Here is a 54,694-nt window from a genome sequence, read left to right as displayed (position 1 = left end):
GATCACCGCCAGCAGCTCCCCCTGCCGGTTCAGTACCGCCCGTGACAGGGTGATGACGGGGACGTGCTGAATGGCGTCGAGGTAGGGGGCACTCCAGACGTTGATACCGGGGGTCTTGATCGCCACCTGATACCAGTTGCGCCGGCTGGCATCGAACGAACCGGGAATGGGCAGATGGGCGAAGTTGACCAGCTTGTTGTCCCGCTGCACATAGTAAAGCCCCTTGAGCATGCTGCCGGTGCGGCTCAGTTGCTGCCACACCTGGTGATGGCGCTGGCTGAGCACGGGGGGCAGGATGCCGTCATTGAGCTCGAGATCCGCCGCCAGAATGTTGATCTGTGCATCGACGGAGGCCAGTGCGCCATCCCACTGCTGGGCTGAGCTGTTGCTGAAAAACTCGAACCGGTTGCGCATCGTCTCCTGTTGCTTGGTGACGAACAGATAGCCGCTGCCGGCAGTCAGCAGCAGCAGGGGCAGGGCGAGCAGCAGCAGATATCGCAGGATGAAGCTGTGATGGGGCCTGGCTGTCACTGTGAGGGGGGGCATGATGGCGACTCCGGTAGCGAATGCGGTTCGGTTAGGCTCGATATTACGCCCGTTCTGTCGGGCGGGGAGGGTGGGTGGCCCATTTCGTGATGGCAGGGGCCTTCATGCGTCTTGCTGGTTGCCCTCAGTCTAACTTCTGGTATCAAAAAAACCGCCAGAAGGCGGTTTTTTTCGAATACACGACAGGAGCTGGCGCTTATTTTCCCTGCTGGGATTTGAGCAGATCGCGGATCTCGGTCAGCAGCTCCTGATCCTTGGTCGGGCCGGCCGGGGTCGCTTCCTCTTCCTGCTTGCGCTTGAGGGTGTTGATGGCCTTCAGCCCCATGAAGATGGCGAAGGAGATGATCAGGAAGTCGATGATGGTCTGGATGAACTTGCCGTAGGCGATGACCACGGCCGGGGTGCTCCCCTCGGCGGCCTTCAGGGTCACGGCGAGGTCGCTGAAGTCCACTCCCCCCAGGATCAGGCCGATGGGCGGCATGATCACGTCTCCGACGAAGGAGGAGACTATCTTGCCGAAGGCGGCACCAATGATGATACCGACCGCCATGTCGATGACGTTGCCTCTGGACGCAAAGGCCTTGAACTCTTGAATCAGACTCATTTTCCCCTCCAAAAATGGGCAGGGTACGGCCAGCGCCGCACCGGTATTTGAATAATTAAAGCTTCAGGAAAACAGAGGATGACCGTCGTGTTTCCTGTCGTCCCGGTTAGCTTGCTGGGCCTTTGCCCGATTGGCAACCTGTCAGAACGGGATTTTTTTGCGGCCCTCGCTATTAATCAATCGGTAATTAAGCGGTTGAGGAGAGAATATTCACTGAGTTACCTTGTGAGTCCATTCGTTCATGCCAAGTGAGTAAAAGAGTGAAGTATTTACTGTTGGGAATGATGCTGCTGGGCTCTTTTGCCGCCAGCGCGGGGATGGATCCCCAACAGTTGAAGCAGACCATAGAGCAACGGCTCGGGGTACAGGTCTATCTGGTGGACGAGACCCCCATGCCCGGTCTCTACATGCTGGGTACCGCCCAGGGGCTGCTCTATACCGATGCCAGGGGCGACTATGTGCTGCAGGGCACCATGCTGGATCTGGCCCACGACATGAAAAACCTCACCATGCTGGGGCTGCGTCAGCAGCGGCAACTGGCCCTGGCGCAGATCGGCGAGCGGCGGGTACAGCTGCGGGCCGAGCAGGAGCGCCATCGCGTCACCCTGTTTACCGATCTCGCCTGCAGCAGCTGTCGCACCACCCTGGCAGAGCTGCCGGTCCTGCAGGCGAGGGGGGTCAGCGTGCAGCTGCTGCCAGTGCTCGGCACCTTTGCCGATCTGGCCGAGGCGCAGGCGCGCTGGTGCGATCCCCGGCAGTTCGACGCACTGGATCTCAGTGATCGTTTGCCTGAGACCGGCTGTAATGAGATCCTTGCCCATCATATCGGCCTGAGCCAGTGGCTCGGGATCAAGGCGCTGCCGAGCTGGGTCCTGCCAAATGGCGACCTGGTACGCGGTTATCAGAGCCCTGAACAACTGCTCAAGATACTGGATCACATCAATGCCCCTGCTAATCCGTCGTCGTCCGCGAGTTGATGATTCCCATCTGCCCGCCACCCTGCACCCGCTGCTTCGTCAAATCTTCGCCAGCCGCGGGGTCGAAGATCCCGCTCTGCTGGAGCGCAGCGCCAGCCAGCTGCTGCCGCCCCAGCGTCTGTTCGGCATGGCGCAGGCGGTGCCGCTGTTGGCCGAGGCGTTGACGGCGCAAAAACGCATTCTCATTGTCGGTGACTTTGACTGCGACGGCGCCACCAGCTCGGCGCTGTGCGTGCTGGCCCTGCGCGCCATGGGCGGTCGTCACATCGATTTTCTGGTGCCCAACCGCTTCGAGTTCGGTTATGGCCTCACCCCCGAGATCGTCGAGCTGGCGGTGGCCCGCGGCGCCGAGTTCCTGATCACGGTGGACAACGGCATCTCCAGCATCGCCGGGGTGGCGGCGGCCAAGGCGGCCGGTATGCAGGTACTGGTTACCGATCACCATTTGCCAGGCCAGGAGCTGCCTGACGCCGACGCGATAGTGAACCCCAACCAGCATGGCTGCGACTTCCCTTCCAAGTCGCTGGCCGGGGTCGGGGTCGCCTTCTATCTGATGGCGGCCCTCAACACCCAGCTGCGCCAGAGCGGCTGGTATGAGCGCCAGGGGCTGCGCGCGCCCAACGTGGCGGATTACCTGGATCTGGTGGCGCTCGGCACCGTGGCCGACGTGGTGGCGCTGGATGGCAACAACCGCATCCTGGTCCATCAGGGCTTGCAGCGGATCCGGGCCGGCCGTTGCCGCCCCGGCATCCAGGCGCTGGTGGACGTGTCGGGCCGCGACGGTCGTCGCCTGTGCGCCGCCGATCTCGGCTTTGCGTTGGGGCCGCGCCTCAACGCGGTGGGCCGGCTCGACGACATGTCGCTCGGGGTCGCCTGTCTGCTCAGCGATGACCTCAATCTGGCGCGCCAGCTCGCCTCCGAGATGGACAGCCTGAACCAGGAGCGCAAGGAGATAGAGCAGGGGATGCAGCAGGAGGCGCTCGCCACCCTGGAGCAGATCCGGTTTCGTGACGGCGAGGTGCCGTCGGGTATTGTGCTGCACCGGAACGAGTGGCATCAGGGGGTGGTGGGGCTGGTGGCCTCCAAGGTGAAAGAGAAGTACTACCGCCCGGTCATCGCGTTTGCCGAGAGCAGCGAGACCGAGCTCAAGGGCTCCGGGCGCTCCATCCCGGGGGTGCACCTGCGCGATGCGCTGGAACTGCTCGATACCCGCCACCCCGGCTTGATGGGCAAGTTTGGCGGCCACGCCATGGCGGCTGGACTGACCCTGCCCAAGGCCAATATCGAGGCCTTCGGCCGGGCCTTCGAGGCGGTCATCGGCGAGCTGGTGACGCCTGAGCTCTTGACCGGGGTGCTGCTCACCGATGGCGAGCTGTTGCCCGATGAGCTGAGTCTGGAGCTGGCGGAGCTGATCCGCGCCTCCGGCCCCTGGGGCCAGGCCTTCCCCGAGCCGCTGTTTGACGGCGAATTCGTGCTGGTGCAGCAGCGGCTGGTGGGGGAGAAGCACCTCAAGATGATGCTGACCACGGATTCCGGCCACGCGGTGGATGCCATCGCCTTTGGCGTCGACTTGCAGCGCTGGCCCGATGCCTCGGTGAAGCGGGTGCGGCTGGTCTACCGGCTCGACGTCAACGAGTGGCGCGGCAACCGCAACGTGCAGCTGCTGGTGGAGCATCTGGAAGCCGCCGGTCTCTGATCCCGCGAGTTTCTCTTGCTGCCGATGACGGCCACCTCAGGGTGGCCGTTTTTTATGGAGAGAACCCGGATGTTGCCGTTGACCCGTCTATTGCTTCACAGTTTAAGCTTCCCTTCATCGGGTCACAGACCCTTCAGCGAGTGGTTGTCATGAAAATATCCGAACTGGCCCGGCGCTGCGGCCTGGCCCGCTCCACCCTGCTCTATTACGAAAAGCTGGGGGTAATTGCGGGAACGAGGGCCGCCAATGGCTATCGCCACTACGACGATGAAGATCTGCAGCGGCTGCTGATGGTACAGGCCCTGCAGGCCGGCGGCCTCAGCCTCAAGCAGTGCCTCGCCTGTCTGGCGGGAGAGCTGGAACAGGCAACACTGCTGGCCCGGGTCAGGGAGCTGGATGAAAAGCTGGCACAGATGCAGCGCGCCCGGGATCTGCTGGCGGATCTCGCCGGTTTGCGTGCGCACTCCGGCGACGAGTTCAAGGCCTGGCAGCGGCAACTGCAGCATCAAGCCCCGCAGGCCTACTTTGCCTGGGTGATGAAGCAGGGATTCAGTGAAAAAGAGCGTTACCACCTGCAATGGCTGAGCAAAGACATGAACGAACATGAGCGTTACATCCGGGATTTCAAGCTGCTGCTGGATGGCATGAGCTATTGGGGGCCGGGCGATAGCCTCTTCACCCAGCAGCAGTTTGCCGCGCTGTCCAGCCAGCCTCGCCGGATCTTCGACATGGGCTGCGGGCGCGGCGCCGCCACCCTGGCGCTGGCACAGGTGACGGACGCCACCATAGTGGCCATCGATCTGGACGAGGAGGCGCTGGCCGCCGTGGCCCGCAGCGCCAGTGCGGTTGGGCTGGGTCAGGTCACCACCCTGTGCGCCAACATGGCGGCGCTGCCGGCGGACCTGGCCCCCGCCGATCTCATCTGGGCCGAGGGGAGCGCCTACACCATCGGGGTGGCCAACGCCTTGCAAGCATGGCGGCCGTACCTTGCCGGCCCCGCTGCCTGCCTGGTGCTGAGCGACCTGGTGTGGCTGACGGACACGCCGCCAGAGGAGGCACTGGCGTTCTGGCAACGGGATTATCCCGCCATGCAGACCCTGGCGGGCCTGCTGAAGACGGTGCAAGAGGCGGGTTATCGCTGTCTGTCGCACACCCCGTTGCCGCAAAGGGCCTGGCACAACTATCTGGACCCCATCGAGCGCAATCTAGCGCGCCATCGCGCCGAGCTGGGGGATAGCCCCGCCTGGCAGGATTTGAGCCGGGAAGTGGCCATCCACCGTCAATACCTGGGCAGCTACGGCTATGTGATCTGCTGCCTGCAGGCAGCCTGATCAGGTTATCCATTGCAAGAGAACAAACGGAGAATCCCTATGAACATCCTCATTCGGCCCGAAACGGGCGCCGATCACGACGCCATTGAGGCGCTGACCGTGGCCGCATTCCTCAATGCGCCCCATACCGATCATAACGAACAGCGGATCGTGCGCGACCTGCGCCAGGCCGGAGCACTCAGCCTGTCGCTGGTGGCGGAGCTGGAGGGGCGGGTGGTCGGCCACCTCTGCTTCTCGCCGGTGACCATCAGTGATGGCAGCCCTCACTGGTATGGCCTTGGCCCCATTTCGGTCTCCCCTGCGCTGCACGGCAAGGGGCTGGGGTCACGGCTGATGGACGCGGGTCTGGCCGAGCTCAAGGGGATGGGAGCGGCCGGCTGCGTGGTGCTGGGGGAGCCCGGCTTCTACGGCCGTTTCGGCTTCGTGTCCGAGCCGGGGTTGGCGCTGCCCGGCGTGCCGGCGGAGTACTTCATGGCTCGCTCGTTCGGCGCCGCCATGCCCCGTGGCGAAGTGTGCTACCACCCGGCCTTTGTGCAGGCGTGAGGGGCTCCGTGAGGGTAAAGATGGTGTTCCTTGCGCTCATTGTGGTTTTTAATTGCCGGCTTTATTGATAACGAGGGTTTTTAGTATCAATTCGTGGGTGTTTGCAGGGTTTCAAATTCAATAAAAAGATGAATTGTGATATATTCGGCCTCGCTGAATCCTCTTTTCAAGAAGGGACTCCCCGCTTGTCACCCGCTGGCCGACGCTCGACCTGGCCGATGGCCCTCGCCATCGCCTGCCTTCTGTGGCTTGCCGCCTTCGCCGCGGTAGAGGTCGGTGCAGCCGTACGTCAGGCCGCGGTCGGCCAGGGCGCCTCGATGCAGTTGCATGAGCCGGCCGATCCTGGGCTTGTCAACAGCGTCAGCCTGCCGCCGGGCGGCCAGTGGCGGCTCAGCTTCGAGCAGGGTCGACGGCTGGAAGGGGCCGCTCAAACCGAGCTCTATCAGGTGCTGCTGGCCTGGTTCCAGCACGATATCCTCGGCCTGCTCTGCGGCCTGCTGTTCTTCCTGCCCCTCATCTACCTCAGACAACTGAGCGACTACTTCGGTTATCTGCACCGGTGGCGCTTGAGCTGCCATCACCTGCAATTTCGTTTCTGCCACAGCGACTCGTACCCGGCTGCTTGCTGAGCGCCCGTCCGCCCAAGGCTTGCTCCCTCGCTGATTGATGTCAGCCGCGAAGGCATGCCCGTGCGGTCCGGTGCCCTCCTTGTACCGTCTTCATGCCTGCCCGCCGGCGGGCGCGAAGGCGGCTCCCGCCCCGTACACGTTGTGAGCCGACCCGATGGATTATTATGTAAACCTGTTTATTCACTCGATTTTTGTCGAAAACCTGGCGCTGGCCTTCTTCCTTGGCATGTGCACCTTCCTGGCTGTTTCCAAGAACATCAACACCGCCTTCGGCCTTGGCATGACGGTGCTGGTGGTCATGGTGATCGCCATCCCCCTCAACAACCTGATCTACCGCCATATCCTGCGTCCCGAGAGTACCTTCCTCGGCGAGTTTGATCTGAGCTTTCTCGATTTCATCGTCTATATCGGGGTGCTGGCGGCGCTGGTGCAGGTGATGGAGATGGTGCTCGACAAACATTTCCCGGCGCTCTATCACGCGCTCGGCATCTATTTGCCGCTGCTGACGGTGCATTGCGCCATCTTCGGCGGGGTGATGTTCATGGCCCAGCGGGATTACGACTTCATCGAATCCGTGGTGTACGGGGCGGGCTCAGGGTTGGGCTGGCTGCTGGCCATCGTCGCCATCGCCGGTCTGCGCCAGAAGATGAAGTATTCGGATGTGCCAGAGGGGCTGCGCGGCATCGGCATCACCTTCATCGTGGCCGGGCTGATGTCGCTGGGCTTCATGTCTTTTTCCGGCATCTCGCTCTAGCCGGCTGAGTGTTGCAACGGCCACGCAAGTGGCCGTTTTGCCATCTATTGGTCCTCGATCATCCCCAGCAGTCGGTCGTGTACCAGCGGCAGCTCCAGAAAACCGTCCCGATCGAGGAAATGACCACCATGCTCCAGGCTGTAGAGCGGCGCGGCCAGCTGTTCGCTCAGATGCTGGCAGTAGCGATAGGGCACGATGGCATCGTCGCGGGAGGCAACCACGACCCGTCGGGGCGCCAGCGCCATGATGTGGGCCGGCTCGTAACCCTGGGTCATGAAGGGATCCAGCTCAGGCAGGGTGTGCAGCGGCTGATCGAAGCCGGATACCAGCAGGATCCCGCCCACCCGGCGGGAGGCGGGCAGGCGGCTCAGCTGGCGCAAGATGGTGATGCAGCCGAGGCTGTGGCCCAGCAAAAAGGTCCGTTCATCGTGATCCCGCACCAGGCTGTTCATGGCGGCGTCCCAGGCGGCGGGTTGCGGATGGTGGGGATCAGGCATGGCCAGCACCTCGACCCGGATATCGCGGGCTTCGAGCTGCGCCTTGAGCCAGGGGAACCAGTGGGAGTGGGGGGAGGCGGTATAGCCGTGCACGATGAAGACGCGGGTGTGTGACATAAGCAGGATCCTGAAACGGGGCGACAGGGAACAAACAGGGCGTGCGCAGCGACGCAGGCCGGGGCGGCCTCATCATATCAGCGCCAGCCGGGTGGTGGCACGCCCCTGTCCGGGTGGTACAAGGGCGGGATAAACCGTTCAACCCAGCCGTTTGGCCATGTTGTAGCCGGTGATGGAGAAGCCCGCCTCCTGGTAAAGCGCCAGGGCGCGCGGGTTGTCGTGGGCGACCCGCAAGGTGATCTGGCGGATACCGCTGCGCCTGAGCTCGGCTTCCAGCAGCGCCATGGCGGCCTTGCCGATCCCCCGGCTGCGGTGGGCCGGTGCGACATAGAAGTCATAGATAAAGGTGGCGGTGCCGTCGCTGTCGATGGCGTGCCAGAGATAACCCAGTGGCTCCTCCTCGGCGGGGGCAACTGCTCCCTCTGCGGGCAGGATGCAGAGCAGGTGGTGACCGGCGCTGGCCACCCCTTGCGGCAGATAGCGCAGCAGGGAGGCCTCGGCCTTGTGGCGGGCGGTGGCGAGATCGTGGCCCTGGTTGCTGGCGAGATCCTGCGCGTACTCCTCGATGAAGCAGGCGCAATAGGCGGGGTAGTGCTGCTCGCTCATGGGCAGCAAGCGGATAAGCGGTGTCGGCATCCTGCAGATCACTCAAGGGGAGAAGGGAGGCTCACGTTAACCCGGCAGCGAAGTGAGCGCAAACGGCGCTGACTTTTGTCGGCAATCGGAGCGGCGTCCGCCTGCGGCCGACCCATAAAAAAGAGCGCCCTTGGGCGCTCTTTTTTGACCGGGGGGAGCGAGGTTATTTCACCTCTTCGCCCTTGGCTTGCAGGTCCGCATGGTAGGAGGAGCGCACGAAGGGGCCGCAGGCAGCGTGGGAGAAACCCAGCCCCATGGCCACGTCTTTGAGCTCGTCGAACTCTGCGGGCGGCACGTAGCGCTTCACCGGCAGGTGGTGGCGGCTTGGCTGCAGATACTGGCCCAGGGTCAGCATGTTGACGCCGTGCTCGCGCAAGTCCTTGAGTACCTGCACGATCTCTTCGTTGGTTTCGCCCAGACCCATCATGACGCCGGACTTGGTCGGCACATGGGGGTGCATCTCCTTGATGCGGCGCAGCAGCTCCAACGACCACTTGTAGTCGGCACCCGGACGGGCAACCCGGTACATGCGCGGGGCGGTTTCCAGGTTGTGGTTGAACACGTCCGGCGGGGTCTCGCGGAACACTTCCAGCGCCTGCTCCATCCGGCCGCGGAAGTCCGGGGTCAGGATCTCGATGCGGGTCTGCGGGCTGTGCTCGCGGATCTGCTTGATGCAGTCGGCGAAGTGCTGGGCACCGCCGTCGCGCAGATCGTCGCGGTCCACTGAGGTGATCACCACGTATTTCAGCCCCATCTCCTTGATGGTCAGCGCCAGCTTCTTCGGCTCGTCCGGATCGAGCGCCAGCGGGCGGCCGTGGGCCACGTCGCAGAAGGGGCAACGACGGGTGCAGATGGCGCCCATGATCATGAAGGTGGCGGTGCCGTGGTTGAAGCACTCCGCCAGGTTGGGGCAGGAGGCCTCCTCACACACTGAGTGCAGCTTGTTCTTGCGCAGGGTGCTCTTGATGTGCTCGATCTTCTGGCTCGACGGCGGCAGCTTGATCCGCATCCAGTCAGGCTTGCGCAGCACTTCCTCGTTGGGATCCGGCATGAATTTCACCGGGATCAGGGCCATCTTGTCGCCATCGCGCAGCTTGACGCCCGGCTCCATACGAACGGGTTTGCTCATGATTCACTCTCGGTGTTTGTTATTGTCTGGTTGATAGCCACCAGGGTCATCTCGGTGCCCTCATGGCCACGCAGCATGGGCTCGCTCATGCCGCCTCTTCGGTATTCGTGATCGTCTCATAGCCGATCAGGCTGGCCAGTTCGGCCACCAGCATCGCTTGCGCCTCGGCCACGCTCTGGGGGCCGCCCAGAGCGCTGGTCTGGGTCATGGCCATGCCCGCATAGCCGCACGGATTGATGCGCAGGAAGGGGGTCATGTCCATGTTGACGTTGAGGGCCAGGCCGTGGAACGAGCAGCCCTTGCGGATGCGCAGGCCGAGCGAGGCCAGTTTGGCTTCTGTCTGCAGCGCTGCGCCGAGCTGGTTCTTCACGTAGACGCCGGGGGCATCGGGTTTGGCATAAGCCTCAATCCCGCTCTTGGCCAGGGTGTTGATGATGGCGGTCTCGAGACAGGTCACCAGCTCGCGCACCGTCAGCTTGCTGCGGCGCACATCCACCAGCACGTAGAGCACCAGCTGGCCGGGGCCGTGATAGGTGACCTGGCCACCGCGATCGCTTTGCACCACCGGGATGTCGCCGGGGGCAAGCAGGTGTTCGGCCTTGCCGGCCTGGCCCTGGGTGTAGACGGGATCGTGCTCCACCACCCAGAACTCGTCCGGGGTGTCGGGGGTACGGCTGTCGGTGAAGGCCTTCATGGCATCCCATACCGGCTGGTAGGGACGGCGGCCCAGCTGTCTGACCAGCAGCCGGGGGGCTGACGATGGTGATTCGGTGGGGGTTTGGAGTGACATCTTTCCTCACTGACAGGCGCTGGGGTCGGCCAGCGCGGCCACGACAGCCGGCTGGCAAATAATCAGTCGCCCCGGTGGCGGGGCGAGAGAGGCGACTTACAGGACGTAGCGAACCAGCTCTATGTTACCGAGTGCGGTATACATGGCTTCGATATGTTCCTTGCTCTGGGCGGTCACAGTGACCCGGACCGAGTGGTAGTTGCCCTTGGAGCTGGGCTGCACGGTCGGGCTGTAGGTACCGGGGGCGTGCTGCTGCAGCACTTCTACCACCATGTCCGGCAGCGCCGGGTCGGCAACGCCGAGCACCTTGAACGGGAACTTGCAGGGGAACTCCAGCAGTTCATCAAACTTGGTATTCATTTACTCACCTTTTGGTGTCGTCACGGGACGACTTCATCGCTTGTGGCTAGTGGCCGATGGCCCATCAGGGCCGCCATCTACCCGTCTGTGGCGGGCACTGCTCAAGTGTATATGGGCATTGCCCAGGCCGGGATCAAGGTCCGGTCTGGCAGACGAGGCATGGAGGTGCTGCTTTTTACCACAAATCGTCAGTCGGCGGAACCTGCAGATTGCAGGGTTATTGACTGGCCCGACCGCAAAAGACAGCAGCGGCGCCTGTTGGCGCCGCTGTTTGGTCAGGTTTGTGCGCGGGTTACTTGAACCAGCTGGAGACCAGCATCACCAGGTAATCCCACAGACGGCTCATCAGGCCACCTTCCTGCACCTCTTCCAGGGCGACCAGCGGAACCTGCTTGATCTCCTTGTCACCTTGCTTGAGGAACACGGTACCAACCCGTTGGCCCTTGGCCAGCGGTGCCTTCAGCTCGCTCTCGAGCTGGAAGTCGGCCTTGAGGTTGTTGCCCTGGCCACGGGTGACCAGCACGGAGACGTCCTTGTCGACGCCCAGTTTCACTTCAGACTTGTCGCCCATCCAGATCTTCTGGGTCACCAGCTCGGTGCCGGCCTTGTACGGGGTCAGGCTCTGGAAGAAACGGAAACCGTAGGTAAGCAGTTTCTTGCTCTCGGCGGCGCGGGAGGCTTCGCTGCTGGCGCCCAGCACCACGGCGATCAGGCGCATGCCTTCGTTGTTGGTGGCGGAGGAGACCAGGTTGTAGCCGACCTGGCTGACGTGGCCGGTCTTGATGCCGTCAACTTGCAGGGATTGATCCCACAGCAGACGGTTGCGGTTGTGCTGGGTGATGCCGTTGAATACGAAGGATTTCTGGGCGTATATCTTGTACTCGTCCGGCAGGTCGCGGATCAGGGCCTGGCCCAGACGCGCCATGTCGTGGGCGGTACTGTAGTGACCTTCCGCATCCAGCCCGTGCGGGTTCATGAAGTGGCTGTCGTTCATGCCGAGCTTGGCGGCCCAGCTGTTCATCAGGCTGGCGAAGGAGTCGGTGCTGCCGGCCAGGAATTCGGCCATGGCGACGCAGGCGTCGTTGCCGGACTGGATGATGATGCCCTTGTTGAGATCATCGACCGAGACCTGCTTGCCCACCTCGATGAACATCTTGGAGGAGTCGGAGTAGTTCTTGGACCAGGCGTTCTGGCTGATGGTCACCATGTCGGTGCGCTTGATGTTCCCCTTCAGCAGCTCCTGGCCGATGATGTAGGAGGTCATCATCTTGGTCAGACTGGCGGGCGGCAGACGCTCTTCGGCGTTCTGCTCGGCCAGCACCTGACCCGAGTAGTAGTCGATCAGAATATGGGCCTTGGCGGAGATCTCCGGCGCGGCGGGAACGACCACGGGGTTGGCGTTCGGGGTCGGTACAGGCGTGTTGGCCTGAGCGGTGGCGCTTATCAGGGAGGCCAGAATAACTGAACGGGCAAATTTGGACATCTTGAAATTCCTGGAGCCTGGTTGGGGTAACCCAAGTTAAAAATGCGGGCTTCACTATACCAGAAGCGACCGTCGGTCAAAGCCCGACGTGCCATCTGGCCTGGTTTTTTATCCATCCGTTGCCGCCATCACGCCGGGAAACGACGTGATGGCGGGCGGTTGGCGGTGGTTCATGCTGGGTGAGCCACTCCCTATCAGGGGACGATGAAGGCTTGCTCCAGCCCCCCCTGACGGATCTGTTCGAGCAGGGCGTTCTGCTGAGCGGCGGGGACCGGTCCCAGCAGGACCCGGAAGATGGCGCCGTGGGCCACCACCTGGTAGGGCACCCCATGGCGCTGGGTCATCACCTTGCCCATCGCCTCGGCCCGTGCCTGCGAGCCACTGGCCAGCACCTGGATCATCTTGCCCTCGCCGCTGCTGGCGGGCGTGGCCGCCTTGGCCGCTGCCGGTTTGGCGGGTTTGACGACCGGGGCCTTGACGGGGGCCGGTTCGGCGGCGGCCGGTGTAGCCATGGCCAGTTCGGTGGGCTGACCAACGAAGCCGTCCTGAGCGGCAGGGGCCGCTGCCGCCGGCGTGGTCGGCGTCATCTCGATGGGCTTCATGGGGGCCATGATCACCATCTGGTCCGGGGTGTCGTTGATGAGCTCGACCCGCACCCGTGCCTCGCCTCCTTCCACCATCTCCAGCTGCTTGGCTGCCGCATGGGAGAGATCGATCAGCCGGTCGCTGCCGAAGGGGCCGCGATCATTGACGCGCACTATGGTCTCCAGCCCGTTGTCCAGGTTGGTGACCCGCACATAGCTTGGCAGCGGCAGGTTGCGGTGGGCGGCGCTGAACAGCTTGCTGTCCTGCACGTCGCCGTTGGCGGTCTTCTGGCCGTCCAGATCCTGCGCCAGCCAGCTGGCAGTGCCCTCTTCGCTGTAGTGCTTGATGTCGCGCCACACCTCGTTCTTCTGCTTGCCTATCCAGTAATCCCGGTTGCCGCTGGCGCTCAGGGGTTCGGGGCGCGGGATGGCGCCGGTGGCTTGCGGGATCTCGATGACCTGGGGTTTTTCCGGCTGGATCGGTTCGGGAGGCGGGGGAAGCTGCTCCGGCTGGCTGCTACAGGCGGCCAGCAACAAGGTCAGGCTGAGCGGGAGAAGTTTGTGGCTGTAATGCATACGCGTCCTGGATTGCTTGACTGAGTTGATGCACCGCCATCGCATAGAGCGGGCTGCGGTTATAGCGGGTGATCACATAAAAATTGTGGCGCGCGACCCAGTATTCCGGTCCATCGGCCTGTTCCAATGCCAGCAGTTTCACCGGCGTGTCGGGTGCCAGCGGGGTGGCGAGTTCAATGCCTGCGGTAGCCAGCTCGGCCCAGGTCTGGGTCAGCTCGGGGGCAGGCCCCAGCAGGGTACTCACTGGCGCCAGCCCGATCAAGGCGGGTTCGACCGGCGACTCCCCCCAGCGCCACTGGTGCTCGGCAAAATAGTGGGCAACGCTGCCGATGGCATCCACCGGGTTGGCGAACAGATCGCGCTTGCCGTCGCCGTCGAAATCGACCGCGTAGTGGCGATAGCTGGAGGGCATGAACTGCCCCATGCCCATGGCGCCGGCATAGGAGCCCTTCAGGCGGGTGAGTGGCCACTTCTCTTCCCGGGCAAGCAGCACCAGCTGGGCAAACTCCTTGGCAAAGAAGTCTGCCCGTTCCGGGTAGTGAAAGCCGAGGGTATAGAGGCTGTCGAGCACCGGATGGCGGCCCATCTGGCGGCCGTAGAAAGTCTCGATGCCGATGATGGCGACGATGAGCGACGCTGGCACCTGGTAGGTCTGCTCGGCCCGCGCCAGGGTGGCGGCGTGGCGTTGCCAGAAGTCGACACCATCCCGGATCCGCTCCGGGGTGATGAACAGTGGCCGGTAGCGGTGCCAGGGTTTGGCCTCCCAGGGGCGGCTGATGGTGTCGAGCACCTCCTGGCGCAAGCTGGCCTGGGCCGCGGCGGCCTGCAGCTGGGCCAGCGGCACCTGTTGCTGCTCGGCGAGCCGGGCGAGCCCCGGGGGCTCGACGGCCGCCGTTGCGGTGAGGGCAACGAGAGAGAGCAGCAAACCGGCCAGTCGCATCAGGCGAGCAGCCTTCTGTGGGTCTGGATGGACATCAGGATGCCGAAGCCGGCCATCAGGGTCACCATGGAGGTGCCGCCGTAGCTCACCAGCGGCAGGGGGCCCCTACCACCGGCAGAATATATCCACCTCATCATGCCAGCAGCCTTCTGTGGGTCTGGATGGACATCAGGATGCCGAAGCCAGCCATCAGGGTCACCATGGAGGTGCCGCCGTAGCTCACCAGCGGCAGGGGTACCCCCACCACCGGAAGGATGCCGCTTACCATGCCCATGTTGACGAACACGTAGACGAAGAAGGTGAGGGTGAGGGCACCGCCCAGCAGGCGCTCGAAGCTGTTCTGGGCCTGCATGGAGATAAACAGGCAGCGGCTGATGATGTAGAGGTAGATCACCAGCAGCAGGGCCACGCCCACCAGGCCGAACTCCTCGCTGAACACCGCGAAGATGAAGTCGGTGTGGCGCTCGGGCAGAAACTCGAGCTGGGACTGGGTGCCCTGCAGCCAGCCCTTGCCGAACACGCCGCCGGAGCCGATCGCTATCTTGGACTGGATGATGTGATAGCCGCGACCGAGCGGGTCCTTCTCAGGGTCGAGCAGCATCAGCACCCGCTGGCGCTGGTAGTCGTGCATCAGGAAGAACCAGAGCACCGGCATGAAGGCGCAGATGAGCAGCACCGCCAGCCCGATCAGCCACCAGCTGATCCCCGCCAGGAAGATCACGAAAAAGCCGGAGGCGGCCACCAGAATGGAGGTGCCGAGGTCAGGCTGGGCCGCGATCAGCAGGGTGGGCAGCAGCACCATGATGAGACTCAGCACCAGGTGGCTGAACTTGGGCGGCAGCGAGTGGCGGCTGAGCCAGGCGGCCACCATGATGGGCATGGAGAGCTTCATCACCTCGGAGGGCTGAAACTTCATGAAGCCGAGATCGAGCCAGCGCTGGGCCCCCTTGCCGATATGGCCGAACACGTCCACCGCGACCAGCAGCAGCACCACCACCACGAACAGCGGCACCGACCAGCGGGCATAGAGGGAGGGAGGCAGCTGGGCCATGCCGATCATCAGGGCGAACGCCAGCCCGCCGCGCACCAGCTGGCGCACGATGGAGTCGACGTCCTGGCCGGAGGCGGAGTAGAGCACCACCATGGAGAGGGACATCAGGGTCAGCAGGCCGAGCAGCAGCGGCAAGTCGATGTGCAGCTTGTACCAGATGCTCTGCTGGCGAGCGGAATTACTCATGAGGAGCGACCTCTTCAGATTGGGGCTTCTTGGCCGGTGCCGGCGGCAGTTGCGGCTCCGGTGGCAGCAGGTAGGCATCCAGCATCTGGCGGGCCACCGGGGCGGCCATGCTGCTGCCGCCACCGGCGTTTTCCAGTACCAGGGCGACGACCGCCTTGGGTGCTTCGAACGGGGCGAACGAGACGAACAGGGCGTTGTCGCGGTGCTCCACCTTGGTGGTGGCCGCGTTGTAGACCTGGTTCTCCTTCAGCCCCACCACCTGGGCGGTACCGGACTTGCCTGCCGCCTTGTAGGGGGTGTTGGCAAAGGCGCGCCGACCCGTTCCCTCGTGACCGTTGATGACTCGCCACATGCCGTCCTTGGCCACCTGCCAGTAGCTGTCGCTCTTGGTCTGGATGGCCATGTTCGGGTTGATGGGGGCATTGACCACGCCATCGATGGAGGCGGTGCTCTTGAGCAGGTGCGGCGTCACGTCGTGGCCGTTCTGGGTCAGGATGCTGATGGCCTTGGCCAGCTGGATCGGGGTGGCGCTCCAGTAGCCCTGGCCGATGCCGATGGAGATGGTGTCACCCTGATACCAGGGCTGGCGCCAGCGGGCCATCTTCCAGTCGCGCGACGGCATCACCCCCTTGGTCTCCTCGTACAGATCGACGCCGCTGTACTGACCGAAGCCGAACTTGGTCATGTAGCTGTTGATCTTGTCGATGCCGACCCGGTAGGCGAGATCGTAGAAGTAGGTATCCGCCGACACTTCGATGGCGCGGTAGACGTCGAGCCAGCCGTGGCCCCAGCGGCGCCAGTCGCGAAACTTCTTGGTGGTGCCGGGGATGGAGAAGCTGGGGCCGCCGAAGTAGCGGTAGTTGGGGGTGATGGCCCCCTCGTTGAGCCCCATCACCGCCATCATGGGCTTGACGGTGGAAGCGGGGGCATAGATGCCCTGAGTGGTGCGGTTCACCAGCGGCCTTGCCGGATCGTTGAGCAGCGCCGAGTAGTTGGCGCTGGAGATGCCGGTCACGAACAGGTTGGGGTCGTAGCTCGGGCTCGACTCCATGGCCAGAATGGCGCCGGTATTGGGATCCATCATCACGATGGCGCCGCGGCGACCGGCCAGCAACTCCTGCGCCTTGAGCTGCAGGCGGATGTCGATGTTGAGGTAGATGTCCTTGCCGGGCTCGGGCGGCTGGAACTTGAGGGTACGCACCACCCGGCCGCGGTTGTTGACCTCGACCTCCTGGTAGCCCGCCACGCCGTGCAGCTGATCCTCGTAGTACTTCTCCACCCCCTGCTTGCCGATGTCCTTGGTGGCGGCATAGTTGGCGAGCTTGTCCTCCTTGTCGAGGCGCTCCACGTCGCGGGTGTTGATCTTGGCCACATAGCCCAGCGCATGGGTGAGGGTGTCACCGAACGGATAGTAGCGCTTGAGGTAGGCCTCGATGCTGACCCCGGGGTAGTTGTGCTGGTTGACCGAGAAGAGGGCGACCTGATACTCGGTCAGCTTCTCGAACAGGGCCACCGGCTTGAAGCGGCGCTGGCGCTTGACCTCGGCCAGGAACTTCTCCTTGGTGCCCTCCGGCAGCTTCAGCAGGGCGATCAGCTCGTCGGCGGTCCTCTCCAGATCCTTGGTCTCTTCCGGCACTATCTCCAGGCTGTATACCGGGCGGTTCTCCGCCAGCAGCACGCCGTTGGCGTCATAGATGAGGCCGCGCGGCGGCGCCACCGGCACCACCCGGATGCGGTTGTCGTTGGAGCGGGTCTGGTAGGTGTCGTAAGACTCGACCTGCAGGTAATAGAGGTTGCCCAGCAACACCAGCATCAGCACTATCATGCCGATGTAGGCGACCAGGGTACGTCGGAAGAAGAGGCGACCCTCGGCGCTGTGGTCGCGCATCTCGATGCGATTCTTCAGCATGCCGCTACCTTATGACTGTCGAGCAGGTGAGAAACGGGGTGCAGATGTGCATGCTCACGCTCTGTGATTCTGGGTTGAGAGGGTGATGCTGGAATAGTGCATGGCTCACTCTCTGTGATACGGATGATTGGTGGTGATGCTCCAGGCGCGATAGAGGCTCTCGGCCACCAGCACCCGCACCAGCGGGTGGGGCAGGGTCAGCGGCGACAGCGACCAGCTCTGTTCGGCGGCAGCCTTGCACTCGGGCGACAGCCCTTCAGGACCGCCCACCAGCAGGGCCACGTCGCGGCCATCCAGCTTCCAGGCTTCCAGCTGCACGGCGAGCTGCTCGGTGGTCCAGGGTTTGCCGGGAATATCCAGGGTCACGATACGCGAACGACCGGCCGCCGCCAGCATGGCTTCCCCCTCTTTTTGCAGAATGCGGGGGATGTCGGCATTTTTGCCACGTTTGCCGGCGCCGATCTCGACCAGCTCGAACGGCATGTCTTTGGGGAAACGACGACGATACTCTTCGAAGCCATGCTCTACCCAGGCGGGCATCTTGGTGCCCACCGCAATCAACTGGATCTTCATCGTTTATTACACTTGTACTCGGTTATTGCGCGTTCACTTGAGCGGTGCCGCTCCAGAGTTTTTCCAGCTGGTAGAAGTCGCGATGCTCATCCTGCATCACGTGCACGATCACCGACCCCAGATCCACCAGTACCCATTCGCCGGTGAGCTGGCCTTCCACGCTCAGCAGATCGAGCCCGGCATGGCGGGCTTCGCTGGCCAGATGGTGGGCGATGGCGCTGACGTGACGGCTGGAGTTGCCGGAACAGACGATCATGGTGTCGGTGATGCTGGATTTGCCGCGTACATCGAGGGTGATGATGTCGCGGCCTTTCATGTCATCGATCTTGTCGACGATAAAGGCATGCAATTCTTGACCTTGCAATGAGTCTCTCCTGTATTCCGGCGCGCTTTCACGGCGTGAGGGCGGCGGATTATATCATGGTCACTCCCGTTTCCCAGTGCGGCGAAGGGGAGTGGAACAGGGGCCGTGCCCGCTTGGCAAACTCGCCCCCTGTTGATCACTATAGTGCGCGATCCGTGCCGGACAACCGCCGGCAGCGATCGGGTTCATGCCGGCCGGTACAGCCCCTGCTGGCGGATGTATTGTGCCACCGACGGCGGCAGCAGATAGCGGGGATCCGCGCCCGTCGCCAGCAGCGCCCGCAGGCGGGTGGCCGACAGTTCGACCGGCAGATTGTCCGCCAGCCAGATGCGGCCGTGGCGCAGCCGATGCAGATCTGCCACCTGCTGGCTCTGGTGGCGGGCCAGCAGCTCGGCCACCTCGGCCGGGTAGTCCGGCTGCCAGCCGGGGCGTGTACTCACCACCAGATGGGCGTAATCGAGCAGCTCCTGCCAGCGATGCCAGCTCGGCAGGCCGAGCAGGGAGTCCATCCCCATCAAAAAGCAGAGCGGGGTATCCGGCAGTTCATGACGCAGCTCGATGAGGGTGTCGATGGTCCAGGAGGGGGTGTCCCGTTTCAGCTCCCGCTCATCCACCACGAAGCCCGGGTTTTCCGCCGCAGCCAGGGCGACCATGGCCAGGCGCTGCTCGCTTGAGCAGAAGGGGCTGGCCCGGTGGGGCGGAATATGGTTCGGCAGCAGGCGCACTTCGGCCAGGCCCAGGGCGTCGCGGGCCTCGATGGCCGGGCGCAGGTGACCGATGTGGATGGGATCGAACGTCCCCCCCAGAATGCCGATGGGCGGTTTCAACATGGGCTCTCTCCGGTTGCGGCCGGGATGTGGACGGGCTGGATCATGCGTCAGATCCCGCCAGCGGCAAGGGGGTGCCATCGCGAAAACCGAGGGCGAGGGTCTGCAACATCAGCCAGGCCTGCTCGGTATCGAAGCGACGCTGGGCGTCGTCGAGCCTGGCCATCAGCTGCCACAACTGTTGCAGCTTGGCGAAGGGCAGCCGGGTCAGCGCCTGTTGAATGAGCTGCTGGCGGCTCTGCCAGATGCGCAGGCGGGAGAAGTGCTCCACCAGCGGCTGACCGGCCCTGGCCGCCAGCGCCAGCTCGGTGAGCTGCTCCAGCTCGCGGCACAGGGCCCAGGCCAGCATGCCGGGTTCGGTACCCTCGGCGCGCAGGGCCAGCAGGATGCGCTGGGCCCGGTTCACCTTCCCTTCCAGCAGGGTGTCGATGAGCTGGAACGGGGTGAAGTGGGCGTGGCGGATGATGGTCTCCTGCAGATAGGCGACGCTGATGGGCTGGGGCGGCGAGAGCAGGGTCAGCTTCTCTATCTCCTGGCTGGCGGCCAGCAGGTTGCCCTCGTAGGAGTGGCACATGAAGTTGACCGCATCCGGTAGCGCCTTCAGCCCGAAGCGCTGGAAGCGGGCGCTCATCCAGCGCGGAAAGAAGCGGGGCTCGGGGTGGTTGACCGGCACATAGGTGCCGCTCTGGCTCAGCTTGTCGAACCAGGCTGCCTTCATCTGGGTCTGGTTGAGGCGATTACCGCTCAGCACCAGCAGCAGGTCGGGGTGCAGCTGTTTGCCGATCTCGCTGATGCGGGCGGCCAACTCCTTGTCGACCTTGGCCGGCAGCTCCAGCTCGATGATCTGGCGGGCCGAGAACAGGCTCATGGCCTGGCAGGCATCGTAGACCTGATTCCAGTCCAGCCCTTGCTCCACCACGAAGCTGTGACGCTCATCGAAGCCCTGTTTGCGCGCCACCTGGCGCACGGCGTCGATGGCTTCCAGCTTGAGCAGGGGCTCGTCCCCAAAAATGAGATAACAGGGCTTGAGCCCTGCCTTGAGATGGTCCGCGAGTTGTTCAGGGTAAATCCGCATCAGAACCTGGCCTGGTTGAGGGGGAAGGATGCACGGTCGATGGCTTGCTCATTCTTGAACAGGGGATCGTCCCCAAAAATGAGATAGCAGGGCTTGAGCCCTGCTTTGAGGTGATCCGCACACTGCTCGGGATAGACTCTCATCAACACACTCTCATCAAGATACTTGCATCAGAACTTGACCTGGCTGAGCTGGCGGATCACCAGGTTGGCGGCCTGCTCCTGCATCTCCTTGCCGAGCTGCTCCTGCTCGCGGGAGGAGGCAAGCGCCGCGTCCGGCTTGTTCAGGAAACTGCGGTTGAAGGCGATGGGGAAGACCTGGGTCGGTTTGCCCGGCATGGAGACGGTGAACTGGGTGTTGTAGCCCAGCACGTATTCACGGGCCTGGCCGATGGAGTCGACGGAGGCGACCTGGCTGGTGCTGCCGACGCCGGACAGGGTCAGCACCGGGATGCCCTCCTTGTCGGCGAGCTGCACACCGGCCGCCTTGAGGCGGGTGGTGACCAGCCGATAGAAGTCGCTCTTGTTGTCACCGACCACCTTCATGGTCATCAACTCGGGCGGGATGGCGGTGCCGCGCATCTGAAAACCGCAGGCCTGCAGCAGCAGACCGGTCAGCAGTATGGTCAGCCAGCGAGTGAGGGTGGTGCCCATAGAAAATCCTCTTTGCATGAAGTGAAGAGCGGCGGGCGCAGGGCCCGCCGTTATCATCCGTTTGCTGTTACCGCCTGGCAACCAGACGGTCAGTCTGCATGGCCAGGCGGTATGGCATCAGTTGGCCACGATGTTGAGCAGTTTGCCCGGCACGTAGATCACCTTGCGCACGGTCAGGCCGTCGGTGAACTTCTGGACCGAAGCATCGGCCATGGCCAGCTTCTCGACGTCGGCCTGGCTGATCTCGGCCGGCACGGTCAGCTTGCCGCGCATCTTGCCGTTGATCTGCACCACCACCAGCTTCTCAGTCTCGACCATGGCCGCTTCGTCGGCCACCGGCCAAGTGGCGTGATCCACGTCGTCGCCCTTGCCCAGCATCTTCCACAGCTCGAAGCCGATGTGCGGGGTGATGGGGTAGAGCATGACCACGACCGCTTCCAGCGCTTCCTGCATCAGGGCGCGATCCTGCTCGTCGCTGCCCAGCTTGGCCAGGTTGTTCATCAGCTCCATGATGGCGGCGATGGCGGTGTTGAAGGTCTGACGGCGACCCACGTCGTCGCTCACCTTGGCGATGGTCTTGTGCAGCTCGCGGCGCACGGCCTTCTGGTCGACACTCAGTGCCGCCACATTCAGTGCGGGAGCTACGCCGGCACTGACGTGCTCGAAGGTGATGCGCCACAGGCGACGCAGGAAGCGCTGGGCACCCTCGACGCCGGAGTCGGACCACTCCAGGGTCATCTCGGCCGGCGAGGCGAACATCATGAACAGACGCACGGTATCGGCGCCGTAACGCTCCACCATCAGCTGCGGGTCGATGCCGTTGTTCTTGGACTTGGACATCTTGGTCATGCCGGAGTGGATCACTTCACGGCCTTCATTGTCGACGGCCTTGGTGATGCGGCCTTTCTCGTCACGCTCCACCTTGACGTCGGTCGGGCTGACCCAGACGTTGCCGCCCTTCTCGTCTTTGTAGTAGAAGGCGTCGGCCAGCACCATGCCCTGGCAGAGCAGGCGCTTGAACGGCTCGTCGCTGTTCACGAGGCCAGCGTCACGCAGCAGCTTGTGGAAGAAGCGGGCGTAGAGCAGGTGCATACAGGCGTGCTCGATGCCGCCGATGTACTGATCCACCGGCAGCCAGTGATTGGCCGCCGCCGGATCCAGCATGCCCTTGTCGTAGTCCGGGGAGCAGTAGCGGGCGTAGTACCAGGAGGACTCCATGAAGGTGTCGAAGGTATCGGTCTCGCGGAACGCTTCCTGTCCGTTGTAGGTGGTCTTGGCCCACTCGGCGTCGGCCTTGATCGGGCTCTGGATACCGTCCATCACCACGTCTTCCGGCAGCAGCACCGGCAGTTGATCTTCCGGGGTCGGCACGACTGTGCCGTCGGCCAGGGTCAGCATGGGGATGGGGGCACCCCAGTAGCGCTGACGGGAGACACCCCAGTCGCGCAGACGGAAGTTGACGGTGCGCTTGCCGCAGCCAAGGCTCTCCAGCTTGCTGGCGATGGCATCGAATGCCGGCTGGAACTCGAGGCCGTCGAACTCGCCTGAGTTGAACAGCACGCCCTTGTCGGTGTAGGCGGCGTCGATCACGTTCGGCAGCTCGCCATCGACCGGCTTGATGACCGGCTTGATCTCGAGACCGTACTTGGTGGCGAACTCATGGTCACGCAGGTCGTGGCCCGGTACCGCCATCACGGCGCCGGTGCCGTAGTTCATCAGCACGAAGTTGGCGACCCAGACCGGCACCTTGCGGCCATCCAGCGGGTGAATGGCGTAGAGGCCGGTGGCCATGCCCTTCTTCTCCATGGTGGCGAGCTCGGCTTCGGCCACCTTGGTGTTCTTGCACTCTTCGATAAAGGCGGCGAGCTCGGGGTTACTCTCGGCTGCCTGCAGCGCCAGCGGGTGGCCGGCGGCGATACCGACATAGGTCACGCCCATGAAGGTGTCCGGACGGGTGGTGTAGACCTCCAGATGCTCAGTCTGACCCTCGATGGCGAAGCTGATGTTGACCCCTTCGGAGCGGCCAATCCAGTTGCGCTGCATGGTCTTGACCATCTCAGGCCAGCCTTCCAGATTGTCGATATCGTTCAGCAGCTCTTCGGCATAATCGGTGATCTTGATGAACCACTGGGGGATCTCTTTCTGCTCCACCGGGGTGTCACAGCGCCAGCAGCAGTTGTCCACCACCTGCTCGTTGGCCAGTACGGTCATGTCGTTCGGGCACCAGTTGACGGAGGAGGTCTTCTTGTAGACCAGACCCTTCTCGTAGAGCTTGGTGAAGAACCACTGCTCCCAGCGGTAGTAGTCCGGCTTGCAGGTGGCCAGCTCGCGATCCCAGTCATAACCTAGACCCAGCATCTTCAGCTGGTTCTTCATGTATTCGATGTTTTCGTAGGTCCAGGGCGCCGGTGCCGTGTTGTTCTTGATGGCGGCGTTTTCCGCCGGCAGGCCGAATGCGTCCCAACCGATGGGTTGCAGCACGTTCTTGCCATTGAGGCGTTGATAACGGGAGATCACATCACCTATGGTGTAGTTGCGAACGTGCCCCATGTGTAGACGACCAGACGGATAGGGGAACATGGAGAGGCAGTAGAACTTTTCCTTGTCTACTTTCTCCACCGCCTTGAAGGTTTTCTTGGCATCCCAGTGCTTTTGCACTGCTGGTTCTATGGATTGGGGAACGTATTGCTCTTGCATTGGTGACATCCGGATCTGTGAAATGGATAGATAAATCAGCTGGGAAATCGCAATAGAATACCCATATCCTGCGGCGGCAACAACCGCCAGCGTCCCTCGGGCCTTAAGCCGGGCCTGATCAGGGTTCAGTAGAGGAGTAACGGCCATGGACAAACGTCAAAAAGGGTACGAAGCCTTCATTGCCGAGCTGCAAAAGCAGTGGCAAGAGACAGAACAGTTCCAGGGGGAGCGCCTCAACCGGATGATCGCCAAGGTGCAGGCCTATCTGGAGGCGGCCGGGGACCTGACCCAGGACGAGCTGGCGCTGATCGCCGAGTATGTGAAGCGGGATCTGGGCAACTATGACGAGGGGCGCAAGGATGAGCAGGTGGAGGAGTCCGCCTTCATGCTGGCGCTCAAGGACACCGCCTGGTCCTGGCTGGCGGACGTGACCGACCGCACCCAGGTGGAGTGGCAGGAGCTGGCGGACGAGCTGGAGCACAAGGGCGTCTACCGTGCCGGCGACTGGGTGGGGCTCGGGGTATTGGTGTGCGATCACTGCGAGTGGCGCCATACCGTGCTGCACCCCGAACAGCTCGGCACTTGTCCCGAGTGCGGGGCCGATGAGTATCACCGTGAGCCGCTCTCCCCCTGAGAACCTGCCCACGCTCTTGCTGCGAGGCCGTGATCAAGGCTCATGTGCTGCTCGGAATCCTCACGTATATCTATACGCTCCGGTTCCTGCGCTGCTCTTCACCTTGCTGACGACCTCTCGTTACAGAGCCTGAACAGGTTCTGATCGGGTATCAGACTGAACAGAAGAGAGGCGCCCTTGGGCGCCTCTCTCATTTATCGGGTTGTACGACCGGGTCACCCCTTGCGCGCCCAGGGGTGTGCGCGGGGGCGCAGCCCCAGTCCCAGCGCCAGCAGCAGGGCGGCGATGCCATACATGGGCCAGCTGCCAAAGCGCAGGTAGGGGGTCTCGCCGTGGGCGGGACGCACTTCGGTGCGCAGCACGCCGGCCTCGAACTGCGGGATCTGGGCGATGATGCTGCCGTCGATCTCGGTGACGATGGTGATGCCGGTGTTGGTGTCGCGCAGCAGCGGGCGGGCCAGCTCGAGGGCGCGCATGCGGGCGATCTCCATGTGCTGCCAGGGGCCGATGCTGGTGCCGAACCAGGCGTCGTTGGAGACGGTCAGCAGGAAGTCGGTATCCGGCTGCACGTTGCGGCGCACCTCGTCCGGGAAGATGATTTCGTAGCAGATGGCGGCGGCAAACTTGAGCCCCTTGGCGATCAGGTTCGGCTGCACCTCGTCACCGCGGCTGAAGGAGGACATGGGCAGGTTGAAGAAGGGAGCGATGGGACGCAGCAGATCTTCAAGGGGCACGAACTCGCCGATGGGCAGCAGGTGGTATTTGTAGTAACGGTTCTTGTGCTGGTAGTAGTAGGACTCCTTGCCTTCCGCATCCTGCACTCCCATGCCCAGCACGGTATTGAAGAAGCGCTGCTGCTCCAGATCGTAGTGGATGATCCCCGCCAGCAGGCCGGTATCGTTCACCTTCATCGCCTTGTCCAGGCTCTCCAGGTAGTTGCCCATCTCCTTCTCGATGGCCGGGATCGCCGATTCCGGCCAGACGATGATGTCGGCGTCCTGGTTCTCGCGGCTGAGATCCTGATACTTGCGCACGGTCGGCACCAGGGCCTCCGGATCCCACTTGAGGGACTGTTCGATGTTGCCCTGCACCAGCGCCACCTTGACCGGTTCACCACGGGTTACCCAGTTGAGCTGCATCAGCCCCTGGGCGGCGCCCACCAGGGCCACCGGCACCAGCAGCCAGGCCGGCTTGCGGCTCTGCCAGAGCAGCCAGAGGGCGGAGGCGGTCAACAGCAGCGCAAGGGTGATGCCTTGTACGCCGAGGATGGGCGCAAAGCCCTTAAGCGGCCCGTCGATCTGGCTGTAGCCGAACCAGAGCCAGGGGAAGCCGGTCATCACCCAGCCGCGCAGCCAGTCGGCCATCAGCCAGAGCGCCGGGAAGGCGAGCAGCCAGCGACTCCAGTGGCGACCGCTGAAGAAGCGGGCGAAGGCCCAGCAGGCCAGCGTCGGATAGAGCGCCAGATAGGCCGACAGCCCGGCCAGCAGCACGAAGGCCACCGGCAGTGGAATGCCGCCGAACATGGTCATGCTGACGTGGATCCACCACAGTCCCGGCAAAAACAGCCCCATGGCGTAGCCAAAGCCGCGCCAGGCCGCCTGTTTGGGGTTGGCCTTGTCCAGCAAGGCGTAGAGACCGAGCAGGGAGGGGATCACCAGCGGCCAGTAGTTGAAGGGCGAGAAGGCGAGCACGGCGATGGCGCCAGAGGCCATGGCAAACAGGCTGGTCAGGAGTTTTGATTTCACGGGCTGTAATTTCACGGGCGATAAGGCTCGGATTGAACTGCAATGGGTTGAGTGGCCGGTATCTTAACCCGTAAAGGCGGTCAACGGCGAGCCTCCCGGCCGACGGCCCGAAGCGAGGGAATAAGCGAGGGAATAAAAGGGCGATGATGGGCCTTGTGACCGGGGAGAAGCAGGGGCGTGCGGCCAAACGAACAGCACCCCGACGGGCGGGGCGCTGTTGGCAAGGGTCAAGGCTTATTGGGCCTCGGACTGGGCCGCGACATGGTTGTCGGGGATCTTCACCTGCAGCTGCTGCAGGCGGCGCTTGTCGGCATGCATCACCTTGAACAGGTAGCCTTCCAGCTCGATCTCCTCGCCCTTCTTGGGCAGGTGGCTGAAGGCGTGCATCACCAGACCGCCCACCGTATCCACCTCTTCATCGCTGAACTGGGTGCCGAAGAAGTCGTTGAAATCTTCGATCTCGGTGAGGGCGCTGACGGCAAACACCCGCTTGCTGATGCGGCGGATCTCGTCCGGCTCATCCTCGATGTCGTCGAATTCGTCGTCGATCTCGCCGACGATGAGCTCGAGGATGTCCTCGATGGTGACGAGGCCGGAGACACCGCCGAACTCATCCACCACGATGGCCATGTGGTAGCGCTCTTCACGAAACTCTTTGAGTAGACGGTCGACCCGCTTGCTCTCGGGGACGATCACCGTGGGACGCAGGATCTTCTCCAGCTGCAGCGGTTCGCTGGCGTGGTGGCCACCAAACCCGAACGGCAGCAGATCCTTGGCGAGCAAGATGCCCTCCACGTGATCCTTGTCTTCGTTGATCACCGGAAAGCGGGAGTGACCCGACTCGATGATCACCGGCAGGATCTCGTCCACTGGCTGGGATTTCTCGATGGTCACCATCTGGGAGCGGGGGATCATGATGTCGCGTACGCGCAGCTCGGCAATTTCGAGCACGCCCTCGATCATGTCCTTGGTGTCCTGATCGATGAGATCGCGCTCTTCGGCGTCGGCTATCACTTCCACCAAATCGTTGCGGTCTTTTGGCTCGCCCTGGAAGAGTTGGCTGAGTTTGTCGAGCCAGGTTTTCTTCGGCGAGCCGGTACTAGGGTGATCGTCGGTCATTTTCTCTCTTGGTTACTCGTATGAACACACTTGAAATCGTTGTGGCTATATGAGGATGGGCGTCGGCTGTTTCAAGACGATGACCATCCGGTTCTTTACTCTTCGTCGTTCAGATAAGGATCGGCGAAACCGAGCTCCTGCATGATGTCGCGCTCGAGCGTTTCCATCTCTTCGGCCTCGTCATCCTCGATATGGTCATAACCTAGCAGATGCAGACTGCCGTGCACAACCATGTGGGCCCAGTGGGCCATCAGCGGCTTGCCCTGTTCGGCGGCTTCGCGCTCCACCACCTGACGGCAGATCACCAGATCGCCGAGCAGCGGCAGCTCCAGGCCGGGTGGGGCCTCGAACGGGAAGGAGAGCACGTTGGTGGGCTTGTCCTTGCCGCGATAGGTGAGGTTGAGCTCGTTGCTCTCCGCCTCGTCGACGATGCGCACCGTCACTTCGGCCTCCTGCTGGAAGCCGAGAATGGTGCCGTCGAGCCAGCCCTGCAGCTGGGCCTCGCTCGGCAGGCCGTCGGTGCTGGCGCTGGCCAGTTGCAGATCCAGGGTCACGCTCATTGGGCACTCTCTTTGCTGGTGTTTGGGGCGACTTTGTCGGCCGCCTGTTTGGCATCGAACGCCTCGTAGGCCTGCACGATGCGGGCCACCACCGGGTGGCGTACCACGTCCTTGGATTCGAAGAAGTTGAACGACAGGCCGTCGACGCCCTGCAGCACTTCCAGCGCGTGGCGCAGGCCCGACTTCTGGTTGCGGGGCAGGTCTACCTGGGTGATGTCGCCGGTGACCACCGCCTTGGAGTTGAAGCCGATGCGGGTCAGGAACATCTTCATCTGCTCGGTGGTGGTGTTCTGGGCCTCATCGAGAATGATAAAGGCGTCATTCAAGGTTCTGCCTCGCATATAGGCGAGCGGCGCCACCTCGATGATGTTGCGCTCCATCAGCTTCTCCACCCGCTCAAAGCCCAGCATCTCGAACAGGGCGTCGTAGAGCGGGCGCAGGTAGGGATCCACCTTCTGGGAGAGATCACCGGGCAGGAAGCCGAGCTTCTCACCCGCTTCCACCGCCGGACGGGTCAGCAGAATGCGGCGAATTTCCTGACGCTCCAGCGCGTCCACCGCCGCCGCTACCGCCAGATAGGTCTTGCCTGTTCCTGCAGGGCCTATGCCAAAGCAGATGTCGTGGCGCACGATATTGGCGATGTACTGGGCCTGGTTGGGGCTGCGCGGCTTGATGAGGCCGCGCTTGGTCTTGACCGTCACCTCCTTGCCGTAAGGGATGCTCGGCGCCGGCTCGTCATCCTGCTCCAGCACCCGCGACTCCTGAATGGCCAGATGGACCATGTCGGGGGTGATGTCGGTCACCTTGCCACCCTTGAGCGGCTGGGTTTCCACATAGAGGTGCTTGATGATGACGGCGGCCGCCTCCACCTGGGCCTGCTTGCCCAGCAGCTGGAAGTGGTTGTCGCGGTAGCTGATCTCGACGCCGAGGCGGCGTTCCAGCTGTTTGACGTTGTCATCGAACGGACCGCACAGACTGGCGAGACGCTGGTTGTCGGCGGGTTCCAGATGCAGATTCAGGGTCGAGATGTGTCGGCTCAAAGTGTCCTCGTCTTGACGCGATCCCATCCGGCCGGGGCCGGATGGGGTGAACAGATTAGTGGGGTGTGAAGGCGGCCACGCCCAGCGGGTCCGGTACGTTGTCCGGGCGACGGGCGAGGATCTCGCTCGGGGCGGTGGCGATGCGCAGGTTCATCTCGTTCTCGCCGCGCAGGAATTTGCCGCGCAGGGAGTTGGGACGCACCTCGGTGATCTCCACGTCGGCAAAGCCGCCGATCAGGGTATGCGGGCCTTCGAAGTTGACCACCCGGTTGTTCTCGGTGCGGCCGCACAGCTGCATGGGGTCGAGCTTGGAGGGCCCTTCCACCAGGATGCGCTGGGTGGAGCCCAGCATGGCGCGGCCAATCTGCATCGACTGGTTGTTGATGACGTGCTGCAGGCGGGTCAGGCGGGCTTTCTTCACCTCCATGTCGACATCATCGGGCAGATCGGCGGCCGGGGTTCCGGGGCGCGGGCTGTAGATGAAGCTGAAGCTCATGTCGAAGTTGATCTCTTCGATGAGTTTCATGGTGGCCTCGAAATCCTCGTCCGTCTCGTTCGGGAAGCCGACGATGAAGTCGGAACTGATGGTGATGTCGGGACGGGCGGCGCGCAGGCGACGGATCTTGGACTTGTACTCCAGCACGGTGTGCGGGCGCTTCATCATGGTCAGGATGCGGTCGGAGCCGCTCTGCACCGGCAGGTGCAGGAAGCTGACCACTTCCGGGGTGTCCTTGTAGACCTCGATGATGTCGTCGGTGAACTCGATGGGGTGGCTGGTGGTGTAGCGAATGCGATCGATGCCGTCGATGGCGGCCACCAGCCGCAGCAGCTCGGCGAAGGTGCAGATGCCGCCGTCGAAGGTCGGGCCCCGGTAGGCGTTGACGTTCTGGCCAAGCAGGTTCACTTCGCGCACGCCCTGCTGGGCGAGCTGGGCGATTTCATAGAGCACGTCGTCGAGCGGTCGGCTCACCTCCTCGCCGCGGGTGTAGGGCACCACGCAGAAGGAGCAGTATTTGGAACAGCCTTCCATGATGGAGACGAAGGCGGTCGCCCCTTCGGCGCGCGGCTCGGGCAGGCTGTCGAACTTCTCGATTTCCGGGAAGGCGACGTCCACCTGGGCACCGCGCCCCTCCTGCACCTGCTTGATCATGGTGGGCAGGCGATGCAGGGTCTGCGGGCCGAAGACGATGTCCACATAGGGGGCGCGAGTGCGGATGTTGTCCCCCTCCTGGGAGGCGACGCAGCCGCCCACGCCGATCACCAGACCGGGTTTGTTTGCCTTGAGCTTCTTCCAGCGTCCCAGCTGGTGAAACACCTTCTCCTGCGCTTTTTCGCGGATGGAGCAGGTGTTGAGCAGCAAAACGTCTGCCTCTTCGGGCTCTTCGGTAAGCGTGTAGCCATTGCTGGCATCCAACAGGTCGGCCATCTTGGACGAGTCGTACTCGTTCATCTGGCAACCCCAGGTTTTGATGTGAAGTTTTTTGCTCATTGCTTCTCTTGACTTGTTTTGAATGCGGCATGGTCAAAGGACCGGGCATTTTACTCCGCAATACGGAGACTGCCTAGCGAATATCCAGCCGGCCATGGCCGGAACGCCGCCGGCGGGCTTCCTGTCGGCATCGGCTTTCTCCTTGATTTGGCGCACTAATTCTCCACACCCTTCACTGTTTCCCGGCGCCCCTTGCGGTATCATGTGGTCATTCGGTCCGGCTGTGTTTTCCCCTTGCCCGGGCTCACCCCTTGCAGGAATCAAGTTATGGAACAGTGTGATATCGCCATCGTCGGGGCCGGCATGGTCGGCGCCGCCACAGCCTGTCTGCTGGCGGCGCAGGGTCTGTCGGTGCGGGTCATCGAGACCCGGCTGCCGGAGCAATACGCCCCCGAGCAGCCGCTGGATCTGCGGGTCTCCGCCATCAGTCAGGCTTCGGTGGCGCTGCTGGAGCAGGCCGGTGCCTGGCAGCATCTGCAGCAGATGCGGCTGTGCCCCTATCGCCGGCTGGAGACCTGGGAGCTGGACGGCTTCGCCACCCGCTTCAACGCCGCCGACCTCGGTCTGCCGCAGCTCGGCTACATCATCGAAAACCGGCTGGTGCAGCTGGCGTTGCTCAGACGCATGGAAGATTTCCCCAACATCCAGACCCACACCCCGGCGGCGGTGACGAGCCTGCGCCAGAGTGCGGACGAGGCGGTGCTGACCCTGGATGATGGCAGCGAGCTGGCCGCCCGCTGGGTGCTGGCGTGCGATGGCGCCGAATCCCACACCCGCAAGCTGGCCGGCATCGGGGTGTCGCGCTTTGAATACCGTCAGCACTGCATGCTGATCAACATCGACACCGACTTCGAGCAGGAAGACATCACCTGGCAGCAGTTTACCCCGAGCGGCCCGCGCGCCTTCCTGCCGCTACCCGGCCAGCGCGGCTCCCTGGTCTGGTATGACAGTCCGGCCCGCATCCGGGCGCTGGCCGCCATGAGCAACGAGGGGCTGGCCGCCGAGGTGCGCCGCCACTTCCCGAGCCGGCTCGGCGGGTTTGCCGTGACGGCCAAGGGGAGCTTCCCGCTGGTGCGCCGCCACGCCAACGATTATCACGCCGGCCGGGTGGTGCTGCTGGGCGATGCCGCCCACACCATCAACCCGTTGGCGGGGCAGGGGGTCAACCTCGGCTTCAAGGACGTGGCCTGCTGGAGCGATCTGCTGCAGGGGGCCGGGGCCGACTGGCATCAGCTGGCGCTGGCCGGGCGCTATGAGCGGCGCCGCCGCCCCGACAACCTGCTGATGCAGTCGGGGATGGATCTCTTCTACGGGGTGTTCAGCAACGGGATAGGCCCGCTCAAGCTGGCGCGCAACCTGGCCCTCAATCTGGCGGACAAGGCAGGCCCGCTCAAGGAGATGGCGCTACGCTATGCGCTGGGGCTGGTTTAAGGCGCGCGGCGCCATCATGAGGGAGCAGGCAGCATGAACAAGGCATTGCTGGTGATCGATTTCATCAACGACATCGCCCACCCGGATGGGCGCATCGCCGCCTCGGCGGCCCATGTGCTGGAACAGGACGCCATCGCGCACGCCAATCAGGCGCTGGCCCATGCCCGCGCCCACGGCTGGCTGGTGGTGCTGATCAAGGTGGGTTTTGACCCGCACTATCTGCTGCAACCCAAGGGCTCGCCCATGTTTGGCCGGGCTCACCAGTTCGGGGCGCTGTCGCTTGGCGATAGCGGTACCGACTTTCACGCCGACCTCGACGTGCAGCCGGGCGATCTGGTGCTGACCAAGCCCAGGGTCAGCCCCTTCTACGGCACTGCGCTGGAGCCGGCGCTGCGGGCTAACCACATCGAGCACCTCTATCTGTGCGGGGTGAGTACCAGCTGGGCCATTCAGGCGGCGGCGCGGGAGGGGCATGATCGGGATTACGCCATCACCATCCTGGAGGATGCCTGCGCGGCGGCGGATGCCAATGAGCACCATGCTTCGCTGCGGATGCTCGGCCGCATCGCCGAGGTCTGCAAGGTGGCCCAGCTGGCCTGATCCCGTCCGCAGGCGGAGCTTGCTCACTGTTTTGACATTTTGTCTGCGGCCCCCTGTCGGGCCGCAGCCATTTTGGGCAACATGAAGCGAGCATCGATGGCCACAAGGATGAGGGCATGCGTTATCAGGGACGGATCGTGCGCTGGAACGAGGCGCGCGGCTTTGGTTTTATCGCCCCCGATCAGGGGGATGGCGAGCCAAAAGGAGCCGAGCTGTTCGTGCATATCTCGGCGCTGCAGTCAGATGGCTCGCTGCCCAAGATTGGCGAGCGGGTCTCCTATCAGCTTGGCAGCGGCCAGGATGGCAAACCCAGGGCCGAGCAGGTGTTCTTTGTGGATCGGCCGCTGTCGCTGGCAGGCGCCCAACCAGCGCCTTCTGTGGGCAGACAGGCTGTGACCGGGGAGCGGCCTCTGCCCGCCAGGGCACGCCCGCGCCCCGTCTATCGGCGCCGCAGCAACTGGCGCGGCAAGCTGATCCCGCTGCTGGTGCTGGCCGGGATTTTCTCCATTTACTCCCGCTTCTCGGCCGAGTCGGTCTCGCCTTCGCCAAGCTCTTCTTTCAGTCAGCAGGAGGCAGACAGCACAGACAGCCCGCAGGCGACGCCCACTTTCGTCCGTCAGTGCGACGGTCGGCAGTATTGCTCCCAGATGACCTCCTGCGAGGAGGCGACCTGGTTTTTGCAAAACTGCCCCAATACCAAGATGGACGGCAGAGGACGAGGGAACGGGATTCCTTGTGAAAGCCAGTGGTGCGGCCACTAACGAGGGATGGGGCCGGTGCAAGTGGTTGATCATCTATCTTTATCTTGCAGGCCGGGGGCGGGCCATGGCCGCCGATGCCCCTTCGTCATGGAGGGAACACCGGCATTATGCTGGTGGTTGCGGCAGGTGCGGTACGTCGTTGTTGGGTGAGGAGCAGGGTCATGGCGGACTATTTTCAGGGATCACTGTTTCACTTCTCCGATCGGGCGCAATACCTGTCTGCATTGCTCAATTCGCTGGAGGAGCAGATCTCGGTGATCGATCGGGATGGCGTCATCCACTACACCAACCTCGCCTGGAATAGTTTCGCCGAACAGAACGGCATGCCGGAGGGGTACGACTGGTTGGGCGTCAACTATCTGAGGGTGTGCGACAACTCGGTGGAGCCGCTGGCCCAGATGGCGGCCGAGGGGATCCGGCGGGTACTGCGCCACGAGCAGCAGCACTTTCATCTGGAGTACCCCTGTCACAGCCCGGATACCCAGCGCTGGTTCATGATGCGGGTCTCCGCCATCCCCGGTATCGAGGTCGAGTTCTACACCATCAGCCACATCAACGTCACCGAGCGCAAGCTGCAGGAGCTGGACATGGCCTACCTCTCCCTGCACGACCCGCTGACCGGGCTGGCGAACCGGCGGCTGTTCAACAGCTTTCTGCACAACGAGTGGCGGCGCAGCATGCGCGAACAGACCCCCATCTCCTTCATCATGCTGGATCTGGACAACTTCAAGCTGTGCAACGACCACTTCGGCCATCAGGTCGGGGACGGTTTCTTGCAGCAGGTGGGTCAGCTGCTGAGCACCTTCTGCCAGCGGGCCACCGATCTGCCGTGCCGCTTCGGCGGCGACGAATTTGCCCTGATCCTCGGCAACACAGGGGACGAGGCCGCCTCCCGCATGGGGGAGGCCATTCGCGTCGGCATCGGCGAGTTGCTGATCCCGGGGGCGGATGGACTTAGACTCAGCGCCAGCGTCGGCATCGCCACCCTGTTGCCGCAGCAGGCCCGCGTCTCGGAAGAGGAGCTGCTGACCGCCGCCGACATGGCGCTCTATCTGGCCAAGCAGGGGGGCAAGAATCGCTGCCACTGCGTCAGCTGCAGCGCGCTGCCGGCCGCCTGATACTCGATTGCCACACTCCCCATGGCGATACCTCGCCTGTCCCCTGATATCGACTCCCTGAACCGGCCGCATCAGCGATCCGGCATTGCTGGTTGCGGCGCCGGGTGGGCATCGATGACCAGCTGCACGAAGCGATCGCGAATGGGATCGGCAAATTCCGGGTTCCACACCAGGCTTATCTCCCACTCGGAGCAGGGGCCGGACAAGGGGTAGAGGGTGACGTCCGGGCCGGCGATGAAGCTGACGCTGCGCGGCAGGATGGCGTTGCCGATGCCGGCAGCCACCAGCGCCACCAGGGTCTGGATATCCTCCGCCTCCTGGATCATGCCGGTCAGCCGGTTGGCGCCGAGGAAGCCGGCGATCTGCTGGCTGAGGCCGGGGCAACGGTGACCGACCATCTGCAGCAAGGGCTGGCTGGCCAGCGCCTGCTCCACATCGAAGGCGGCCGGATCCGGCCGGGTCATCAGGGTCGGCACCGCCAGCACCAGCCGATCGGTCAGCAGTCTGTGCTCCTGCAACTGTGGCGCCTGGGGCCGGCGCATGAAGCCGAGCTGCAGCTGGCCCGACAGCAGCCGCTCCTGCTGGATGGCGGAGGTCATGTCCTGCAGATGCACCATCACCTCGGGCACCTGCTGCTTGAAGCTGGCCACCAGTGCCGGTGCCAGCGCGAAGCTCGACAGACCGAAACCAATCTTGAGGCGCCCGGCGATGCCGCTGGCCAACGCCATGGCATGGCGTTCAAAGCCCTTGCCGTGTTCGACCAGGGCGCTCGCCTGGGTGAGCAGCTGGGCGCCGATGGCGGTCAGTTCGGCGCCGTGGCGACCCCGGTTGAACAGGGTACTGCCGAGAGTCTGCTCCAGCCCCTGGATCTGCTTGGTGAGCGCCGGCTGGGTGATGAACAGCCGGTTGGCGGCCTCCCGGTAGTTGGCGGTGTCGGCCAGGGTGACGAATGCCTGCAGTTGCTTCAGATCGAATTTCATTCCATGTGGTTATCTAAAGTGGCCATTTTGTGATTATAAATTATCTAACCGCCTTGTTCTAATGGTCTGGTAGCGGGCCCCATTGGCCCCATCCGAACCGTCACAAGGAGTCATCTCATGCCTGCCGAACGCTATCTGTTTTTGATCAAGGGAACCCTGGTGCTGGCCCAGCCGCTGGCTGCGCCGGAGACGGGAGAGCTGCTGACCAGCCTGTTGCAGCAGGGCTTTGCGGTCGGCCCCTTGCAAGTCTGGGCGAGCAATGCCGAACAGGCGCTGGCCTGCTATGAACAGGCGGCCCAGCGGCGGGCCTTCGGCGACATTCTGGCGGGGAGCGAACCAGGCCTCGCGGGAGTCGGCGCATGAGCCGGCTTGTGCTGCGGGCCAGAGCCCTGCTGCTGGACATGGATGGCACCCTGGTGCACTCCACCGGCGAAGTGGAGACGGTATGGCGGCTCTGGTGCCGCCGTCATCAGCTGGCGCCCGAGCCGGTGCTGGCCATGTGCCACGGGGTGCGCTCGCGAGAGGTGCTCCGTGCCCTGGCCCCGCAACTGGACATGGCGCAGGAGGTGGCCCTGCTCGACGAGCTGGAGATCAACCACACCGGCCAGGCGGAGGCCATCGCCGGGGCCCGAGCTCTGCTGGCAGGTTTGCCAAGCGAGCGCTGGGCGCTGGTGACCTCCGCCAGTCAGCGGGTGGCCCGTCATCGATTGCGCAGTGCCGCTCTGCCGTTGCCCGCCCTGCTGGTGGGGGCCGAGGATGTGGTGCATGGCAAGCCGGATCCCGAGCCCTACCTGCTGGCGGCCGAGCGTCTGGGGCTGGCGGCGGCCGATTGCCTGGTGTTCGAGGATGCGCCGGCCGGCATCACCAGTGCGCTGCGGGCGGGTTGCCGCGTGGTACAGGTGGGGGGCAGGCAGCGGCTGGATCCGAACATCAGTGCCCTGATCCAGGACTGGCGCCAGGTGAGCGTGGTGGAGGAGGTGTCGGGTTTGCAGCTGACGCTGCTGGCCTGACAACAAAAAGCCCCCGTCGAGCGGGGGCTTGGGTGGTGGACGATGCGCTTATTTGAACACGCGAAAACGCGCGGCGTCGTCCATGAAGGTCTTGTCACCGGCCGGTTGCTTGATGCTGCCAAAGGGCATCTGGGCGCGCAGCAGCCAGCTGGCGGGCAGGTTCCACTCTTTGTGTACCGCCTGGTCGATGAGCGGGTTGTAGTGCTGCAGGGACGCGCCGATCTTCTCCTGGGCCAGGGTGGTCCAGACCGCAAACTGGGCAATGCCGGTGGCATGTTCCGACCAGATGGGGAAGTTGTCGGCGTAGAGGGCGAATTTTTGCTGCAGATCCTTGATGACGTCGGTGTCCTCGAAGAAGAGCACGGTGCCGAAACCTGCGCGGAAACTGCCGTCCACCTTGGCTTCGCTCTGGGGATAGGCTTCCGGCGGCACTATCTTCTTCAGCTCCGCCTTGACGATGTCCCACAGCTTGTGGTGCTGGGCGCCAAACAGGATGACGGCGCGAGAGCTCTGGGAGTTGAACGAGGAGGGGCTGTGCTTGATGGCATTCTGGATGAGAGTGGTCAGCTGCTCCGGCGTATGGGAAACCTGGTCACCCAGGGCATAGATGGTACGACGTACTTTGATCTGTTCGATAAACGGACTGCTCATAACATCTCCTTTGTTTGACAGGGAATCGTCTTTGGTGGTCCTTGGCAAGGCCATCCGGCTCCGATTGTTCAAGCTATAGACTATAACACCCCCTTCCTGGTTAGCCGTCAACGCACAGTGGTCACTGTTTTTACTTTTTGTTGATATACATATCCACGGCATGGATGAGCAGTATCACGTTTATATGTTTTTTGTCAGTTAGCCGGAGGGCGGCTGATTTTAATCAATGAATGATTCTATTCGGCCGCCATAGAATCCTCGCATTACAGAATTTTTTGCGGGGTGTTGATGATCCAATGGTTGATTAGTCGGCGTTACTACCTGTTGACCTCGTTGACTCTGCTGCTGGGCACCCTGGTGCTGGTGGTGACCCTGGCCCTGGCGACGGCCAGCTATCTGCGCAGCATCGACAAGACGGTGGCCGGCTACGGCCACATGCTCTCTTCCCTCGATGCGGCCCTGATCCACGAACTGGTGCTGGCCAATCAGCGTCAGCTGGCGGTGCTGGAGGCGTCGCTGGACAAGGCTGCAATCGCCCGCGGCGAGCCGGCCGACAACCCGCTCTGGGCCATTGCCCACCAGATCAAGCGCGACAGCCACTACATCTACTTCTACCACCCGCAAACGGACCGCATCAGCAGTTACCCGGCCTGGCAGCAGCCGGTCGAGTATCGTGCCGCCAGCCGGCCCTGGTATCGGGCGCTGTCAATGCCGGGGGATGAGCTCATCTGGTTGGGTCCCTATCAGGAGTACGGCTCGGACAAGCAGATCCTGACCCTTATCAAGCGGGTAAAGGGGCTGGATGGTCAGCTGCTCGGCCTGCTGATGGTCGACATGTCGTTCAACGCCATCCAGCAGGCACTGCAGCGTGCCATGGGTCGCAACCAGGCGGCCATCTACATCAGCTCGCGGGGGGGAGAGCAGCTGGTGGTGGGCTGCAACATGGCGCTCTATCAGCCGCCAGTGACCACGGCGGGCGTGGTGGGTAGCGGACTGGAGGTGATCTGGCATGGCCGCCATCTGCGTCGGGAGCTGGAGGGGATCGACTGGGATCTCAACATCTATCTGCCGCCCGAGCTGTTTCACGACGGCCTCGAGGAGGCCCTGCTGATGGTGGTGTTGCCACTGCTCTCGCTGTTTGCCATCTGGTTTTGCAGCATCAACTTTCTGGTGCGGGTGTTCAATCAGGAGCAGGCGCTGGTGGCCGGCTCGCTGACCGGCATAGTGCGGGATCCGACCCAGACACCCTGTCAGCTGAAGACCTGGTTCGTGCACAGCAGCCTGAGCGAGATAGACCAGGTGCGGGCCAGCTTTCTGCAGGGGCAGGATGCTCTGCTGCACGACCCCCTCACCGGCATCATGAACCGGCGGGCCTTCACCCAGCGTCGCAGCGAGCTGGAGGAGAGCGCCACACCCCACTGGCTGCTGCTGTTCGACGTCGACAACTTCAAGCGCATCAATGACAACTGGGGGCACACGGTGGGAGACGGCGTGCTCTGTCGGGTGGCCGAGCTGCTGGTGGCGGAGCTGGGTAGCGGCTGCGTCTACCGGATCGGGGGAGACGAGTTCGCCGCCCTGCTGCCCTGGCCGCGCAGCGAGCTGGAGTCCGGGTTGAGTCGGCTGCTGGCGCGGGTGCGCAATCAGCAGTGGCGCGAGTTTCGCGAGGCGGTGACCCTGAGCGTGGGCGGTGCTCACAGCCCGGATGACGGTGTGCTGCTGTTCGAGCGGGTCGACGAGTGTCTCTATCGGAGCAAGCGGCTGGGGCGCGATGGCTGGTCTTTGACGGAGCAGACCCGGCAGGAGCAGGGTGCTGACAGATCCTGTCATATGGATAACGGCTAAGCGACCACTGTTGATCGATGGGCCCCGGCACCGCTCGCTGTCCAATTTCCATCTGATGTCATTTAAATATTAAAATTCAATGTGTTATGTGTGAATTGGACGGCATCGAAGGCGGCGCGGGAGGCGGTGTCGCTCTCCTGCGACAGTGGCGCCCTTTGGCGGGAATCGTATAGTTCGGGGAAATTAATCAGGTTTGACAGGAGTACCCCATGGAGATGAACAAGCGTGGCATGAGCGCCCTGGCCCTGCTGGGCTCACTGCTGCTGGTCAGCGGCGTAGTGCAGGCCTCGGAGACACTCAATACCATCCTCGGTGGCGGTGCGGGTGGCGTGGCCGGCACCATGATCGGCAAGGAGCTGGGCGGTGATACCGGCGCCCTGGTGGGGGCGGCACTGGGCGGTGCGGCCGGTGGCGCCGCCACGGCCAACAAGGGCAACAAAAATGAAGCGGCGCTCGGTGGCGCCGTCGGGGCGCTCGGTGGCGCGGCCATCGGCAAGAGCGTGGGTGGCAGCACGGGTCAGCTGATCGGGGCCGGCGTCGGCGGGGCCAGCGGCTCCGCCATCGGTGCCAAGACTGGCGATGGCCACAAGAGCAACAATGATCGTTACTACGACGATGAGCACAGGCACCACAAGAAACACAAAAAGCACAAGAAACACAGATGGCACGACGATGATTGATCGCTGCCAGCAATGAGAGAGGGGCCGACAGGCCCCTCTCTTGTTTGGGTCGGCGCGTCGCTCACACCAGCCGGTGTTGGCGGCGCCCCTCGGCGAAGGCGTTGATGTTGTCGATCAGCTGATCGGCGAGGCGCTGCATCGACTCCTCGCTGGCCCAGGCCACGTGGGGGGTGAGGATGAAGTGGGGGTACTGCAGCGCCTGCATCAGCGGGTGGTCGGGGGGCGGCGGCTCGACGCTCGCCACGTCGAAACCGGCGCCGCCGAGGCGGCCGTTGGCCAGTGCCCGCAGCAGGGCCTCTTCGTCCACCAGACCGCCGCGGCCGACGTTGATCAGCAGGGCGCCCGGCTTCATCAGCTCGAGCTCCCGCTCGCCAATCAGGTTGCGGGTATAGGGGGTGAGCGGGCAGTGCAGGCTGATGACGTCGGCGCTTTGCAGCAGCTCGTCCAGCGGCAGCCGATCCTCGTCGTGGCTGGCGCCGACCTGGCTCTGGGCGTAACGCACCTCCATGCCGATCCCCCTGGCCCGCTCGCCGAGGGCCTGACCGAGCGTCCCCTTGCCGATGATGCCGAGCCGCTTGCCGTGCAGATCCGTGATGTGGTGATCGAAGAAGCAGAACTGGCCGCTCTGCTGCCAGCGTCCCTCCAGCAGCGACTGGCGCCAGCAGAAGAGGTTGCGCGCCAGGGCCAGCATCAGCGCCATGGCGTGTTCCGGCACCGAGGGGCCCGAGTAGTTGCGGATGTTGCAGACGCCGACGTTGGCGGCGCGGCACGCCTCCAGATCCACGTTGTCGCTGCCGGTGGCGGCCAGCGCGATGAGTTTCAGGTCCGGCAGCCGGGCAAGCTCGGCGGCGCCGATGCGCACCTTGTTGATGATGGCGATGCTGGCGTCTTTGAGCCGCTCCACCACCTGCTCGGGGGCCGTGCTCGGGTAGCTCTGCCAGTGATGGGGAAAGTCGGGGTGGCGCAGGGTGATGCCGGTATCCAGGGTATCGCTGTCGAGAAACACAATTTGCTGCATGGAGCCTCCTGCCGTTGAGGCGTTCATGATGCCAAACATCGGCGACCGAGAGCCAGTTTGCTGCGCCTCAATGGCTTGGCAATCGCGCCGGATGTGAGGCTGGCGGCATTTTTCGGGTCAGAGCCAGCCGAGGTGGGTGAGCCAGCCCTGGATCCGGGTCGGCGTTTCATCCAGCTCCAGCAGGGCGTAGGGGCGGTAGTTGAGCTTGTGGCTGCGGCGGCTTTCGCTTCTGCGCGCCTCGGCGGCCAGCAATGGCCAGCGTCCGCCATCCTCCTGGTAGAGGTCGAGGGTCGGCATGGTGGCCTGGGCGATCTCCTTGGCGAAGATCTGGTTGCTCTGCTGGTCGGGGAAGAAGCCGTCGAGCAGCACCAGCGCATCGGGGGCGGGCAGTTGTTCGCTGGCAATGAGGTTGGTGGCCCAGGCGGCGCCGGTGCCCTGCGCCAATATCAGCTTGAAGCCCCCCTCCTGCAGCTTGGCATCCCCCAGCTTGCTGATGCGGGTGGCAAACTGTTTGCGAAAGTCGTCGATGGCCTGCTGCTTTTTCTCGGCGGCGGGGTCCAGTTCGGTCTGTTGGGGCGAGGGGAGCAGCAGCAGGGTGTCGAAGCCGAGCCGGCCGAGGGCGCGGGTCAGCTGCCACAGCTGGCCGCTGCGCTGCCAGTCGGGCAAGAGGATGGCTAGCCCCACATAGCTATCGCTGTCGTGCTTGGCGAACAGCACTGTCTGCTTGTCGATCTGGGTGCTGTTGGGCAGCCCCTGCCAGTCGTTGTTCTGCCAGTAGTCGAGCGGCGTCAGCGGTGTGCCCTCGCTGGCCTGCAAGGGGTTGCTTGCCAGCAGGGTCAGTAACAGCAGTGATAAGAACAATCTGGCCATAGTGCGCTCCCCCGGTTACTCGGGTTAGCGGCACCAGGCCGGTTTTCTGAAGGGGGAAGTGGCAGCGCTAGCGTGACGGCCGGTCGGTGCTTGCCAGCCCAGCCAGCTGGCGGTCATGCAAGGGGGAGAGCAGCAGCAGGGCAGTGACGGCGCCAATCAGGGCGAAGAACATGTCGGACTGGGTATCCCAGGGGTCGCCCTGGGTGCCGAGAAACTCATCCGCCCCCTGGCCGAGCGCGAGGGCGGCTCCCCACTCGATGAACTCGTAGGTGGCGCTGATGGCGAGCACCACGCAGACCACCAGAAACGCCAGCATGCGCCGGCCCTGCACATAACCTCCGCGCAGCAGGATCTCCCGGCACACCAGGGCAGGCACGAAGCCCTGAAAGAAGTGGCCAATCTTGTCATAGGGGTTGCGGCTGAGCTCGAGCCACTGCTGCAGCTCGAATCCCAGCGGGACGCGGGCATAGGTATAGGCACCGCCCAGCATCAGCACCATGGCGTGCAGGGTGATGCACAGATAGAGCAGGCTGGTGAGCGGAAAACGGCGGTGCGTCAGGGCAAGCAGCGGCATGGCGATGAGCACGGGGGCGACTTCCATCAGCCAGGTCGCCCTGTCGTAGGGTTGCCAGCCGGAGAGGATCAGCAGTACCAGGGTCAACAGCAGCAACAGACCTTTATGCAGAGATGTCATGGGGCGCTCCGGAGGATGGCACAAGCCGGGAATACTCCATTTAGCCATGTTTGCGCTTCGAATACAGCCGGGTGGCGCCGTGCACCCATAAAAAAAGCGAGCCAAAGGCTCGCTTTTTTACCATGGATTCAAGGGGCCAACTTAGTTGACGCGACGCTTGAACTCACCGGTGCGGGTATCGATTTCGATCTTGTCGCCGATCTCTACGAAGGCGGCAACGGCCAGCTCGTAGGTGGTGCCCTTCAGACGGGCCGGCTTGGTCACTTTACCGGAGGTGTCGCCACGGGCGGCCGGCTCGGTGTACTCGACTTCGCGAACGATGGTGGTCGGCAGTTCTACGGAGATGGCTTTCTCGTTGTAGAAAGTCACTTCGCAGATGTCTTCCATGCCGTCAACCATGTAGTTCAGGGCATCACCCAGGTTGTCTTTCTCGACGTCGTACTGGTTGTACTCGGTGTCCATGAAGACATACAGGGGGTCGGAGAAGTAGGAGTAGGTGCACTCTTTACGTTCCAGCTGAACAACTTCCAGCTTGTCGTCGGCCTTGAATACGGTCTCGGTGGCGCTGCCGTTCAGCAGGCCTTTCAGCTTCATCTTGACCACGGCGGAGTTACGGCCGGATTTGTTGAATTCGGCTTTCTGGACCACCATCGGCTCGGTACCGATCATGACGACGTTACCAGCGCGGATTTCCTGTGCGGTTTTCATGTAAAAATTCCTGTTCGTATACGGGCAGATAAAAACTGCCAGATTATATACGGCTTTCTAAAAATTTCACCAGCCGAGTGACGAGATCCCCATCCCTGAGCTGCTTCTGTGACCAAGGTCGCCCATGTTGCAGCCATATCGCGGCGTGTTCCGGCCATTGCGCCCACCAATCGCGACAGTTTTCCCCCTGATTGAGGGCGTGGCTGAAACCGCGCAGCCACTGGCCGGTGGCGGTGGGCAGCTTTGCCAGATAGTGGTCGAGAAAGCCGTCCAGCTTGACCATGTGAGCCTGCTCTTCCTGCGGATAGATGTGCCACAGGAAAGGGCGGGCGGCCCACTGGGCCCGCACGAAGGAGTCCTCCCCGCGCACCAGATTGAGATCGCAGCTCCACAGCAGCCGATCGTAACCGGCCTGATCGGTCATCGGCAGCAGCTTGATGGTGAGGTTGCCCGCCTGCAGCAGTGCCCCTGCCTTGGCCGTCGGAATGGCCGCTGCCAGCCCGGCGCCGGTGAGCACGTCGTTGAGGGAGCGCCCGAGCGGCAGCAGCAGGGTGACGGGCGTGGCGCTCTGGCACCAGCTCTCGACCAGGCTGGTCAGGGCAGGGCTCTCGTAGGTAAAGAGGCTGACCCGCAGCTCGTGCTCTTGCTTGGGCGGCAGGCCGAGGCTGGCCCAGTAGGCGGCAAGCCCGGCTTCATCCTGTTGCCAGCGCTCACGCTCGGCGATGAGGCCGCGCTCGCACAAGAGGCCGCCGGTTCTGGCCGTGAAGCCCGGGAAGAAGAAGTATTTGTTGAGGCTCTGGTTGCCGACCCGCTGGGGCGAGGCGAGGGCGTGGCAATCCTCGACCCAGCTCTCGGCCGAGAGGTATTCGAGGTTGATCCAGCAAGGGGGCCTGGGCTGACTCGCCATCTGCTCGGCCATTCGTTCAATGAAGGGGGCGGGCAGCTGGCAGGCAAATGCCTCGATCACCACCCGGGCCGGGATGGCATCCGCGGGCAGCGTGTCGTGCCAGTGCTGGATATGGATGCCATCGACCCACTGGCTATCCAGCGCGGGGTCGAGCCCCGGGCAGATGCGGGCAAAGCTGGCAAGATCGTCCACCCAGAGCCGCACCTGGGCCTCATCGCCGTGGGTCGGGAGCGCGCCCTCCTGTTTCAGCTGGCGGGCCAGCCGCCAGGTGACGCCGATGTCGCCGAAGTTGTCCACTACGCAGCAGAAGATATCCCAGTCAAACGGGGGGAGGGGGCTGGTCATGTCAGGGCATCCAGATACAAAAAAACCGGTGCGCAGGGTAGCACACCGGTTGACTGGCTTCTAACCGTCAGCGCGTGACAGTGGCTGCGGCAGGTTACTCCTTGCCGTAGACATTGTTCTCTTGCTCACGTACCCGGATAAAGGTGGTGCGTTTGGTGAGTTCTTTCAGCTGGCTGGCACCCACATAAGTGCAGGTGGAGCGCACCCCGCCCAGGATGTCGCGCACCGTGTTTTCGACCGGGCCGCGATAGGGCAGCAGCACGGTTTTACCCTCGGAGGCGCGGTACTCGGCGACGCCGCCAGCGTGCTTGTCCATGGCGCTTGAGGAGCTCATGCCGTAGAACTTCATGAAGGGTTCGCCATCCACGTCGACGATTTCGCCGCCACACTCCTCGTGGGCCGCCAGCATGCCGCCCAGCATCACGAAGTCGGCGCCGCCGCCAAACGCCTTGGCCACATCCCCCGGGCAGGTGCAGCCGCCGTCACCGACGATCTGACCGCCGAGACCATGGGCCGCATCGGCACACTCGATGATGGCGGAGAGCTGCGGGTAGCCGACCCCGGTCTTGACCCGGGTGGTGCAGACCGAGCCCGGGCCTATGCCGACCTTGACGATATCGGCGCCGGAGAGGATCAGCTCCTCCACCATCTCGCCGGTGACCACGTTGCCCGCCAGGATGACGTGGTTCGGGCAGGCCTCGCGGATCTTGCGCAGAAACTCGACGAAGTGCTGGGAGTAGCCGTTGGCCACGTCGACGCAGATGAAGCGCAGGGCGCTGGACATGGCCAGGATCTGGCGGGTCTTGGTGAAGTCATCCTCGGAGGTGCCGGTAGAGACCATCACATGGCCCAGCAGCGCCGGGTCGGTTTCGCTCACGAAGGTTTGCCACTGCGCAAGGCTGTAGTGCTTGTGTACTGCGGTCATCATCTCGAAGCTGGCCAGGGTACGCGCCATGGCGAAGCTGCCGACGGTATCCATGTTGGCAGCGATGACGGGCACCCCTTGCCATTGGGTCTGGGTGTGCTTGAAGGTGAACTGACGGGTCAGGCTGACTTGGGAACGGCTCTTGAGAGTAGAGCGCTTGGGGCGGAACAGGACATCCTTGAAACCGAGCTTCAAGTCTTCTTCGATACGCATTACGAATTCCTTATTGAGCCTTGTTTGATAGGTCACTTTGCAGTGGCAACTTTTCGGCAGGCGCAAAAAAACCGGTGGTTTTCAGGCCCTCCGGTTTACAACAGTGTAGGCAAAAATCCCGTCGGAACAAGACTGATAATTCACTCAGCGTTGTGGTAGCCTTTGGCGTCACAACCTGAGCGCAGCCTTGGGTTTCATCCAGCCCCGCTCATGCCTCCCCGTTCCTCCACTTGAAAGCTCCTGATTGAATCCTGTTTGGCAAACATCTGCGTGATCCTGACGCCACGCGCCATGGCCGCGCTGGTGGCGGCGAGGCGGTCACGTTCACCAGTTGACAGCCGCCTTTTCCATCCCCACTCTGGGCTGCTCGGGCCAGCGTCGGCCCTGCCCTGACAAGGAGTGAAGATGTTCGGATTGCGAATGATGCCGCTGCTGTTGCTGGTTGGTCTCGCCCTGCCGGGAGCTGCTCGGGCTTCTGCCGATCCCGCCGTCTATGGCTGGATTGAGAAGGGGCTCATCATGCCGAGCGGGGTGGCGGTGAAGATGAAGCTGGATACCGGGGCGCTCACCTCCTCGCTCGATGCGCGGGATCTGCGCCATTTCAAGCGTGACGGCAAGTCCTGGGTGCGCTTTACCCTGCAGGTGACCGATGCCAATACCGACCGGCAGGTGAGTCAGACCCTAGAGCGACCGGTGGAGCACATGGTGACGGTGCGCGGCGCCGGCGGCATGGAGCAGCGCCCCACGGTCACCATGTCCATCTGCCTGGGTGACAAGGTGTACGAGGAGTGGTTCACCCTGCGGGATCGCAGCAAGATGATCTATCCGGTGCTGCTGGGGCGCCGCCTGCTGGCGGATCTTGGCGCAGTGGATTCGAGCCGCACCTTCACGGTGCAGCCGAGCTGTCGCTGAGGGAAGCGAACGACATAAAAAACGGGGGCCTGGCCCCCGTTTTTTATGGTGATGATCAGGCAGGGCGGGAGGGGGCGGGCAGCAGCACGCTCACCTCCAGCCCCCCTTCCGGCCGGTTGTGGATGTCGAGATCGGCGCAGTGCAGCTGGGCGATGCGCGAGACGATGGCCATGCCGAGGCCGACCCCGTCCCCCTGCTGGGGATTGACCCGAAAGAAGCGCTCGCACAGGCGCGACAGGGCGGCGGTGGGGATGCCGGGGCCGTTGTCGCGAATGTCGACCCTGACCCTGTGTCCCTCCTGGCGCGCCTCGACCGCGATCTCGCCCTGCGCCTGGGTGTAGCGCAGGGCGTTGTCGATGAGGTTGCTGAACATCAGCTCCAGCAGGGTGGCCTGCCCCATCACTGTCAGCTGCTCGGTGCCTTCCAGCGATAGCTGCTGATCCTTTTTCAGGGCGATGGGGGCCAGGGTGGCCAGGGTGCTCTGCAGCAGCTGGTTCAGGTTGAGCTCGGTCAGCTCCAGCCCCTGCTGGTTGTCGATGCGGGCCTGGGTCAGCAGCTGGCGCAGCAGTCGATCGCTGCGATCGAGCGCCAGCAGCATCTTCTGCAGGGAGTGCTGACGGCTCTCTGCATCCTCGGCGGCCAGCGCGTTCTCGCTGTGGATGCGCAGCACCGCCAGCGGGGTGCGCAGCTCGTGGGCCGCCTCGTTGGTGAACTGCTTCTCCCGCTCTATGGTGTCGGCAAGCGCGTGCATCAACCGGTTGATCTCGTTGGTGAGCGGGGTCAGCTCCTGGGCCCGGATCTTCAGGGTGAGCGGGCTCAGGTTGGCCGGGTGGCGTTCACCGATGGCCTGGGCCAGCTGTCGCAGCGGCGCCAGCCCGCGGGAGATGAGCCACCACAGCAGGCCGAGCAGGAAGGGCAGGGTGATGAGTAGCGGCAGCATGGCCAGGGTGGCCATCTTGCTGGCCAGCTCGCTGCGCTCGTCATCCCGCTCCGCCACGATGAGCCAGGTGTGCTCGTCCTGGTTGTAGAGGGTGAAGGTGCGCCACTCGTGGTTGTCCTTGGTGACGTTGTTGAAGCCGGGGGCCAGGGCGCCGAGGGGCTGGCTGGGGGCGCTGGGGGAGCGCAGCAGTATGTGGCCCTGCTCGCTCAGCAGCTGGAAGTAGAGGTTGCGCTCGAATTCGTGGCCAAAGGGGGTGAGCTCCCGGTCTTCCCCCCGCAGGTTGAAGCTGGTGTCCTTCTGCCACTGCTCCGGGTTGTGCTGCTCCCAGTCCTGATAGACGGTGCCGTTGGCGGGCAGCTCGCCATTTTGTTCGAGATAGCGACTGAGCAGCTGGTTGGTGATGCGGGAGGACTGGGCGAGACGGGCATCGAACAGCTCCTCCATCTCGTGGTTGGCCTCCAGATAACCGATGAGGGCGCTGATGGCCAGGCTGGCGCTGACCAGCGCCAGGATGCCGGAGAGCAGGAAGCGGCGGATGGAGCGGGGACGCGTCATGCCCGGTGGTCCCGGCGCTGGGCTTGTTCAAGCTGGGGGACTATGTAGCCGACCCCGCGGATATTGCGGATGAGGTCGCTGTAGAACTTCTTGCGCAGGTGGTGAATGTGCACCTCCACCGCGTTGCTCTCGGCCCCCTCGTCCCAGCCGTAGAGGCTCTGCTGCAGCTGATCCTTGCTCAGTACCCGGCCGCTCTGGGTGATGAGCTCCTGCAGCAGCTTGTATTCGTGGGGGGTGAGTTTGACCGGCTCGCCGCGATAGGTGACCTGCTGGGACTCGGGATAGAGCTGCAGCTCGCCATATTCGAGCACCGCCTGGGCCTGGCCCTTGCTGCGCCGCACCAGGGCGCGCAGGCGGGCATTGAGCTCCTGCAGGGCGAACGGCTTGACCATGTAGTCGTCGGAGCCGGCATCCAGCCCCAGCACCCGGTCATCCAGGGCGTCGCGGGCGGTGAGGATCAGCACCGGCAGCGTCTGGCCTTCCCGGCGCAGCTTGCGCAGCAGGCTGATGCCGTCGATATCCGGCAGGTTGAGATCCAGAATGAGCGCGGCAAACTCCTCGCTCTTGAGCACCGACAGGGCGGGCAGCCCCTGCTGCAGCCAGTCCACTGTGTAGCCACTGCTGCGCAGGGCATCCACCATGCCGTCGCCCAGCATCACATCATCTTCCACCAACAGGATCCGCATTGTTATTCCCCTCAAAAGACGCTGCCCACCAGTATGCAAGCTGGTGGGCAGAGTTTAAATAGCGCTCTGATCCGACTTGGGTTTATAGCTTGTCGAGGCGATCGCGGATCTCGATGCGTCGACCCTGATCCGCCAGCTCGCGACCCGGCCGGGGCGGGGCGCTCAGCGCCTTCTCCAGATAGCTCTTGGCCTCGGCCTTGCGGCCCTGATCCAGCAGGAAGTCGCCGTAGAAGAAGTTGGGGTCGATGCCGGTCGGGTTGATGGCCAGTGCCTGCTTGAGCAGCTGCTCGGCCTTCTCGTCATCACCAAAGCCCACCGGCCAGCCCGGCACCTGATAGTAGAGCGAGCCCAGACTGGTATAGGCGGAGCCGTCCAGCGCCTTGGGGTCCTGCTTGAGGGCGATCTCCAGCTTGGCCTTGGCCTCCTTGACCAGACCCAGCGCCCCCAGCCCACCCTTGGCACCGGCCCAGGTGCTCTTGACGATGGCCGACCAGATCAGCAGGTCGGTGCGAAAGGCCTCCTTGGCGCTGGCCTGATCGGCCTGGCTGCTCAGCTGTTCGAGGCAGCTCTCCTTGGCCTTGCCGGTCTGCTGATACTGACAGACGGCCCACTGCTGCTGGATGACGGGCAGGGTGTCGGCGGCCTGGGCCATCCCCGAGCCCAGCATGAGCAGCAGGAGGGCACCGTGGGTGAAACGGGGGCGGAAAGTGGCGTGCTTCATCTTAACGTTCCTTCTCTGTCATGACGGAAGTGGCGTGCCCCGCATTGCCGGCAGCGGGCGCCGCGTGGCGGGCATAGCGCTCTATGATGGGTTTTTGCTTGGCCAGCGCCCGGTCGACCAGGCCGGGCAGCAGGCCGTTGAGCCGCACGAACAGCTTCTCCGGCCAGCCGAGCCAGCTGCGGCGGGTTTCGTTGCACAGGGCGATGACGGCCTCCTCGGCCACGTCCTGCGGGCTGTCGGTGTGGGTGCCGAGCTCGGCATTCATCTCGTAGGCCGCCTCCGAGTTGAGGCGGGTACGGGTAGCGCGGGGAGCAAAGTGCAGCACCTGGATGCCGGTGCCCTCCAGCTCGCGGCCGAGCGCCTCGCTGAAGCCGCGCAGGGCGAACTTGCTGGCGCAATAGACGCTGTAGCCGGCGTAGCCGATGGCGCCGAAGCTGGAGCCGACGTTCATGATCACCGCCGGCTTGCGCAGGCGGGGCAGCAGCATGCGGGTGAGCTGGATCGGCGCCTCGACGTTGAGCAGCAGCTGGCGCTCGACCTGCTCGCTGCTCTGATCCTCCAGCCAGGCAAACTGGTTGCAGCCGGCGTTGTTGATCAGCACGTCCAGCCCCTCGTCCAGCGCCGGATGCTGCAACAGTTTGGCCCGCTCCTGGGGCGAGCCCAGATCGGCGATCACCGTCTGGTGGCGCTCCGGGTGCGGCAGCTCCTTGCGAAGCCGCTCCAGCGCACTGGCCCTGCGTCCGTGCAGCAACAGGTGTGCCCCCTGGGCTGCCAGCTCCTGGGCCAGCGCTTCGCCGATCCCGCCGCTGGCGCCCGTGAGCAGCACGAGTTTTCCTTCAAGCTTCATGATGTCTGGTTTTCCGTCAGTTGATAGAGCATGTCGGCGTAGAGGCGGTAGACCACCTTGGCCGAGTGAATGATGGCTGCCTGATCGGCCGAGGCTTCTACCCGGTTCATCAGGGACTCGAAGAATTTGAGGTGCTCCTGATCCAGCGCGCCGTGGGAGCTCAGGTAGCTCATGGCCTGGGGCGGCAGGCCGAGACCTGCCTTGAGCTGGTCGGCCACGGTCAGGGCGATGGCGACGCTGGTGCCTTCCAGCACCTGGACCATGCCGAAGAAGCCCATGGGGTTGCCGCGTTGCACCTGGTCATAAAGAAAGGCCACCATCAGCTCGATGGGCAGCTCGGGCTGGCCGTGGCGCACCGCCTCGGCATCGCCGCCGCAGGCGCGGATGTCGCTCAGGATCCACTCCTGATGGCCGTACTCCTCGTCGATGTACTCGGCGATGGCGCCGCGTACCCACTCGTACTCCTGACCCAGCTTGCCGCCGGTGGCCATCAAGAGTGGCACCGTGTGGCGCACGTGATAGAAGGCCTGGGAGAGGAAGCGCAGGTAGATGTCGCGGGAGATCTCCCCCTTGCGGCACGCCTCTATGATGGGGGCGTTGAACAGATGCTCCCGGGCCGGGGCGGTGGCTTGTTGCAGCACTTGATAGAAGCTCATGAGGTCTCTCCTGTAAGGCATTGGCTGATCTGCCGGGAAAAGTGGTGATAAATCCGTTCGCGACGGGGGCGACCGTTGGCGGTCAGCAACTCCGGATGCTGATCCAGCGCCACCGGCAGCCAGTGATGGATGCGGGCATAGTCGGGCAGGCGGTGGTTGAGCTGCTCGATCTGCTGGGCTAGCTGGGCGTCGGCGCCGGGCAGTGGCTGGATCAGGGCGACGTTGGCCGGCTGGCCGTCGCCGAAGATCACGATGCGGGCGATGGCCGGACAGAGCTGGGCTTCCGCCTCGACCCACTCGGGGGAGAAGTTGCGGCCAAAGGCGGTGATCTGGACGTTTTTCTTGCGCCCGGTGATGTGCAGATAGCCCTCATCATCCAGGTGGCCCAGATCGCCGGTGGCGACCCGTGCTGGCGTCGGTTCGTCGCTGCCCAGATAGCCGAGCATGGCGGATCCCTCCACCAGGATCTCGCCGTCAGCGGCGATCGATACCCGGCAGTGGGGCAGTGGCTGGCCGACGCTGCCCAGGCTGTGGCCGTCGGGGCCGTTGAGGGCCACGACGGAGCCGCACTCCGACAGGCCGTACCCCTCGTAGACCGGCAGCCCCAGCTTGCGGGCCCGGCTGATGAGCTCGGGCGAGACTTTGCCGCCGCCCACCGCGACGAAGCGCAGGCCGGCCAGTTGCTCGACCAGCGGCGGGTTGGCGCTGCACAGGGCCAGCAGCAGGCGCAGCAGCTCGGGTACCAGCACCAGGCTGTGGGTGGGCCAGCGCAGCAGGGCCTGGGCCAGGGTGGCCGGGTCCAGCTTGCTGGAGCCGGCAAAGCCGAGCTCTGCCAATGAAGGGATGCGGCTGCAGGCGCCGGTGAGCAGCGGCACGTAGAGGCCGGTCAGGTTTTCCAGCAGGGTGGTGAGCGGCAGCAGGGTCAGGTGCTTCTCGACGTTGGCCGGGGCGACCCGCTCGGCCAGCGAGGCGCAGACCGCCATCATCTGGGCCAGCGACAGGCAGACGCCTTTGGGCTGCCCTGTGGTGCCGGAGGTATAGGTGATCTTGGCTGTGCCGGCCGGCAGAGGCGGCAACCGGGCAGGAGTGCGGCGCCACAGCGGCAGCTCGCCGACCGTCAGCTGCAACGGATCGCTGGCCTGCCAGCCGGGGTGGTGGGGGCCGATCAGGGCGTCGGCACCGCTGCTCTCCAGCAGCCACTCCTGCTGCTCCAGGCTGAAGAAGTGGGGGATCGGGATCACCACTATGCCGGCCATGGTGCAGGCGAGATCGATGAGCGCCCAGGGCAGGCCGTTGTCGAGCTGCAGCGCCAGCCGGCTGATCCCGGCCATCTGCAGGCGGTCGGCCAGCACCGGCAGCTGCTGCCACAGCGCCTCGTAACTGAGGCTGTGCTGGCTGCTGGCGAGGGCCGGGCTGTGGGGCGTCTGGCGGGCAAAGTAGGCGATTTGGTCGAACAGCATCATAAGGCGCTCCGATGCGGGCAGTTGAACAGGGACGGCATGGGCGCCAGCAGGGAGAGCAGCAGGCTGCCCTGTGCCAGCGCCTGCCGTCCGAGGCCGAGATCGCCGACCATCACCTTGGGCTGGCAGTGGTAATAGGCGCCCCAGGCGCTGGCGTCGTCACCCACCTTGTCGGCCTGGGCGGGGGCCAGCTCGACCGGGGTGAGGTGGAGGCGGTGAAAGCTGTTGCGAAGCCGGGCGGTGCCGGTGAACACCACGTAGTCGAGGTCGTTGTCGCACAGCAGGCGGCAGAGCGCCGCAAACATCAGGCGGGCGTTGCCGGGCTCGCTGCAGGCGAGGTTGCCCACCTCGACGATGCGATCTCGCCGGGCGGGGGCGCCGAGCCGGGTTTCGATGGCGGCCTCGATGGGCTGTTCCAGGTACTGCTCCAGATAGAGGCGCTCGCTGCCGGCCAGCTTGAGACCGCAGGCGCCGACCAGCAGGCCGTCGGCCCGGTAGAGGCCGAGCAGGCAGGGCAGAAAATGGGGAATGCGGGCGTTGAACTCCTGGCTGTAGGCAGCCTGGATGTAGCCCTGCAGTGCCATGACCTGTTGCGGGGTATCGGCCAGCGTCAGCCGATAGGGGGCTTGAATGTCGGTGGTCATGGATGGCTCCTTCTTGTCGATTGTCATCAGACTAAAGGGGCAAACTTAAGAAACCCTTAAGAGGTAAAAAATCTGTTTCATACCGAGGCAACTGGTTGAAAAGAGAGGTAAAGCTGCGACCCGAACGCGGGGCAGCCGGACAAAAACCTTGTCAGCCGCCAGACGGGCAGGCAAGCTGCGGCCACTTTTGACCGCCCCGCTTTCGAGAGGAGATGCCATGCCCCCCTTATCTTGCCCGCTCTGCTGTGCCGCCGATGCCTATGAGCTGCCGGTGGCCGGCAAGCTGTACCATCGCTGCCGGGCCTGCGAGCTGGTCTGGCTGGATGCGGCCGAGCACCTGGAGCCCGCGCGTGAGAAGGCGGTCTATGACGGCCACGACAACCAGGTGGATGATCCCCGCTATCGCCAGTTTCTGCAGCGGGCCTTCGGCGAGGTGCTGAGCCGCCTGCCTCCGCCGGCCAGCGGCCTCGATTTTGGCTGCGGCCCGGGCCCGGCGCTCATCGCCATGGGCCGCGAGGCGGGCTACCAGATGGCGGGTTACGACAAGTTCTATGCCGACAAGCCCGAGCTGCTGGCGCAGCAGTATGACTTCATCACCAGCACCGAGGTGATCGAGCACATCGCCACCCCGCGTGCCGTGCTGGACGGGCTGTGGGGCTGCCTCAAGCCCGGCGGCCTGCTGGTGCTGCAGACCCAGCGGGTGCTGGGGGACGAGCGCTTCCGGCAGTGGCGCTATCGCCACGATCCGACCCACATCGTCTTCTTTGCCGAGGCCTCCTTTCGGGCCCTGGCAGCCCGCTGGCAGGCGCAGGTCGAGTTTCCCCACGCGGATGTGGCGGTCATCACCAAACCCTGAACGGGGCATTTTCATTTGGCGGCGGCTTGGGCATGCTGATGGCCTGATTGGCGGGGCCCGCTTGCCTGTTTCCCTGCATTGAGTCCCAGGCGCCGCCAGCCGCCCGTTCCCCGACACCAAGGAGTGGTTTGTCATGTCGATTCCCCATCTTTCACTGCAGGATGCCCGTCATCTGCAACTGGCGGCCCAGGGCCTGCTGACGCCGCGCCGCGGCAAGGCGCGAGCAGCCGACCTGCTGGCTACCATCCGTCGCATGGCACTGCTGCAGATAGACACCATCTCGGTGGTGGCCCGCAGCCCCTATCTGGTGCTGTTCAGCCGGCTGGGGCAGTACGATCCGCGCTGGCTGGAGCAGTTGCTGGCCGATGGCGAGATCTTCGAATACTGGGCGCACGAGGCCTGCTTCGTGCCGCGCGAGGATTACCGCCTGCTGCGCCACCGCATGCTGGATCCCGCCGCCATGGGCTGGAAATTTTCGACCAACTGGCTCGCTACCCATCAGCAGGAGATTGGCGAGATCATCGAGCGCATTCGCCAGCACGGCCCGGTGCGGGCGGCGGATTTTGAACGCAAGGAGGGGAAGGGCAACGGCTGGTGGGACTGGAAGCCGGAGAAGCGCCACCTGGAGGTGCTGTTTACCGCAGGCCAGCTGATGGTGCGGGAGCGGCGCAATTTCCAGCGTGTTTACGATCTGGCCGAGCGGGTGATGCCCGAGTGGCGCGACGAGCGGGATCTGCCGAGCCAAGAACAGGCGCAAAGGGACATGGTGCGAGCCAGTTGTCGGGCGCTGGGGCTGGTCAAGACCGGCTGGGTGGCCGACTACTATCGGCTGCGGCGCGGCAAATACGACGTCCTGCTCCATCAGCTGGCGGACGAGGGAGAGCTGCTGCCGGTGCGGGTGGAGGGGTGGCAGCACGGCGCCTTCGTGCACGCCTCGCTGGCAGACGAGCTGGCCCAGGCCCAGTCCGGCACCCTCAAGGCCAGCCACACCACGGCGCTGTCGCCGTTTGACCCACTGGTCTGGGATCGCAAACGGGCCAGCGAGCTGTTCCAGTTCGACTATCGCATCGAGTGTTACACCCCGGCGCCCAAGCGCCAGTACGGCTACTTCGTGCTGCCGCTGCTGCATCGCGGCAAGCTGGTGGGCAGGATGGACGCCAAGGCCCATCGCCAGCAGGGGATCTTCGAGATAAAGAGCCTCTATCTGGAAGCGGGAGTCAGGGTGACCCGGACCCTGGCGCAGGATCTGGCCAAAGCGCTGCAACGGCTGGCCGAGTGGCACCAGACCCCAACCTTGCGCTACGGCGCCATCCCCGCGCCCCTGCTGGCCCTGTGGCAGGAGGGGACACCCTGATGGGGAGCGTCATCCCTACCTGAACTAAGCTGCAAGGGAAGCAAAGGAGGGAGACGATGACGCGATCCATGTTGTTGCTGTTGGGATGGGGCTTGGCCGGGCTGGTGGAGGCGGCCCAGCCCGAGGTGCAGATCTGTCTGGGGGAGGGTAACGAGTGGGCCCCTTTCACCTACTGGGAGCGCAAGGATGGCGTGCC

The 54,694-nt window shown here is 63.8% G+C and carries 57 protein-coding genes and 2 pseudogenes (2 of these 59 only partly in view); 19 read left to right on the top strand and 40 right to left on the bottom strand.

The annotated features are described in order from the left end of the window. Both AHA_RS16555 and mscL read right to left on the bottom strand, forming a co-directional pair. On the bottom strand, positions 1 to 546 hold the 5' portion of the coding sequence (locus AHA_RS16555) for a sensor domain-containing diguanylate cyclase (RefSeq protein ID WP_164927723.1). It extends 993 nt beyond the left edge of the window; only the first 546 of its 1,539 coding nucleotides appear in the window; its start codon is at positions 544 to 546; its stop codon lies off the left edge, out of view. Positions 547 to 742: 196 nt separating this feature from the next. Continuing rightward, complete coding sequence (mscL, locus tag AHA_RS16550; protein WP_011707044.1) at positions 743 to 1,150, bottom strand: large-conductance mechanosensitive channel protein MscL; 408 nt, start codon at positions 1,148 to 1,150, stop codon at positions 743 to 745. A gap of 260 nt (positions 1,151 to 1,410) precedes the next feature. Here mscL and AHA_RS16545 point away from each other — a divergent pair, with 260 nt between their 5' ends. The 6 genes from AHA_RS16545 to nqrE all read left to right on the top strand — a co-directional run bounded on the left by AHA_RS16545 (position 1,411) and on the right by nqrE (position 7,080). Beyond that, on the top strand, positions 1,411 to 2,127 hold the full coding sequence (locus AHA_RS16545; RefSeq protein ID WP_011707043.1) for a disulfide isomerase DsbC N-terminal domain-containing protein: 717 nt from the start codon (positions 1,411 to 1,413) through the stop codon (positions 2,125 to 2,127). Next, the gene (gene recJ, locus AHA_RS16540) at positions 2,093 to 3,823 is read left to right on the top strand and encodes a single-stranded-DNA-specific exonuclease RecJ (protein WP_011707042.1); all 1,731 of its coding nucleotides are present in this window, start codon (positions 2,093 to 2,095) and stop codon (positions 3,821 to 3,823) included. The genes AHA_RS16545 and recJ overlap by 35 nt, the downstream gene beginning before the upstream one ends. A gap of 149 nt (positions 3,824 to 3,972) precedes the next feature. Continuing rightward, positions 3,973 to 5,154: a MerR family transcriptional regulator gene (locus tag AHA_RS16535; protein ID WP_164927722.1), complete on the top strand. Its 1,182-nt coding sequence runs from the start codon at positions 3,973 to 3,975 to the stop codon at positions 5,152 to 5,154. A gap of 39 nt (positions 5,155 to 5,193) precedes the next feature. Continuing rightward, complete coding sequence (locus tag AHA_RS16530; protein WP_011707040.1) at positions 5,194 to 5,697, top strand: GNAT family N-acetyltransferase; 504 nt, start codon at positions 5,194 to 5,196, stop codon at positions 5,695 to 5,697. A 218-nt stretch (positions 5,698 to 5,915) separates the two neighbouring features. Continuing rightward, a complete protein-coding gene (locus AHA_RS16525) occupies positions 5,916 to 6,326 on the top strand; it encodes a hypothetical protein (RefSeq protein ID WP_164927721.1) in 411 nt (136 codons plus the stop codon). 154 nt (positions 6,327 to 6,480) lie between these two features. Beyond that, positions 6,481 to 7,080, top strand: a complete 600-nt coding sequence (gene nqrE, locus AHA_RS16520) for an NADH:ubiquinone reductase (Na(+)-transporting) subunit E (RefSeq protein ID WP_011707038.1) — start codon at positions 6,481 to 6,483, stop codon at positions 7,078 to 7,080. Positions 7,081 to 7,124: 44 nt separating this feature from the next. Here nqrE and AHA_RS16515 read toward each other — a convergent pair whose 3' ends face one another. The 18 genes and pseudogenes from AHA_RS16515 to leuS form a co-directional block, all read right to left on the bottom strand. Further along, positions 7,125 to 7,694, bottom strand: coding sequence for an RBBP9/YdeN family alpha/beta hydrolase (locus tag AHA_RS16515; RefSeq protein WP_011707037.1), 570 nt, complete (start codon positions 7,692 to 7,694; stop codon positions 7,125 to 7,127). A 138-nt stretch (positions 7,695 to 7,832) separates the two neighbouring features. Next, the gene (locus AHA_RS16510; RefSeq protein ID WP_164927720.1) at positions 7,833 to 8,330 is read right to left on the bottom strand and encodes a GNAT family N-acetyltransferase; all 498 of its coding nucleotides are present in this window, start codon (positions 8,328 to 8,330) and stop codon (positions 7,833 to 7,835) included. A gap of 163 nt (positions 8,331 to 8,493) precedes the next feature. Next, positions 8,494 to 9,459, bottom strand: a complete 966-nt coding sequence (gene lipA / locus AHA_RS16505) for a lipoyl synthase (RefSeq protein WP_011707035.1) — start codon at positions 9,457 to 9,459, stop codon at positions 8,494 to 8,496. An 85-nt stretch (positions 9,460 to 9,544) separates the two neighbouring features. Continuing rightward, positions 9,545 to 10,249 carry a lipoyl(octanoyl) transferase LipB gene (gene lipB, locus AHA_RS16500; RefSeq protein ID WP_011707033.1) on the bottom strand — a complete coding sequence of 235 codons (705 nt, stop codon included), beginning with the start codon at positions 10,247 to 10,249 and terminating at the stop codon, positions 9,545 to 9,547. Positions 10,250 to 10,345: 96 nt separating this feature from the next. Then, positions 10,346 to 10,609 carry a DUF493 family protein YbeD gene (gene ybeD / locus AHA_RS16495; protein WP_005298227.1) on the bottom strand — a complete coding sequence of 88 codons (264 nt, stop codon included), beginning with the start codon at positions 10,607 to 10,609 and terminating at the stop codon, positions 10,346 to 10,348. A gap of 292 nt (positions 10,610 to 10,901) precedes the next feature. Continuing rightward, positions 10,902 to 12,092, bottom strand: a complete 1,191-nt coding sequence (locus AHA_RS16490) for a D-alanyl-D-alanine carboxypeptidase family protein (protein ID WP_011707032.1) — start codon at positions 12,090 to 12,092, stop codon at positions 10,902 to 10,904. Positions 12,093 to 12,286: 194 nt separating this feature from the next. Then, positions 12,287 to 13,252, bottom strand: coding sequence for a septal ring lytic transglycosylase RlpA family protein (locus AHA_RS16485; protein WP_011707031.1), 966 nt, complete (start codon positions 13,250 to 13,252; stop codon positions 12,287 to 12,289). Further along, positions 13,194 to 14,192 (bottom strand): lytic murein transglycosylase B, encoded by a 999-nt coding sequence (mltB, locus tag AHA_RS16480; protein ID WP_077392313.1) that lies wholly within the window; start codon positions 14,190 to 14,192, stop codon positions 13,194 to 13,196. Before mltB ends, AHA_RS16485 begins: the two co-directional genes overlap by 59 nt. Continuing rightward, a pseudogene (locus tag AHA_RS21975) lies at positions 14,192 to 14,313 on the bottom strand (FtsW/RodA/SpoVE family cell cycle protein); the annotation flags it as partial. The gene mltB and the pseudogene AHA_RS21975, both read right to left, overlap by 1 nt. A gap of 12 nt (positions 14,314 to 14,325) precedes the next feature. Beyond that, positions 14,326 to 15,429 (bottom strand): rod shape-determining protein RodA, encoded by a 1,104-nt coding sequence (gene rodA / locus AHA_RS16470; protein ID WP_016351680.1) that lies wholly within the window; start codon positions 15,427 to 15,429, stop codon positions 14,326 to 14,328. Beyond that, on the bottom strand, positions 15,422 to 17,338 hold the full coding sequence (gene mrdA, locus AHA_RS16465) for a penicillin-binding protein 2 (protein WP_011707027.1): 1,917 nt from the start codon (positions 17,336 to 17,338) through the stop codon (positions 15,422 to 15,424). Before mrdA ends, rodA begins: the two co-directional genes overlap by 8 nt. A gap of 105 nt (positions 17,339 to 17,443) precedes the next feature. Then, positions 17,444 to 17,911, bottom strand: a complete 468-nt coding sequence (gene rlmH / locus AHA_RS16460; RefSeq protein ID WP_005298242.1) for a 23S rRNA (pseudouridine(1915)-N(3))-methyltransferase RlmH — start codon at positions 17,909 to 17,911, stop codon at positions 17,444 to 17,446. A gap of 22 nt (positions 17,912 to 17,933) precedes the next feature. Continuing rightward, positions 17,934 to 18,275, bottom strand: a complete 342-nt coding sequence (gene rsfS, locus AHA_RS16455) for a ribosome silencing factor (RefSeq protein WP_011707026.1) — start codon at positions 18,273 to 18,275, stop codon at positions 17,934 to 17,936. Positions 18,276 to 18,460: 185 nt separating this feature from the next. Then, positions 18,461 to 19,105 carry a nicotinate-nucleotide adenylyltransferase gene (gene nadD, locus AHA_RS16450; protein ID WP_011707025.1) on the bottom strand — a complete coding sequence of 215 codons (645 nt, stop codon included), beginning with the start codon at positions 19,103 to 19,105 and terminating at the stop codon, positions 18,461 to 18,463. Between the two features lie 40 nt (positions 19,106 to 19,145). After that, positions 19,146 to 20,177, bottom strand: a complete 1,032-nt coding sequence (gene holA, locus AHA_RS16445) for a DNA polymerase III subunit delta (RefSeq protein WP_011707024.1) — start codon at positions 20,175 to 20,177, stop codon at positions 19,146 to 19,148. A 35-nt stretch (positions 20,178 to 20,212) separates the two neighbouring features. After that, positions 20,213 to 20,320: pseudogene (locus AHA_RS16440) on the bottom strand (DNA polymerase III subunit delta); the annotation flags it as partial. A gap of 27 nt (positions 20,321 to 20,347) precedes the next feature. Further along, positions 20,348 to 20,830, bottom strand: coding sequence for an LPS-assembly lipoprotein LptE (locus tag AHA_RS16435; protein ID WP_016351676.1), 483 nt, complete (start codon positions 20,828 to 20,830; stop codon positions 20,348 to 20,350). A gap of 117 nt (positions 20,831 to 20,947) precedes the next feature. After that, a complete protein-coding gene (leuS, locus tag AHA_RS16430) occupies positions 20,948 to 23,527 on the bottom strand; it encodes a leucine--tRNA ligase (RefSeq protein WP_077392314.1) in 2,580 nt (859 codons plus the stop codon). A 145-nt stretch (positions 23,528 to 23,672) separates the two neighbouring features. Between leuS and AHA_RS16425 the strand changes: the two genes are divergently transcribed. Further along, on the top strand, positions 23,673 to 24,161 hold the full coding sequence (locus AHA_RS16425; protein WP_005298255.1) for a zinc ribbon-containing protein: 489 nt from the start codon (positions 23,673 to 23,675) through the stop codon (positions 24,159 to 24,161). A 215-nt stretch (positions 24,162 to 24,376) separates the two neighbouring features. Here the strand turns inward: AHA_RS16425 and lnt are convergent, their stop codons facing one another. From lnt to miaB, 5 genes are all read right to left on the bottom strand, one after another. Next, on the bottom strand, positions 24,377 to 25,921 hold the full coding sequence (lnt, locus tag AHA_RS16420) for an apolipoprotein N-acyltransferase (RefSeq protein WP_011707020.1): 1,545 nt from the start codon (positions 25,919 to 25,921) through the stop codon (positions 24,377 to 24,379). Between the two features lie 219 nt (positions 25,922 to 26,140). Then, positions 26,141 to 27,025, bottom strand: a complete 885-nt coding sequence (gene corC, locus AHA_RS16415) for a CNNM family magnesium/cobalt transport protein CorC (protein WP_011707019.1) — start codon at positions 27,023 to 27,025, stop codon at positions 26,141 to 26,143. Between the two features lie 95 nt (positions 27,026 to 27,120). Beyond that, entirely contained in the window at positions 27,121 to 27,585 is a 465-nt protein-coding gene (gene ybeY, locus AHA_RS16410) for an rRNA maturation RNase YbeY (protein ID WP_011707018.1), read from the bottom strand. After that, positions 27,582 to 28,625: a PhoH family protein gene (locus AHA_RS16405; RefSeq protein ID WP_011707017.1), complete on the bottom strand. Its 1,044-nt coding sequence runs from the start codon at positions 28,623 to 28,625 to the stop codon at positions 27,582 to 27,584. The genes ybeY and AHA_RS16405 overlap by 4 nt, the downstream gene beginning before the upstream one ends. 55 nt (positions 28,626 to 28,680) lie before the next feature. Then, positions 28,681 to 30,114, bottom strand: a complete 1,434-nt coding sequence (gene miaB / locus AHA_RS16400) for a tRNA (N6-isopentenyl adenosine(37)-C2)-methylthiotransferase MiaB (protein WP_011707016.1) — start codon at positions 30,112 to 30,114, stop codon at positions 28,681 to 28,683. 267 nt (positions 30,115 to 30,381) lie between these two features. Here miaB and AHA_RS16395 point away from each other — a divergent pair, with 267 nt between their 5' ends. The 4 genes from AHA_RS16395 (at position 30,382) to AHA_RS16380 (ending at position 34,024) form a co-directional block, all read left to right on the top strand. Continuing rightward, a complete protein-coding gene (locus AHA_RS16395; RefSeq protein ID WP_011707015.1) occupies positions 30,382 to 31,545 on the top strand; it encodes an FAD-dependent oxidoreductase in 1,164 nt (387 codons plus the stop codon). Between the two features lie 33 nt (positions 31,546 to 31,578). Next, positions 31,579 to 32,145: an isochorismatase family cysteine hydrolase gene (locus AHA_RS16390; protein WP_011707014.1), complete on the top strand. Its 567-nt coding sequence runs from the start codon at positions 31,579 to 31,581 to the stop codon at positions 32,143 to 32,145. A gap of 116 nt (positions 32,146 to 32,261) precedes the next feature. Then, positions 32,262 to 32,906: a cold-shock protein gene (locus AHA_RS16385; RefSeq protein WP_011707013.1), complete on the top strand. Its 645-nt coding sequence runs from the start codon at positions 32,262 to 32,264 to the stop codon at positions 32,904 to 32,906. A gap of 161 nt (positions 32,907 to 33,067) precedes the next feature. Continuing rightward, positions 33,068 to 34,024, top strand: a complete 957-nt coding sequence (locus AHA_RS16380) for a diguanylate cyclase domain-containing protein (RefSeq protein WP_011707012.1) — start codon at positions 33,068 to 33,070, stop codon at positions 34,022 to 34,024. A 71-nt stretch (positions 34,025 to 34,095) separates the two neighbouring features. Here AHA_RS16380 and AHA_RS16375 read toward each other — a convergent pair whose 3' ends face one another. Then, positions 34,096 to 35,004 (bottom strand): LysR family transcriptional regulator, encoded by a 909-nt coding sequence (locus AHA_RS16375; protein ID WP_011707011.1) that lies wholly within the window; start codon positions 35,002 to 35,004, stop codon positions 34,096 to 34,098. A 117-nt stretch (positions 35,005 to 35,121) separates the two neighbouring features. On the opposite strand from AHA_RS16375, the gene AHA_RS16370 reads away from it, so the two are divergent. Together AHA_RS16370 and AHA_RS16365 are read left to right on the top strand one after the other, a co-directional pair. Then, a complete protein-coding gene (locus AHA_RS16370; protein ID WP_011707010.1) occupies positions 35,122 to 35,367 on the top strand; it encodes a hypothetical protein in 246 nt (81 codons plus the stop codon). Next, positions 35,364 to 36,014 (top strand): HAD-IA family hydrolase, encoded by a 651-nt coding sequence (locus AHA_RS16365; protein WP_011707009.1) that lies wholly within the window; start codon positions 35,364 to 35,366, stop codon positions 36,012 to 36,014. The genes AHA_RS16370 and AHA_RS16365 overlap by 4 nt, the downstream gene beginning before the upstream one ends. 48 nt (positions 36,015 to 36,062) lie before the next feature. Here AHA_RS16365 and AHA_RS16360 read toward each other — a convergent pair whose 3' ends face one another. After that, positions 36,063 to 36,665 carry a nitroreductase family protein gene (locus AHA_RS16360; RefSeq protein WP_011707008.1) on the bottom strand — a complete coding sequence of 201 codons (603 nt, stop codon included), beginning with the start codon at positions 36,663 to 36,665 and terminating at the stop codon, positions 36,063 to 36,065. A 288-nt stretch (positions 36,666 to 36,953) separates the two neighbouring features. Here AHA_RS16360 and AHA_RS16355 point away from each other — a divergent pair, with 288 nt between their 5' ends. Beyond that, a complete protein-coding gene (locus AHA_RS16355) occupies positions 36,954 to 38,507 on the top strand; it encodes a GGDEF domain-containing protein (protein ID WP_011707007.1) in 1,554 nt (517 codons plus the stop codon). A gap of 209 nt (positions 38,508 to 38,716) precedes the next feature. Beyond that, a complete protein-coding gene (locus tag AHA_RS16350; RefSeq protein WP_011707006.1) occupies positions 38,717 to 39,187 on the top strand; it encodes a YMGG-like glycine zipper-containing protein in 471 nt (156 codons plus the stop codon). Between the two features lie 61 nt (positions 39,188 to 39,248). On the opposite strand, the gene AHA_RS16345 is transcribed toward AHA_RS16350, so the two are convergent. The 6 genes from AHA_RS16345 to AHA_RS16320 form a co-directional block, all read right to left on the bottom strand. Next, positions 39,249 to 40,205, bottom strand: a complete 957-nt coding sequence (locus tag AHA_RS16345; protein ID WP_011707005.1) for a D-2-hydroxyacid dehydrogenase — start codon at positions 40,203 to 40,205, stop codon at positions 39,249 to 39,251. A gap of 117 nt (positions 40,206 to 40,322) precedes the next feature. Next, complete coding sequence (locus AHA_RS16340; protein WP_011707004.1) at positions 40,323 to 41,075, bottom strand: DUF3530 family protein; 753 nt, start codon at positions 41,073 to 41,075, stop codon at positions 40,323 to 40,325. Between the two features lie 67 nt (positions 41,076 to 41,142). After that, positions 41,143 to 41,769: a DUF2238 domain-containing protein gene (locus tag AHA_RS16335; RefSeq protein ID WP_011707003.1), complete on the bottom strand. Its 627-nt coding sequence runs from the start codon at positions 41,767 to 41,769 to the stop codon at positions 41,143 to 41,145. Positions 41,770 to 41,910: 141 nt separating this feature from the next. Beyond that, on the bottom strand, positions 41,911 to 42,477 hold the full coding sequence (gene efp, locus AHA_RS16330) for an elongation factor P (protein WP_011707002.1): 567 nt from the start codon (positions 42,475 to 42,477) through the stop codon (positions 41,911 to 41,913). 43 nt (positions 42,478 to 42,520) lie between these two features. Beyond that, positions 42,521 to 43,729 carry an elongation factor P maturation arginine rhamnosyltransferase EarP gene (gene earP / locus AHA_RS16325; protein ID WP_011707001.1) on the bottom strand — a complete coding sequence of 403 codons (1,209 nt, stop codon included), beginning with the start codon at positions 43,727 to 43,729 and terminating at the stop codon, positions 42,521 to 42,523. Positions 43,730 to 43,823: 94 nt separating this feature from the next. After that, positions 43,824 to 44,867 (bottom strand): GMP reductase, encoded by a 1,044-nt coding sequence (locus AHA_RS16320; RefSeq protein ID WP_011707000.1) that lies wholly within the window; start codon positions 44,865 to 44,867, stop codon positions 43,824 to 43,826. 405 nt (positions 44,868 to 45,272) lie between these two features. Between AHA_RS16320 and rloA3 the strand changes: the two genes are divergently transcribed. After that, a complete protein-coding gene (gene rloA3 / locus AHA_RS16315; protein WP_011706999.1) occupies positions 45,273 to 45,779 on the top strand; it encodes a retropepsin-like aspartic peptidase RloA3 in 507 nt (168 codons plus the stop codon). A gap of 55 nt (positions 45,780 to 45,834) precedes the next feature. Here the strand turns inward: rloA3 and AHA_RS16310 are convergent, their stop codons facing one another. The 7 genes from AHA_RS16310 to AHA_RS16280 form a co-directional block, all read right to left on the bottom strand. Then, on the bottom strand, positions 45,835 to 47,274 hold the full coding sequence (locus AHA_RS16310) for an ATP-binding protein (RefSeq protein ID WP_011706998.1): 1,440 nt from the start codon (positions 47,272 to 47,274) through the stop codon (positions 45,835 to 45,837). Beyond that, positions 47,271 to 47,960, bottom strand: coding sequence for a response regulator (locus AHA_RS16305; protein WP_011706997.1), 690 nt, complete (start codon positions 47,958 to 47,960; stop codon positions 47,271 to 47,273). Before AHA_RS16305 ends, AHA_RS16310 begins: the two co-directional genes overlap by 4 nt. An 82-nt stretch (positions 47,961 to 48,042) precedes the next feature. Then, positions 48,043 to 48,681, bottom strand: coding sequence for a tetratricopeptide repeat protein (locus tag AHA_RS16300; protein WP_011706996.1), 639 nt, complete (start codon positions 48,679 to 48,681; stop codon positions 48,043 to 48,045). Between the two features lies 1 nt (position 48,682). Beyond that, positions 48,683 to 49,528, bottom strand: coding sequence for an SDR family oxidoreductase (locus tag AHA_RS16295; protein ID WP_011706995.1), 846 nt, complete (start codon positions 49,526 to 49,528; stop codon positions 48,683 to 48,685). Continuing rightward, the gene (locus AHA_RS16290) at positions 49,525 to 50,184 is read right to left on the bottom strand and encodes a TenA family transcriptional regulator (protein WP_011706994.1); all 660 of its coding nucleotides are present in this window, start codon (positions 50,182 to 50,184) and stop codon (positions 49,525 to 49,527) included. Before AHA_RS16290 ends, AHA_RS16295 begins: the two co-directional genes overlap by 4 nt. Then, positions 50,181 to 51,647 (bottom strand): AMP-dependent synthetase/ligase, encoded by a 1,467-nt coding sequence (locus AHA_RS16285; RefSeq protein WP_011706993.1) that lies wholly within the window; start codon positions 51,645 to 51,647, stop codon positions 50,181 to 50,183. The genes AHA_RS16290 and AHA_RS16285 overlap by 4 nt, the downstream gene beginning before the upstream one ends. Next, the gene (locus tag AHA_RS16280; protein ID WP_011706992.1) at positions 51,644 to 52,288 is read right to left on the bottom strand and encodes a thermostable hemolysin; all 645 of its coding nucleotides are present in this window, start codon (positions 52,286 to 52,288) and stop codon (positions 51,644 to 51,646) included. The genes AHA_RS16285 and AHA_RS16280 overlap by 4 nt, the downstream gene beginning before the upstream one ends. Positions 52,289 to 52,505: 217 nt before the next feature. On the opposite strand from AHA_RS16280, the gene AHA_RS16275 reads away from it, so the two are divergent. The 3 genes from AHA_RS16275 to AHA_RS16265 all read left to right on the top strand — a co-directional run. Then, positions 52,506 to 53,144 (top strand): class I SAM-dependent methyltransferase, encoded by a 639-nt coding sequence (locus AHA_RS16275; RefSeq protein ID WP_011706991.1) that lies wholly within the window; start codon positions 52,506 to 52,508, stop codon positions 53,142 to 53,144. 133 nt (positions 53,145 to 53,277) lie between these two features. Continuing rightward, positions 53,278 to 54,498, top strand: a complete 1,221-nt coding sequence (locus AHA_RS16270; protein ID WP_011706990.1) for a winged helix-turn-helix domain-containing protein — start codon at positions 53,278 to 53,280, stop codon at positions 54,496 to 54,498. 56 nt (positions 54,499 to 54,554) lie between these two features. Further along, positions 54,555 to 54,694, top strand: partial view of a substrate-binding periplasmic protein gene (locus AHA_RS16265; protein ID WP_011706989.1) — the 5' end (the start) only. Its footprint extends 637 nt past the window's final position; the window shows 140 of its 777 coding nt (coding positions 1–140); it begins with the start codon at positions 54,555 to 54,557; its stop codon lies off the right edge, out of view.

The organism is Aeromonas hydrophila subsp. hydrophila ATCC 7966 (assembly GCF_000014805.1).
Lineage (GTDB): Bacteria > Pseudomonadota > Gammaproteobacteria > Enterobacterales > Aeromonadaceae > Aeromonas > Aeromonas hydrophila.
The sequence above is the reverse complement of the archived record's forward strand: the minus strand, read 5'-3'. Positions and strand labels throughout refer to the sequence as shown.

Coding starts and splice junctions, on each gene's coding strand:
- mscL (WP_011707044.1), bottom strand. CDS start 1,150: ATGAGTCTGATTCAAGAGTTCAAGGCCTTTGCGTCCAGAGGCAACGTC.
- recJ (WP_011707042.1), top strand. CDS start 2,093: ATGCCCCTGCTAATCCGTCGTCGTCCGCGAGTTGATGATTCCCATCTG.
- AHA_RS16535 (WP_164927722.1), top strand. CDS start 3,973: ATGAAAATATCCGAACTGGCCCGGCGCTGCGGCCTGGCCCGCTCCACC.
- AHA_RS16530 (WP_011707040.1), top strand. CDS start 5,194: ATGAACATCCTCATTCGGCCCGAAACGGGCGCCGATCACGACGCCATT.
- AHA_RS16525 (WP_164927721.1), top strand. CDS start 5,916: ATGGCCCTCGCCATCGCCTGCCTTCTGTGGCTTGCCGCCTTCGCCGCG.
- nqrE (WP_011707038.1), top strand. CDS start 6,481: ATGGATTATTATGTAAACCTGTTTATTCACTCGATTTTTGTCGAAAAC.
- AHA_RS16515 (WP_011707037.1), bottom strand. CDS start 7,694: ATGTCACACACCCGCGTCTTCATCGTGCACGGCTATACCGCCTCCCCC.
- AHA_RS16510 (WP_164927720.1), bottom strand. CDS start 8,330: ATGCCGACACCGCTTATCCGCTTGCTGCCCATGAGCGAGCAGCACTAC.
- lipA (WP_011707035.1), bottom strand. CDS start 9,459: ATGAGCAAACCCGTTCGTATGGAGCCGGGCGTCAAGCTGCGCGATGGC.
- lipB (WP_011707033.1), bottom strand. CDS start 10,249: ATGTCACTCCAAACCCCCACCGAATCACCATCGTCAGCCCCCCGGCTG.
- ybeD (WP_005298227.1), bottom strand. CDS start 10,609: ATGAATACCAAGTTTGATGAACTGCTGGAGTTCCCCTGCAAGTTCCCG.
- AHA_RS16490 (WP_011707032.1), bottom strand. CDS start 12,092: ATGTCCAAATTTGCCCGTTCAGTTATTCTGGCCTCCCTGATAAGCGCC.
- AHA_RS16485 (WP_011707031.1), bottom strand. CDS start 13,252: ATGCATTACAGCCACAAACTTCTCCCGCTCAGCCTGACCTTGTTGCTG.
- mltB (WP_077392313.1), bottom strand. CDS start 14,192: ATGCGACTGGCCGGTTTGCTGCTCTCTCTCGTTGCCCTCACCGCAACG.
- rodA (WP_016351680.1), bottom strand. CDS start 15,429: ATGAGTAATTCCGCTCGCCAGCAGAGCATCTGGTACAAGCTGCACATC.
- mrdA (WP_011707027.1), bottom strand. CDS start 17,338: ATGCTGAAGAATCGCATCGAGATGCGCGACCACAGCGCCGAGGGTCGC.
- rlmH (WP_005298242.1), bottom strand. CDS start 17,911: ATGAAGATCCAGTTGATTGCGGTGGGCACCAAGATGCCCGCCTGGGTA.
- nadD (WP_011707025.1), bottom strand. CDS start 19,105: ATGTTGAAACCGCCCATCGGCATTCTGGGGGGGACGTTCGATCCCATC.
- holA (WP_011707024.1), bottom strand. CDS start 20,177: ATGCGGATTTACCCTGAACAACTCGCGGACCATCTCAAGGCAGGGCTC.
- AHA_RS16435 (WP_016351676.1), bottom strand. CDS start 20,830: ATGGGCACCACCCTCACTCGCTGGCTGACCATACTGCTGACCGGTCTG.
- leuS (WP_077392314.1), bottom strand. CDS start 23,527: ATGCAAGAGCAATACGTTCCCCAATCCATAGAACCAGCAGTGCAAAAG.
- AHA_RS16425 (WP_005298255.1), top strand. CDS start 23,673: ATGGACAAACGTCAAAAAGGGTACGAAGCCTTCATTGCCGAGCTGCAA.
- corC (WP_011707019.1), bottom strand. CDS start 27,025: ATGACCGACGATCACCCTAGTACCGGCTCGCCGAAGAAAACCTGGCTC.
- ybeY (WP_011707018.1), bottom strand. CDS start 27,585: ATGAGCGTGACCCTGGATCTGCAACTGGCCAGCGCCAGCACCGACGGC.
- miaB (WP_011707016.1), bottom strand. CDS start 30,114: ATGAGCAAAAAACTTCACATCAAAACCTGGGGTTGCCAGATGAACGAG.
- AHA_RS16395 (WP_011707015.1), top strand. CDS start 30,382: ATGGAACAGTGTGATATCGCCATCGTCGGGGCCGGCATGGTCGGCGCC.
- AHA_RS16390 (WP_011707014.1), top strand. CDS start 31,579: ATGAACAAGGCATTGCTGGTGATCGATTTCATCAACGACATCGCCCAC.
- AHA_RS16385 (WP_011707013.1), top strand. CDS start 32,262: ATGCGTTATCAGGGACGGATCGTGCGCTGGAACGAGGCGCGCGGCTTT.
- AHA_RS16380 (WP_011707012.1), top strand. CDS start 33,068: ATGGCGGACTATTTTCAGGGATCACTGTTTCACTTCTCCGATCGGGCG.
- AHA_RS16375 (WP_011707011.1), bottom strand. CDS start 35,004: ATGAAATTCGATCTGAAGCAACTGCAGGCATTCGTCACCCTGGCCGAC.
- AHA_RS16370 (WP_011707010.1), top strand. CDS start 35,122: ATGCCTGCCGAACGCTATCTGTTTTTGATCAAGGGAACCCTGGTGCTG.
- AHA_RS16365 (WP_011707009.1), top strand. CDS start 35,364: ATGAGCCGGCTTGTGCTGCGGGCCAGAGCCCTGCTGCTGGACATGGAT.
- AHA_RS16360 (WP_011707008.1), bottom strand. CDS start 36,665: ATGAGCAGTCCGTTTATCGAACAGATCAAAGTACGTCGTACCATCTAT.
- AHA_RS16355 (WP_011707007.1), top strand. CDS start 36,954: ATGATCCAATGGTTGATTAGTCGGCGTTACTACCTGTTGACCTCGTTG.
- AHA_RS16350 (WP_011707006.1), top strand. CDS start 38,717: ATGGAGATGAACAAGCGTGGCATGAGCGCCCTGGCCCTGCTGGGCTCA.
- AHA_RS16345 (WP_011707005.1), bottom strand. CDS start 40,205: ATGCAGCAAATTGTGTTTCTCGACAGCGATACCCTGGATACCGGCATC.
- AHA_RS16340 (WP_011707004.1), bottom strand. CDS start 41,075: ATGGCCAGATTGTTCTTATCACTGCTGTTACTGACCCTGCTGGCAAGC.
- AHA_RS16335 (WP_011707003.1), bottom strand. CDS start 41,769: ATGACATCTCTGCATAAAGGTCTGTTGCTGCTGTTGACCCTGGTACTG.
- efp (WP_011707002.1), bottom strand. CDS start 42,477: ATGAAAACCGCACAGGAAATCCGCGCTGGTAACGTCGTCATGATCGGT.
- earP (WP_011707001.1), bottom strand. CDS start 43,729: ATGACCAGCCCCCTCCCCCCGTTTGACTGGGATATCTTCTGCTGCGTA.
- AHA_RS16320 (WP_011707000.1), bottom strand. CDS start 44,867: ATGCGTATCGAAGAAGACTTGAAGCTCGGTTTCAAGGATGTCCTGTTC.
- rloA3 (WP_011706999.1), top strand. CDS start 45,273: ATGTTCGGATTGCGAATGATGCCGCTGCTGTTGCTGGTTGGTCTCGCC.
- AHA_RS16310 (WP_011706998.1), bottom strand. CDS start 47,274: ATGACGCGTCCCCGCTCCATCCGCCGCTTCCTGCTCTCCGGCATCCTG.
- AHA_RS16305 (WP_011706997.1), bottom strand. CDS start 47,960: ATGCGGATCCTGTTGGTGGAAGATGATGTGATGCTGGGCGACGGCATG.
- AHA_RS16300 (WP_011706996.1), bottom strand. CDS start 48,681: ATGAAGCACGCCACTTTCCGCCCCCGTTTCACCCACGGTGCCCTCCTG.
- AHA_RS16295 (WP_011706995.1), bottom strand. CDS start 49,528: ATGAAGCTTGAAGGAAAACTCGTGCTGCTCACGGGCGCCAGCGGCGGG.
- AHA_RS16290 (WP_011706994.1), bottom strand. CDS start 50,184: ATGAGCTTCTATCAAGTGCTGCAACAAGCCACCGCCCCGGCCCGGGAG.
- AHA_RS16285 (WP_011706993.1), bottom strand. CDS start 51,647: ATGATGCTGTTCGACCAAATCGCCTACTTTGCCCGCCAGACGCCCCAC.
- AHA_RS16280 (WP_011706992.1), bottom strand. CDS start 52,288: ATGACCACCGACATTCAAGCCCCCTATCGGCTGACGCTGGCCGATACC.
- AHA_RS16275 (WP_011706991.1), top strand. CDS start 52,506: ATGCCCCCCTTATCTTGCCCGCTCTGCTGTGCCGCCGATGCCTATGAG.
- AHA_RS16270 (WP_011706990.1), top strand. CDS start 53,278: ATGTCGATTCCCCATCTTTCACTGCAGGATGCCCGTCATCTGCAACTG.